This is a genomic window from Klenkia brasiliensis, assembly GCF_900100695.1.
GTDB classification, from domain to species: Bacteria; Actinomycetota; Actinomycetes; order Mycobacteriales; family Geodermatophilaceae; genus Klenkia; species Klenkia brasiliensis.
This window is the reverse complement of record NZ_FNCF01000004.1, coordinates 448,760-505,719: the sequence shown is the minus strand read 5'-3', so window position 1 is coordinate 505,719 and position 56,960 is coordinate 448,760. Positions and strand designations below refer to the sequence as shown.

General features: G+C 75.3%; 54 protein-coding genes (2 of these 54 running past the window's edge). 12 read left to right on the top strand and 42 right to left on the bottom strand.

The window, feature by feature from the left end; genetic code table 11:
* The 6 genes from trpA to hisI all read right to left on the bottom strand — a co-directional run.
* Positions 1-278: the 5' end (the start) of a tryptophan synthase subunit alpha gene (gene trpA, locus BLT39_RS14340; protein WP_091064433.1), read on the bottom strand. 535 nt of this gene lie to the left of the window's left edge; 278 of the gene's 813 nt are visible here — the first part of the coding sequence; its start codon is at positions 276-278; the stop codon falls past the left edge of the window.
* Complete coding sequence (gene trpB, locus BLT39_RS14335; protein ID WP_242658412.1) at positions 275-1,633, bottom strand: tryptophan synthase subunit beta; 1,359 nt, start codon at positions 1,631-1,633, stop codon at positions 275-277. The genes trpA and trpB overlap by 4 nt, the downstream gene beginning before the upstream one ends.
* Positions 1,634-1,657: 24 nt before the next feature.
* On the bottom strand, positions 1,658-2,467 hold the full coding sequence (gene trpC, locus BLT39_RS14330) for an indole-3-glycerol phosphate synthase TrpC (protein ID WP_207507973.1): 810 nt from the start codon (positions 2,465-2,467) through the stop codon (positions 1,658-1,660).
* Between the two features lie 106 nt (positions 2,468-2,573).
* Complete coding sequence (locus BLT39_RS14325; protein ID WP_091064429.1) at positions 2,574-3,209, bottom strand: Trp biosynthesis-associated membrane protein; 636 nt, start codon at positions 3,207-3,209, stop codon at positions 2,574-2,576.
* Complete coding sequence (locus BLT39_RS14320; protein ID WP_091064425.1) at positions 3,206-4,705, bottom strand: anthranilate synthase component I; 1,500 nt, start codon at positions 4,703-4,705, stop codon at positions 3,206-3,208. Before BLT39_RS14320 ends, BLT39_RS14325 begins: the two co-directional genes overlap by 4 nt.
* Positions 4,692-5,066, bottom strand: coding sequence for a phosphoribosyl-AMP cyclohydrolase (gene hisI / locus BLT39_RS14315; protein WP_091064422.1), 375 nt, complete (start codon positions 5,064-5,066; stop codon positions 4,692-4,694). Before hisI ends, BLT39_RS14320 begins: the two co-directional genes overlap by 14 nt.
* Before the next feature lie 63 nt (positions 5,067-5,129).
* On the opposite strand from hisI, the gene BLT39_RS14310 reads away from it, so the two are divergent.
* Positions 5,130-6,233 carry a GGDEF domain-containing protein gene (locus tag BLT39_RS14310; RefSeq protein ID WP_091064419.1) on the top strand — a complete coding sequence of 368 codons (1,104 nt, stop codon included), beginning with the start codon at positions 5,130-5,132 and terminating at the stop codon, positions 6,231-6,233.
* Here the strand turns inward: BLT39_RS14310 and BLT39_RS14305 are convergent.
* Both BLT39_RS14305 and BLT39_RS14300 read right to left on the bottom strand, forming a co-directional pair.
* Positions 6,230-7,888 carry an FAD-binding dehydrogenase gene (locus BLT39_RS14305; protein WP_091064416.1) on the bottom strand — a complete coding sequence of 553 codons (1,659 nt, stop codon included), beginning with the start codon at positions 7,886-7,888 and terminating at the stop codon, positions 6,230-6,232. The two genes, BLT39_RS14310 and BLT39_RS14305, sit on opposite strands and share 4 nt — an antisense overlap.
* Positions 7,889-7,897: 9 nt before the next feature.
* Complete coding sequence (locus BLT39_RS14300; RefSeq protein ID WP_091064412.1) at positions 7,898-8,359, bottom strand: hypothetical protein; 462 nt, start codon at positions 8,357-8,359, stop codon at positions 7,898-7,900.
* Between the two features lie 54 nt (positions 8,360-8,413).
* Here BLT39_RS14300 and BLT39_RS14295 point away from each other — a divergent pair, with 54 nt between their 5' ends.
* Positions 8,414-8,818, top strand: coding sequence for a cupin domain-containing protein (locus tag BLT39_RS14295; RefSeq protein WP_207507971.1), 405 nt, complete (start codon positions 8,414-8,416; stop codon positions 8,816-8,818).
* A gap of 21 nt (positions 8,819-8,839) precedes the next feature.
* On the opposite strand, the gene BLT39_RS14290 is transcribed toward BLT39_RS14295, so the two are convergent.
* Genes BLT39_RS14290 through BLT39_RS14280 form a run of 3 tightly spaced genes read right to left on the bottom strand, consistent with a single transcriptional unit; the run spans position 8,840 to position 12,947 of the window.
* Positions 8,840-9,256 carry a hypothetical protein gene (locus BLT39_RS14290; RefSeq protein WP_131801494.1) on the bottom strand — a complete coding sequence of 139 codons (417 nt, stop codon included), beginning with the start codon at positions 9,254-9,256 and terminating at the stop codon, positions 8,840-8,842.
* Positions 9,257-9,303: 47 nt separating this feature from the next.
* Positions 9,304-11,097, bottom strand: a complete 1,794-nt coding sequence (locus BLT39_RS14285; RefSeq protein WP_091064405.1) for an ABC transporter ATP-binding protein — start codon at positions 11,095-11,097, stop codon at positions 9,304-9,306.
* On the bottom strand, positions 11,094-12,947 hold the full coding sequence (locus BLT39_RS14280) for an ABC transporter ATP-binding protein (RefSeq protein ID WP_242658411.1): 1,854 nt from the start codon (positions 12,945-12,947) through the stop codon (positions 11,094-11,096). Before BLT39_RS14280 ends, BLT39_RS14285 begins: the two co-directional genes overlap by 4 nt.
* A 97-nt stretch (positions 12,948-13,044) precedes the next feature.
* Here BLT39_RS14280 and BLT39_RS14275 point away from each other — a divergent pair, with 97 nt between their 5' ends.
* Positions 13,045-13,641, top strand: a complete 597-nt coding sequence (locus BLT39_RS14275) for a TIGR03085 family metal-binding protein (RefSeq protein WP_242658410.1) — start codon at positions 13,045-13,047, stop codon at positions 13,639-13,641.
* On the opposite strand, the gene hisF is transcribed toward BLT39_RS14275, so the two are convergent.
* The 3 genes from hisF to priA are packed head-to-tail and all read right to left on the bottom strand — an operon-like array spanning position 13,638 to position 15,534.
* Positions 13,638-14,429, bottom strand: a complete 792-nt coding sequence (hisF, locus tag BLT39_RS14270; RefSeq protein ID WP_091064396.1) for an imidazole glycerol phosphate synthase subunit HisF — start codon at positions 14,427-14,429, stop codon at positions 13,638-13,640. The genes BLT39_RS14275 and hisF overlap by 4 nt on opposite strands.
* Positions 14,426-14,803: a RidA family protein gene (locus tag BLT39_RS14265; protein ID WP_091064393.1), complete on the bottom strand. Its 378-nt coding sequence runs from the start codon at positions 14,801-14,803 to the stop codon at positions 14,426-14,428. The genes hisF and BLT39_RS14265 overlap by 4 nt, the downstream gene beginning before the upstream one ends.
* Complete coding sequence (gene priA / locus BLT39_RS14260; RefSeq protein ID WP_091064389.1) at positions 14,800-15,534, bottom strand: bifunctional 1-(5-phosphoribosyl)-5-((5-phosphoribosylamino)methylideneamino)imidazole-4-carboxamide isomerase/phosphoribosylanthranilate isomerase PriA; 735 nt, start codon at positions 15,532-15,534, stop codon at positions 14,800-14,802. The genes BLT39_RS14265 and priA overlap by 4 nt, the downstream gene beginning before the upstream one ends.
* A gap of 218 nt (positions 15,535-15,752) precedes the next feature.
* On the opposite strand from priA, the gene BLT39_RS14255 reads away from it, so the two are divergent.
* The 3 genes from BLT39_RS14255 to BLT39_RS14245 are packed head-to-tail and all read left to right on the top strand — an operon-like array spanning position 15,753 to position 18,841.
* Positions 15,753-17,156, top strand: a complete 1,404-nt coding sequence (locus BLT39_RS14255; RefSeq protein ID WP_242658409.1) for an HNH endonuclease signature motif containing protein — start codon at positions 15,753-15,755, stop codon at positions 17,154-17,156.
* A gap of 16 nt (positions 17,157-17,172) precedes the next feature.
* The gene (locus BLT39_RS14250; RefSeq protein WP_091064386.1) at positions 17,173-17,790 is read left to right on the top strand and encodes a nitroreductase family protein; all 618 of its coding nucleotides are present in this window, start codon (positions 17,173-17,175) and stop codon (positions 17,788-17,790) included.
* 4 nt (positions 17,791-17,794) lie between these two features.
* Positions 17,795-18,841, top strand: coding sequence for a molybdopterin-dependent oxidoreductase (locus BLT39_RS14245; RefSeq protein ID WP_091064383.1), 1,047 nt, complete (start codon positions 17,795-17,797; stop codon positions 18,839-18,841).
* 16 nt (positions 18,842-18,857) lie between these two features.
* On the opposite strand, the gene hisH is transcribed toward BLT39_RS14245, so the two are convergent.
* Positions 18,858-19,493: an imidazole glycerol phosphate synthase subunit HisH gene (gene hisH / locus BLT39_RS14240; protein ID WP_091064380.1), complete on the bottom strand. Its 636-nt coding sequence runs from the start codon at positions 19,491-19,493 to the stop codon at positions 18,858-18,860.
* A gap of 189 nt (positions 19,494-19,682) precedes the next feature.
* Between hisH and BLT39_RS14235 the strand changes: the two genes are divergently transcribed.
* Both BLT39_RS14235 and BLT39_RS14230 read left to right on the top strand, forming a co-directional pair.
* Positions 19,683-21,158 carry a SulP family inorganic anion transporter gene (locus tag BLT39_RS14235; RefSeq protein WP_091064377.1) on the top strand — a complete coding sequence of 492 codons (1,476 nt, stop codon included), beginning with the start codon at positions 19,683-19,685 and terminating at the stop codon, positions 21,156-21,158.
* 5 nt (positions 21,159-21,163) lie between these two features.
* Entirely contained in the window at positions 21,164-21,511 is a 348-nt protein-coding gene (locus BLT39_RS14230) for a MerR family transcriptional regulator (RefSeq protein WP_091064374.1), read from the top strand.
* On the opposite strand, the gene BLT39_RS22495 is transcribed toward BLT39_RS14230, so the two are convergent.
* The 4 genes from BLT39_RS22495 to hisD are packed head-to-tail and all read right to left on the bottom strand — an operon-like array spanning position 21,501 to position 24,699.
* Positions 21,501-21,674, bottom strand: a complete 174-nt coding sequence (locus BLT39_RS22495) for a hypothetical protein (protein ID WP_165640275.1) — start codon at positions 21,672-21,674, stop codon at positions 21,501-21,503. The two genes, BLT39_RS14230 and BLT39_RS22495, sit on opposite strands and share 11 nt — an antisense overlap.
* 3 nt (positions 21,675-21,677) lie before the next feature.
* Complete coding sequence (gene hisB / locus BLT39_RS14225) at positions 21,678-22,274, bottom strand: imidazoleglycerol-phosphate dehydratase HisB (protein ID WP_091064372.1); 597 nt, start codon at positions 22,272-22,274, stop codon at positions 21,678-21,680.
* 5 nt (positions 22,275-22,279) lie between these two features.
* Positions 22,280-23,401 (bottom strand): histidinol-phosphate transaminase, encoded by a 1,122-nt coding sequence (locus BLT39_RS14220; RefSeq protein WP_091064370.1) that lies wholly within the window; start codon positions 23,399-23,401, stop codon positions 22,280-22,282.
* The gene (hisD, locus tag BLT39_RS14215; protein WP_091064368.1) at positions 23,398-24,699 is read right to left on the bottom strand and encodes a histidinol dehydrogenase; all 1,302 of its coding nucleotides are present in this window, start codon (positions 24,697-24,699) and stop codon (positions 23,398-23,400) included. Before hisD ends, BLT39_RS14220 begins: the two co-directional genes overlap by 4 nt.
* A gap of 87 nt (positions 24,700-24,786) precedes the next feature.
* On the opposite strand from hisD, the gene BLT39_RS14210 reads away from it, so the two are divergent.
* Positions 24,787-25,668, top strand: coding sequence for an LON peptidase substrate-binding domain-containing protein (locus tag BLT39_RS14210; protein ID WP_091064365.1), 882 nt, complete (start codon positions 24,787-24,789; stop codon positions 25,666-25,668).
* A gap of 10 nt (positions 25,669-25,678) precedes the next feature.
* On the opposite strand, the gene BLT39_RS14205 is transcribed toward BLT39_RS14210, so the two are convergent.
* The 6 genes from BLT39_RS14205 to lspA form a co-directional block, all read right to left on the bottom strand.
* Complete coding sequence (locus tag BLT39_RS14205) at positions 25,679-27,184, bottom strand: LCP family protein (protein ID WP_091064363.1); 1,506 nt, start codon at positions 27,182-27,184, stop codon at positions 25,679-25,681.
* Between the two features lie 122 nt (positions 27,185-27,306).
* The gene (locus tag BLT39_RS14200; protein WP_109502159.1) at positions 27,307-27,981 is read right to left on the bottom strand and encodes a DUF2567 domain-containing protein; all 675 of its coding nucleotides are present in this window, start codon (positions 27,979-27,981) and stop codon (positions 27,307-27,309) included.
* Between the two features lie 36 nt (positions 27,982-28,017).
* Positions 28,018-31,557 (bottom strand): DNA polymerase III subunit alpha, encoded by a 3,540-nt coding sequence (gene dnaE, locus BLT39_RS14195; protein WP_242658408.1) that lies wholly within the window; start codon positions 31,555-31,557, stop codon positions 28,018-28,020.
* A 121-nt stretch (positions 31,558-31,678) separates the two neighbouring features.
* The gene (locus BLT39_RS14190) at positions 31,679-32,506 is read right to left on the bottom strand and encodes a CPBP family intramembrane glutamic endopeptidase (RefSeq protein ID WP_091064357.1); all 828 of its coding nucleotides are present in this window, start codon (positions 32,504-32,506) and stop codon (positions 31,679-31,681) included.
* A gap of 13 nt (positions 32,507-32,519) precedes the next feature.
* Positions 32,520-33,452: an RluA family pseudouridine synthase gene (locus BLT39_RS14185; RefSeq protein ID WP_207507969.1), complete on the bottom strand. Its 933-nt coding sequence runs from the start codon at positions 33,450-33,452 to the stop codon at positions 32,520-32,522.
* A 20-nt stretch (positions 33,453-33,472) separates the two neighbouring features.
* Positions 33,473-34,057 (bottom strand): signal peptidase II, encoded by a 585-nt coding sequence (gene lspA / locus BLT39_RS14180; RefSeq protein WP_242658407.1) that lies wholly within the window; start codon positions 34,055-34,057, stop codon positions 33,473-33,475.
* A gap of 207 nt (positions 34,058-34,264) precedes the next feature.
* On the opposite strand from lspA, the gene BLT39_RS14175 reads away from it, so the two are divergent.
* Positions 34,265-35,815 (top strand): malate:quinone oxidoreductase, encoded by a 1,551-nt coding sequence (locus tag BLT39_RS14175; protein ID WP_091064353.1) that lies wholly within the window; start codon positions 34,265-34,267, stop codon positions 35,813-35,815.
* Here the strand turns inward: BLT39_RS14175 and BLT39_RS14170 are convergent.
* Positions 35,781-36,878 (bottom strand): MFS transporter, encoded by a 1,098-nt coding sequence (locus BLT39_RS14170; RefSeq protein WP_165640274.1) that lies wholly within the window; start codon positions 36,876-36,878, stop codon positions 35,781-35,783. The genes BLT39_RS14175 and BLT39_RS14170 overlap by 35 nt on opposite strands.
* A 53-nt stretch (positions 36,879-36,931) precedes the next feature.
* Between BLT39_RS14170 and BLT39_RS14165 the strand changes: the two genes are divergently transcribed.
* Positions 36,932-37,498 (top strand): TetR/AcrR family transcriptional regulator, encoded by a 567-nt coding sequence (locus BLT39_RS14165; protein ID WP_091064347.1) that lies wholly within the window; start codon positions 36,932-36,934, stop codon positions 37,496-37,498.
* Here BLT39_RS14165 and BLT39_RS14160 read toward each other — a convergent pair.
* Positions 37,495-39,006, bottom strand: coding sequence for a potassium/proton antiporter (locus tag BLT39_RS14160; protein ID WP_091064344.1), 1,512 nt, complete (start codon positions 39,004-39,006; stop codon positions 37,495-37,497). The two genes, BLT39_RS14165 and BLT39_RS14160, sit on opposite strands and share 4 nt — an antisense overlap.
* A gap of 83 nt (positions 39,007-39,089) precedes the next feature.
* Between BLT39_RS14160 and ileS the strand changes: the two genes are divergently transcribed.
* Entirely contained in the window at positions 39,090-42,248 is a 3,159-nt protein-coding gene (gene ileS, locus BLT39_RS14155) for an isoleucine--tRNA ligase (protein ID WP_091064340.1), read from the top strand.
* Between the two features lie 30 nt (positions 42,249-42,278).
* Here the strand turns inward: ileS and BLT39_RS14150 are convergent, their stop codons facing one another.
* The 15 genes from BLT39_RS14150 to BLT39_RS14080 all read right to left on the bottom strand — a co-directional run.
* Positions 42,279-43,280 (bottom strand): hypothetical protein, encoded by a 1,002-nt coding sequence (locus tag BLT39_RS14150; protein WP_091064337.1) that lies wholly within the window; start codon positions 43,278-43,280, stop codon positions 42,279-42,281.
* A 79-nt stretch (positions 43,281-43,359) separates the two neighbouring features.
* Entirely contained in the window at positions 43,360-44,070 is a 711-nt protein-coding gene (locus tag BLT39_RS14145; protein WP_091064334.1) for a DivIVA domain-containing protein, read from the bottom strand.
* Between the two features lie 97 nt (positions 44,071-44,167).
* Positions 44,168-44,464 (bottom strand): YggT family protein, encoded by a 297-nt coding sequence (locus tag BLT39_RS14140; RefSeq protein ID WP_091064330.1) that lies wholly within the window; start codon positions 44,462-44,464, stop codon positions 44,168-44,170.
* Between the two features lie 52 nt (positions 44,465-44,516).
* Positions 44,517-45,290 (bottom strand): cell division protein SepF, encoded by a 774-nt coding sequence (locus BLT39_RS23360; protein ID WP_091064326.1) that lies wholly within the window; start codon positions 45,288-45,290, stop codon positions 44,517-44,519.
* Between the two features lie 55 nt (positions 45,291-45,345).
* Positions 45,346-46,053, bottom strand: a complete 708-nt coding sequence (locus BLT39_RS14130) for a YggS family pyridoxal phosphate-dependent enzyme (protein ID WP_091064323.1) — start codon at positions 46,051-46,053, stop codon at positions 45,346-45,348.
* A complete protein-coding gene (pgeF, locus tag BLT39_RS14125) occupies positions 46,050-46,739 on the bottom strand; it encodes a peptidoglycan editing factor PgeF (RefSeq protein WP_242658406.1) in 690 nt (229 codons plus the stop codon). Before pgeF ends, BLT39_RS14130 begins: the two co-directional genes overlap by 4 nt.
* A gap of 60 nt (positions 46,740-46,799) precedes the next feature.
* Entirely contained in the window at positions 46,800-48,056 is a 1,257-nt protein-coding gene (gene ftsZ / locus BLT39_RS14120) for a cell division protein FtsZ (RefSeq protein WP_091064315.1), read from the bottom strand.
* A 285-nt stretch (positions 48,057-48,341) separates the two neighbouring features.
* The gene (locus BLT39_RS14115; protein WP_091064312.1) at positions 48,342-48,929 is read right to left on the bottom strand and encodes a peroxidase-related enzyme; all 588 of its coding nucleotides are present in this window, start codon (positions 48,927-48,929) and stop codon (positions 48,342-48,344) included.
* A gap of 19 nt (positions 48,930-48,948) precedes the next feature.
* Complete coding sequence (locus BLT39_RS14110; protein WP_091064309.1) at positions 48,949-49,752, bottom strand: cell division protein FtsQ/DivIB; 804 nt, start codon at positions 49,750-49,752, stop codon at positions 48,949-48,951.
* A gap of 3 nt (positions 49,753-49,755) precedes the next feature.
* Positions 49,756-51,198 (bottom strand): UDP-N-acetylmuramate--L-alanine ligase, encoded by a 1,443-nt coding sequence (gene murC, locus BLT39_RS14105; protein ID WP_091064307.1) that lies wholly within the window; start codon positions 51,196-51,198, stop codon positions 49,756-49,758.
* A complete protein-coding gene (murG, locus tag BLT39_RS14100; RefSeq protein ID WP_091064304.1) occupies positions 51,195-52,325 on the bottom strand; it encodes an undecaprenyldiphospho-muramoylpentapeptide beta-N-acetylglucosaminyltransferase in 1,131 nt (376 codons plus the stop codon). Before murG ends, murC begins: the two co-directional genes overlap by 4 nt.
* A 25-nt stretch (positions 52,326-52,350) precedes the next feature.
* A complete protein-coding gene (gene ftsW / locus BLT39_RS14095) occupies positions 52,351-53,946 on the bottom strand; it encodes a putative lipid II flippase FtsW (RefSeq protein ID WP_091064301.1) in 1,596 nt (531 codons plus the stop codon).
* Between the two features lie 11 nt (positions 53,947-53,957).
* Positions 53,958-55,379: a UDP-N-acetylmuramoyl-L-alanine--D-glutamate ligase gene (murD, locus tag BLT39_RS14090; RefSeq protein WP_091064297.1), complete on the bottom strand. Its 1,422-nt coding sequence runs from the start codon at positions 55,377-55,379 to the stop codon at positions 53,958-53,960.
* Positions 55,376-56,452, bottom strand: a complete 1,077-nt coding sequence (mraY, locus tag BLT39_RS14085; RefSeq protein ID WP_091064293.1) for a phospho-N-acetylmuramoyl-pentapeptide-transferase — start codon at positions 56,450-56,452, stop codon at positions 55,376-55,378. Before mraY ends, murD begins: the two co-directional genes overlap by 4 nt.
* A protein-coding gene (locus tag BLT39_RS14080) for a UDP-N-acetylmuramoyl-tripeptide--D-alanyl-D-alanine ligase (RefSeq protein WP_091064289.1) crosses the window boundary here: on the bottom strand, positions 56,449-56,960 show its end. 841 nt of this gene lie beyond the right edge of the window; 512 of the gene's 1,353 nt are visible here — the last part of the coding sequence; the start codon falls outside the window, past its right edge; its stop codon occupies positions 56,449-56,451. Before BLT39_RS14080 ends, mraY begins: the two co-directional genes overlap by 4 nt.

The following is a 56,960-nucleotide window of genomic DNA, read 5'->3' as shown; positions in this document are numbered from 1 at the left end:
ACCGCGGCCAGCACGTCGGCCATCCCGGTGCCGGCGCGCACCGCGACGTCGACGGCCTCCTGGATGGTGGGGCCGTCCATGCCGGGGTCGGAGTACGGGACGCCGATCTCCACGACGTCCGCGCCGCCCTCGACGGCAGCGACCATGGCCTCGATCGAGGCGGGGACGTCGGGGTAGCCGACCGGCAGGTAGGCGATGAGCGCCGAGCGGCCCTCCGCGCGCGCTGCGCCGATGCGGTCCGCCAGGGCGCTCCCGGGGTGGCTGGGCGGGACGGTCACAGCGCGTCGCCGTCCTGCACGGTGGTGGCGTCGGCGTCGCCGAGCGGGGCGCCCGGGTCGCCGCCGCGGCCGGCCTCGACCGCCCGGTCGTCCTCGTCGGTCGGCGCGGTCTGCTCCCCCAGCGCGAACCAGGCGCTGGCGGTCTCCACGTCCTTGTCGCCGCGGCCGGAGAGGTTGACCAGCAGCAGGGCGTCGGGACCCAGCTCGCGGCCCAGCGTGACGGCGCCGGCCAGGGCGTGCGCGCTCTCGATGGCCGGGATGATGCCCTCGGTGCGACACAGCAGCGCGAAGGCCTCCATGGCCTGGCTGTCGGTCACCGGCCGGTACTCCGCCCGGCCGATGTCGTTGAGGTAGCTGTGCTCGGGGCCGACCCCGGGGTAGTCCAGGCCCGCGGAGATCGAGTGCGACTCCACGGTCTGGCCGTTGGCGTCCTGCAGCAGGTAGGACCGGGCGCCGTGCAGCACGCCGGGCTCGCCGCCGGTGATGGAGGAGGCGTGCCGGCCGGTCTCGACGCCGTCGCCGCCGGCCTCCAGGCCGACGAGCCGGACGCCCTCGTCGGGCACGAAGGCGGTGAAGATGCCGATGGCGTTGGAGCCGCCGCCCACGCAGGCCAGCACCGCGTCGGGCAGCCGGCCCTCGCGCTGCAGCACCTGGGCGCGCGCCTCGTCGCCGATGACCCGCTGGAAGTCCCGGACCATGGCCGGGAACGGGTGCGGCCCGGCGACGGTGCCGAAGACGTAGTTGGTGGTCTCCACGTTGGTCACCCAGTCGCGGAAGGCCTCGTTGATGGCGTCCTTGAGGGTGCGCGAGCCGGTGGTCACCGGGACCACCTCGGCGCCGAGCAGCCGCATCCGCGCCACGTTGAGGGCCTGCCGGCGGGTGTCCTCCTCGCCCATGTAGACCACGCACTCCAGGCCCAGCAGGGCCGCGGCGGTGGCGGTCGCGACGCCGTGCTGGCCGGCGCCGGTCTCGGCGATGACCCGCTTCTTCCCGATGCGCTGGGTCAGCAGCGCCTGGCCCAGCACATTGTTGATCTTGTGCGAGCCGGTGTGGTTGAGGTCCTCGCGCTTGAGCAGCACCCGGGCGCCGCCGCAGTGCTCGGCGAAGCGGGGCACCTCGGTGATCGGGGAGGGCCGGCCGGTGTAGTCACGGTGCAGCCGCTCGAACTCGGCGAGGAACACCGGGTCCACGCGCATGGCCTCGTAGGCCTCGGTCAGGTCGTCCAGCGCGGCGACGAGCGCCTCGGGGACGAAGCGGCCGCCGAACCGCCCGAAGTGGCCGGTCGCGTCCGGCCACTCCGGGCGCGGGCGCAGCAGGCTCGCGTCGGGCGGGGGCACGGGGGCGGTGGTGGTCACGCCCCCCAGTGTGGCGCGGCTGCGTCAGCGGGTGGCGCGGGGGGTGGCCGGGTGCGACCCCGCCGTGACCAGGTCGGCGACCGCCTGGCGGGCGTCCGGAGCGGTCACCAGGCCCTCGCCGACCAGCACCGCGTCGGCCCCGGCGCCGGCGTACTTGATCAGGTCGCGCGGGCCCCGCACGCCGGAGGCGGCCACCTTGACGACCTCGGTCGGCAGCCCGGGGGCGATCCGCTCGAACGTCTCGTGGTGCATCTCCAGGGTGGTCAGGTCGCGGGCGTTGACCCCGATCACCGACGCGCCGGCCTCCAGGGCGCGCGAGGCCTCGGCCTCGGTGTGCACCTCGACCAGGGCGGTCATGCCCAGGGACTCGATCCGCTCGCGCAGGCCGACCAGGGCGTTCTGCTCCAGCGCCCCGACGATGAGCAGCACGACGTCGGCGCCGATCGCCCGGGCCTCGTGCACCTGGTAGCTGGACACGACGAAGTCCTTGCACAGCACCGGGACGTCGACGGCGGCCCGGACGGCGGCCAGGTCGGCCTGGCTGCCGTGGAAGCGGCGGCGCTCGGTGAGCACGCTGATCACCCGGGCGCCGCCGGCGGCGTAGCGGGCGGCCAGGGAGGCGGGGTCGTCGATGGGGGCCAGCGCGCCCTTGGACGGGCTGGTGCGCTTGACCTCGGCGATGACGCCGACGCCGGGGGCGCGCAGCGCGGCCAGCGCGTCCAGCGCCGGGCGGGCGTCGCGGGCGGCGGCCTGCACCTCGGCCAGCGGGGTGACCGCCTGGCGGGCCGCGACGTCCTCGCGGACGCCGGCGACGATGTCCATCAGGACGTTCACGACCGGTGCTCCGGGTCGACGGCGAACTCGTTCATGGGGCTGCTCCCTCACCGGTCGGATCGGTGACGACACTCTAGAGACGTGGCGCGGGGACCATTCCGGAGGGTCACCGTTCCGGGTCGTCGTCGGTGGGGTCGGTGCCGCCGTCCAGGGCCTTCCACGCGGCCTGGTGCCGGTCCTCGGCGGTCTCGGGACGGCGCGGAGCCGTTCCGGTGGTGCGCGCGGCCGCCGGCCCCGTCTCCGCGCCGGTGCGCTGGTACCGCTGCCCGAGGCCCGGCCAGCGGCGCCCGCGCAGCACGACCAGCAGGCCGCCGAGCACCCCGACCACCCCGGCCAGCAGGGCGAGCACCGGCCAGCCCACCGACGGGTCGACGGCGACCTCCGCCCGGTCCAGACCGATCTGGCTGCCCAGGTCGGCGGGGTCGACGGCGACCGCGCCTGCCAGCGTGCGCACCGCCGCCGTCCCCAGGGCGAGCCCGGCGGCCACGACCAGCGCCCCGACCACGACCCGGCCCCAGCTGCGGACGGCGAACAGCGCCACGGCCGCGGCGAGCAGCAGCAGGCCCGCCGCGGGGACCAGCGGGGCGAGCGCGCTGCCGGTGAGCGCGGTGTCCACCGGCGGCAGGGGCGCCGGCCGGGTGACCGTGACCGCGGCCCAGGGCTGACCGCCCGCCGACAGCGCGAGACCGCCGGCCACGGCGCACAGCAGCACCGCGGTGGTCAGCTCCCGGCGGGGGTTCACAGCTCGCGCAGCCCCTCGGCGGTGGCGATCGCCGACAGCACGGCGCGGGCCTTGTGCCGGGTCTCGGCCTCCTCCGCGGCGGGGTCGCTGTCGGCCACCACCCCGGCGCCGGCCTGCACGTGCGCGGTGCCGGCGTGCAGCACCGCGGTGCGGATGGCGATGGCCATGTCCATGTCGCCGCTGGCGTCGACGTAGCCGACCGTGCCGGCGTAGAGCGCCCGCCGGGTGGGCTCCAGGGACTCGATGACCTCCATCGCCCGCGGCTTGGGCGCCCCGGACACGGTGCCGGCCGGGAAGGTCGCGTCGAACACGTCCAGGGCGTCGCGGCCGGCCGCCAGCCGGCCGGCGACGGTGGACACCAGGTGCATGACGTGGCTGTACCGCTCGACCCGCATGAAGTCGGCCACCTCGACGGTGCCCGGTTCGCAGACCCGGCCCAGGTCGTTGCGGGCCAGGTCGACCAGCATCACGTGCTCGGCGCGCTCCTTGGGGTCGGCGAGCAGCTCCTCGGTCAGCCGGGCGTCCTCCTCCGGGGTGCCGCCGCGGGGCCGGGTGCCGGCCGGCGGGTGCACCACCGCGGCGTCCCCGGTGACGGTGACCAGCGCCTCCGGGGAGGAGCCGACGACGTCGAAGGGCGACTCCCGGCCGGCGAAGCGCAGCAGGTACATGTACGGCGAGGGGTTGGACGCCCGCAGCACCCGGTAGAGGTCCAGCGCGTCGACGTCGGTGGGCCGGCTGAACCGCTGGGCGAGCACGGTCTGGAACACGTCGCCGGCGCGCACGTGCTCGCGCACGGCCTCCACGCCCGCCTCGTACTCACCCGGCGCCATGCTGCTGGTGACCCGGTCGTAGACGGTGGCGGGGTCGGCGGTGACCAGCGCGGCCACCCCGGGCGGGGCGGCCTGGGTCAGGTCGGTGGCCATCGCGTCCAGCCGGGCCACGGCGTCGTCGTAGGCCGCGCGGGTGCGGCTGAAGGCGTTGGCGATCAGCAGCACGGTGGCGTCGTGGTGGTCCAGCACCGCGAGGTCGGTGACCAGGCTCATCGCCAGCTCGGGCATGCCCAGGTCGTCGACGGCGGTGGACGGCAGCCGCTCCAGCCGCCGGACGACGTCGTACCCCAGGTAGCCGACCAGCCCGCCGGTCAGCGGTGGCAGCCCGTCCGCGCGCGGGGTGCGCAGCCGCCGGGCCAGGGTGCGGACGGCGGCCAGCGGGTCGTCGGGGAGGTCGTCGGTGAACCCGGGCAGGGTCTCCCCCAGCCACTGGGTGCGGCCGCCGGTCTCGGTGAGCACCCCGGCGCTGCGCACGCCGACGAAGCTGTAGCGCGACCACTGCTTGCCCTGCTCGGCGGACTCCAGCAGCACGGTGCCCGGCCGGTTGCCGGCCAGCTTGCGGTAGACCCCGACCGCGGTCTCGGAGTCGGCCAGCAGCCGCCGGGTGACCGGGACGACGGGGCCGTCGCCGAGCGCGTCGAAGGGGGTGGTCTCACCCAGCCGCACGGGACACCTCCAGCGGGCGGTGGAAGCAGGTGCGCTCCCCGGTGTGGCAGGCCGGCCCGGTCTGGTCGACCAGCAGCAGCAGCGCGTCGCCGTCGCAGTCCAGCCGGACCTCGCGCACGGCCTGCCGGTGACCGCTGGTGGCGCCCTTGACCCAGTACTCCCCGCGGCTGCGGGACCAGTAGGTGGCCTCGCCGGTGGTCAGCGTGCGGCGCAGCGCCTCGTCGTCCATCCAGGCAAGCATGAGCACCTCACCGGTGTCGTGCTGCTGGGCGACCGCGGCGACCAGGCCGTCGGGGGTGCGGCGGAGCAGGTCGGCGACCTCGGGGGCGGGGACGGGCACCGGTTCGGGGGCGGAGGACACGCCGTCAGTCTCCCAGCCGGGGCCGGGCGCGCCGCCGGGCCTCCGGTGGTGCACCCTCTGGCCGTGCTCAACCGGTGGACCGCCCGCCTCGCCGACCCGGCCCAGGAGGAGCGGTTCCTGGCCACCCAGCTGCCGGGCCTGCGCCGCGACGTCCTGCTGGTGTGCGTGCTCGTGCTGGTCTACAACGTCGTCTTCTTCGTGGTGAACCTGCTGCGGGGGCCGGCCTGGGGCTACGTCGGCCTCAGCGACCACGTGCTCGTCGGGTCGGCCGCCGTGGTCCTGGCGGTGCTGGTGCGGCGGACCCGCACCTACCGCACGACCGCCCGGGCCCTGGTGGGCGGCTTCGGCGTGTACGCGCTGGTGGCGCTCGCCCTGGGCGGGGACCGCACCCCCACCGGCTGGGTGCTGCTGAGCCTGCAGACCGCGGCCGTGCTGTGCCTGCACGCCCGGCTGCCGTTCCCGGTGACCGCCGCCCTGGTGCCGGCCTGGTCGGTGGCCAGCCTGCTCGCGGCGACCACGTCCGGGGTCGACGACCGGGACATGGCGACCGCGGTGGCCCTGGTCGCGTCGGTCGTCGCGGTGGGGCTCTCCGCCGCGCACCGGGTGGCCACCCAGGCCCGGCTGCTGTTCGCCCGCACCGAGGAGCTGGAGCGGATCTCGACCCAGGACCCGGTGACCGGTCTGCCCAACCGGCGCGCCTGGGAGGCGGCGCTGCACCGCGAGTGGGACCGGGCGGTGCGCACGGGCGGCCCGCTGGGCGTGGTGGTGGTCGACGTCGACCACTTCGGCCGGCTCAACGAGGGGTTCGGCCACCCGGGCGGTGACCGCGCGCTGGTGGAGGTGGCCGGGCTGCTGACCGCGGCGCTGCACCGCCCGGGCGACCTGGCGGCCCGGCTGGGCGGTGACGAGTTCGGCCTGCTGCTGCCCGGGGCCGACGAGGTGGGCACCGAGCAGCTGGCGGGCCGGCTGCTGGCCGCGGCGCGGGAGCTGCGCACCGGCGCCGCGCCGGGGGACCCGGTGTCGGCGCTGACCCTCAGCCTGGGCACCCACGCCACCCACCCGGTCGCCGGCGGCAGCGCCGCCGAGCTGGTGGCCGCCGCCGACACCGCCCTGTACCGGGCCAAGGGCGGCGGCCGCGACCAGGTGGTGGGCGCCCGGGAGGTCTAGAGGGCGGCGGCCACCGCCCGGCCGGCGACCCGGCCGGAGAAGAGGCAGCCGCCGAGGAAGGTGCCCTCCAGCGAGCGGTAGCCGTGCACCCCGCCGCCGCCGAACCCGGAGACCTCGCCGGCGGCGTAGAGCCCGCCGAACACCTCCCCGCCGGGCTGCAGCACCCGGCCGGACAGGTCGGTCTCCAGCCCGCCGAGGGTCTTGCGGGTGAGCAGGTTGAGCCGGACGGCGATGAGCGGCCCGTTCGCGGGGTCCAGCATCCGGTGCGGCGGCACCACCCGGATGAGCTTGTCGCCCAGGAAGCGCCGGGCCGCCCGGATGGCGGTGACCTGGCCGTCCTTGGAGAAGGCGTTGGCCATCTCGCGGTCGCGGGCGACGACCTCGGCCTCGACGACGGCCGGGTCCAGCCGCGGCTCCCCGCCGGTGATCCGGTTCATGCCCTCGACCAGCTCGGCGACGGTCGGGGCGGTCACGAAGTCCACGCCCTTGTCCAGGAACGCCTGCACGGGGGCGGCGGCACCGAGGCGCACCCGCGACAGCAGCAGCTTGAGGTCCTTGCCGGTCAGGTCCGGGTTCTGCTCGGAGCCCGAGAGGGTGAACTCCTTCTCGACGATCTTCTGGTCGAGCACGTACCAGGTGTGCTCGTACCCGGTGGTACCGATGTGCGCCAGCGTGCCGAGGGTGTCGAAGCCGGGGTAGAGCGGGACGGGCAGCCGCGTGCCGGTGGCGTCCAGCCAGAGGGAGCTGGGGCCGGGCAGGATCCGGATGCCGTGCCGGGCCCAGATCGGCGAGTGGTTCTCGATGCCCTCGGTGTAGTGCCACATCCGGTCGGGGTTGACCACGCTGGCGCCCGCGGCCTCGGCGGCCAGCAGCCCCGAGCCGTCGACGTGCGCGGGCACGCCGGACAGCAGCCGCCGCGGCACCGGGCCCAGGCGCGCCGGCCAGTTGCGGCGGACCAGCTCGTGGTTGGCGCCGATGCCGCCGGTGGTGAGGACGACGGCCTGGGCGGCGACCTCGAACTCCCCCGTCGCGGTGCGGGAGGTGGCCTGGCCGCGGGGGGCGTCGTCGGGCTCGAGCACCTCCCCGCGCACCCCGGTGACGGCACCGCCGCTGGTGACCAGGCCGGTGACCCGGTGCCGGAACCGGAACTCCACCAGCCCGCGGGCCGCGGCCTCGCGCACGCGGCGCTCGAACGGCGCCAGGACGCCGGGGCCGGTGCCCCAGACGATGTGGAAGCGGGGCACGGAGTTGCCGTGCCCGGTGGCGGTGTACCCGCCGCGCTCGGCCCAGCCGACGACCGGGAAGAACCGCACCCCCTGCTGGTGCAGCCAGGACCGCTTCTCCCCCGCGGCGAACTGCAGGTAGGCCTCGGCCCACTGCCGGGGCCAGTGGTCCTCGGGGCGGTCGAACCCGGCGGTGCCGAGCCAGTCCTGCCGGGCCAGCTCGAGGGAGTCCCGCACCCGGAGCCGCCGCTGCTCCGGGGAGTCGACCAGGAACAGCCCGCCGAAGCTCCAGAAGGCCTGCCCGCCCAGGTTCTGCTCCGGCTCGGCGTCCAGCAGCAGCACCCGCTTGCCCGCGTCGGTGAGCTCGGCGGTGGCGACGAGGCCGGCCAGGCCCGCCCCCACCACGACGACGTCGGCTGTGTCGGTGGTCACGGGTCGAGGTTAGCGAGCGGTCCACTCCCGGACGGCGCGCTGCGCGGCGAGCACCAGCCCGCCCAGCGGGCCCAGCGCCAGCAGCAGGGCCCACCAGGTGGCCGACCCCGCCCCCAGCGACCCGAAGAGCACGGCGACGGCCAGCAGCCCCAGCAACGGCACGACGCAGCCGGTGAGCAGCACCAGCCAGCCCCGCCCGCGCCCCAGCACGGTCAGCACCGCACCGGCCAGCGGCCACAGCGCGAGGGCGACCAGGACCGCGCCCAGCCAGCGCGGGACGGCGACCAGGTCGGCGTCGGGCACGACCAGCAGCCAGGTCAGGTAGAGCACCTCGGCGGCGACCAGCACCCCGAACACCGCGGCGCAGACCGCGGCGACCGGCCGCTCGGGGACCTGCGCCGCCCGGGCGGGGGTGGGCCGGGCCGCCCGGGGCGAGCGCCGCACGGGTGCCGGACGGGACTGCTTGGCCATGGCCCGACAGCGTAGGCCCGCATGATCCACATCGGAGCGGGGCAAGGGGGGCGCATGGCAGCCAAGGACATCGTGCACTTCGACATCGCGACCACGGCCGAGAAGAGCGCCGACTTCCGTCGGGTGCTCTGGACCGGTGAGCACACCCAGCTGGTGATCATGACGATCCCGCCGGGCGGGGAGATCGGCGAGGAGGTCCACGACGAGAACGACCAGATCCTCAGCTTCGTCAGCGGCGTCGGCAAAGCCGTCATCGAGGGCTCGACGAAGACGGTGAAGCCGGGCGAGATCGTCGTCGTCCCCGCCGGGACCAAGCACAACTTCGTCAACGACGGCCCGAACCCGTGGGTGCTCTACACCGTCTACGGCCCGGCCGACCACGCCGACGGCGCGGTGCACCACACCAAGGAGGAGGCCGACGAGCTGGAGGAGTCGGGCAAGGACGAGCCGCCGGCCTGATGCCGCGGGGCCGTCCGGGGGTCAGCCCCGGGCGGCCCGGTCGGCCTGCCGCGCGGCCACCCAGGCCCGCACCACCGGCAGCGAGCCCAGCAGCGCCGCGACCAGCGGGCCGGCCACCAGCACCACGACCGACCCCGGCTCGTCCGACGCCGCGCCCTGGGTCAGCGCCCACACCACGAGCACGAGGGTCAGCACCGAGCCGACCACCAGCACCCGCCAGGACCGGCCGGTGAGCAGCAGCACGATGCCGACCAGCACCGTCAGCGCCACCACGGCCGGCACCGCCCCGAACAGCAGGCCCTGCCCCACCCCCGACGCCGCGGCGAACACCCCGGCGATCAGCGAGAACACCGCCACCGGCAGCGCGCCGAGCAGCGCGCACACGGCGGCCACCCCGGCCGGGATCGGCGGGACCTTGCGGGCGGGGGGCGCGGTCATGCCGGGCACGGTAGTGGTGGTCGGCCGCCGTGGGGCCGGGCTCGCCGTCAGGCCAGGCTGACCGCCCCGCCCGAGGACCGCCGCCACGAGGCGTGCAGGCCCGCGTACACCCCGGGGACGTCGACCAGGTCGGCGTGCCGCCCGCGCTGCACCACCCGGCCGGCGTCGACCACCAGCACCTCGCCGGCGCGCTCGGCGGTGGACAGCCGGTGCGCGATGGTGATCGTCGTCCGGCCGTCGGTGAGCAGGTCCAGCGCCCGGGTCAGCCGGGCCTCGGTGGCCGGGTCGACCGCGCTGGTGGCCTCGTCGAGCACCAGCAGGTCGGGGTCGGCCACGTAGGCGCGGGCGACGGCGACCAGCTGCCGCTCCCCCGCCGACAGCGACTCCCCGCGCTGACCCACCTGGGTGGCCACGCCGTCGGGCAGGCCCTCGACCCACCCGCCCAGGCCCAGCTCGTCGAAGGCGGCGGCGATGTGCGCGTCGGTCATCCCGGGCCGGCCGTAGCGGACGTTGTCGGCCACGGAGGCGTCGAAGAGGAACCCGTCCTGGGGCACCATGACCACCCGCTCGCGCAGCGAGGAGAACGCCACCCGGTCCAGCGGCACGCCGCCGACCAGCACCTGGCCCTCGGCGGGGTCCATCAGCCGGGTCAGCAGCTTGGCGAAGGTGGTCTTGCCCGACCCGGTCTCGCCCACCACGGCCACCCGGGTGCGCGGGGCGATCTCCAGGTCGACGTCGTCCAGCGCGGCACGGGCACCGGGCGCGTACCGGAAGGTCACGTGGTCGAAGCGGACCCCCAGCGGCCCCGGCGGCAGCTGCCGGCCGTCCGCGGGGTCCTGCACGTCGGGCTCGGTGTCGAGCACGTCGAGGACCCGGCGGAACCCGGCGACGGCGTTCTGCGCCTCGTTGAGCACCTCGCTGGCGGTCTGCACCGGCGCGACGAACAGCGTGACCAGGAACAGGAAGGCGACCAGCGTGCCGGCCGAGATCTGCCCGCCCACGCCGAGCAGCACGCCGACCACGACGACGGCGGCGTTGGCGACGGCGGCGACGAACTCGCCGCTGACGTACACGCCGGCGGTGGTGCGCTGGGCCTGCACCGAGGCCCGGTAGTGCCGGTCGATGGCGGTGTCGATGCGGGCAGCGGTGCGGGCCCGCACGCCGTAGGCGCGCACGGTCGGGGCGCCGACGACGGACTCCCCCACCGCGGCGAGCACGTCGCCGACCCGCTCGCGGACCACGCCGTAGACCTCGGCCAGGCGCTTCGCGAACCACTTCACCGCGTAGCCCAGCGGCACGAAGCAGACCAGCACCAGCAGGGTCAGCTGCCAGCTGTAGAAGAACATCACCACGGTGGCCACGACCAGCTGGCCGAGGCTGACCAGGCCCAGCACACCGCCCCACTGCATGAACACCGACAGCTGGTCGACGTCGCTGGTGACCCGGGAGACCAGGTTGCCGCGGCGCTCGCCCTGCTGGTGCAGCACCGAGAGGTCGTGCACGTGCCGGAAGGCGCGCACCCGCAGGCCCGCCAGCGCGGTCTCGGTGGTGCGGAACAGCCGCACGTTCATCCGGTAGACCGCGAACGCGGTGACGAGCACGACGACGGCGCACACCGCGACGAGCTCGCGCACCAGCGGGATGTCCGGGCCGCCCGCGGCACCCAGCCCGCGGTCGAGGGTCTGCTGCACCGCGATCGGCACGACGACCCGCCCGGCGGTGGCGACCAGCGCGAGGGCGAAGGTCACCGGCAGGCCGCGGCGGAACTCCGGCATCATCCGCAGGCCGCGGCGGAGGGTGGCGGTGGCGGACTCGGTGGCCCGCTCGGTCACGGCGGTCATGCCTGCGCCCCGGCGGGCTCGGGCTCGGCGGCGGTGACCTCGTCCGGCGGTTGGTAGGCCTGCACGAGCTTGGCGTAGCCGGGCACCCGGGCGAGCAGCTCGGCGTGGCTGCCGCGGGCGACCAGCCGGCCGCGGTCGATCCACAGCACCTCGTCGGCCAGCGAGATGGTGGCCTGCCGGTAGGCCACGACCACCACGGTGGCCGGGGCGTCGGTGGTGCGCAGCGCGTCGAGGATGCGCGCCTCGACGCTGGGGTCCACGGCGCTGGTGGCGTCGTCCATCACCAGCAGGCGGGGACGGCGGACGACGGCGCGGGCCAGCGCGAGCCGCTGCCGCTGGCCGCCGGACAGGCTGGCGCCGCGCTCGCCGACCCTGGTGTCCAGGCCCTCGGGCAGCCGGTCGACGAAGTCCTCGGCGGCGGCGACCCGCAGCGCCTCCTGCACCTGGGCGTCGGTGAAGTGCGCGCCAAGGGTGATGTTGCCGCGCACGGTGTCGTCGAAGAGGAACGTGCCCTGCGCGACGAAGGCGGCCTGCCCGGCGACCTCGCCCTCGCGCAGGCTGCGCAGGTCGACGCCGTCCATCAGCACCGCCCCGCTGTGCGGGTCGACGAGGCGGACCAGCAGCCCGGCCAGGGTGGACTTGCCCGAGCCGGTGGGGCCCACGACGGCGACCGTGCGGCCGGCGGCGACGTCGAAGGTGACGCCGTGCAGCACCTGGTTGGTGCGGCCGTCGGCGTCGGTGTGGCCGAAGTCGACCGCCTGCACGCCCACGCCGGCGCCGCCGGTGCCGGCGGGGGCGGCGTCGGGGCCGTGCGGGGTCTCGCCCTCGGCCTGCAGGACCGGGGTGACCCGGTCGAAGCCGGCCATCGCCCGGGGCAGGTCGGCCAGCACCCAGCCGATCGCGCGGATGGGCAGCGCGAGCAGGGTGAACAGGTAGGCGATGGAGACCAGGTCGCCGGCGTTCGTCGCACCGACGGCGACCTGGTTGGCGCCCACCAGCAGGACGGCGAGGGTGCCCAGGTTGGGCAGCGCCTCCATGATCGGGTCGAACAGGCCGCGGACCCGGCCGACGGCGACCAGCCCGTCGCGCAGCTCGTCGGCGCTGCCGGCGAACCGGCGGGTCTCCTCGGCCTCCCGGCCCAGGGTCTTGACCACCAGGGCGGCGTCGAAGGACTCGTGCGCGATCTCCGACACCTCGGCGCGCAGCTGCTGGGCCCGCGCCATCCGCGGGCTCATCACCTGCGAGTACAGCGCGTTGGCGACGAAGACCAGCGGGAAGACGACCAGGCCGACCAGCGCCAGCAGCGGGTCGGTGAGGAACAGCGCGACGACGGTGATGGCGACCATGACCAGCGCGCCGCAGGCGAAGGGCAGCGGGGAGACGAAGAACCAGCTGGCCTCGACGTCGGAGTTGGCGTTGGACAGCAGCTGGCCGGTGGGGTGGCGCTGGTGCCAGGACAGCGGCAGCCGCAGGTACTGGCCGGTCACCCGGCGGCGGTACTCGGCCTGCAGCCGGAAGCTCATGATGCCGGCGAACAACCGCCGGCCGATGATGCCGATGATCTTGAGGACGGCGACGGCCAGGATGGCGACCGCGGCCAGGGTGAGCGCGCCGGCGGTGGCCGAACCCCGCTCGAAGGAGGGCAGCACGACCCGCTCGGTGATGCCGCCGATGACGTAGGCGCTGGCCACGGTCATGGCCGCGTAGAGGCTGCTGCCGAGGACGGCGAGGGTGAACATGCCGCGCTGCTCGCGGATCGCCCGGCCGACGTGCCGGAACCCCCGGCGCATGACCTTCTTCTGGTCCCGTTCGCTGCGGACGACGGTGTTGCCTGTGCTGCGCGCGGACACGCGTCTCCCTACGGGGTGGTGCTGCTGGGTGTTCCCTGAGACTACCCGCGGTCCTTACCCGGGCTACGGGATTTCGGTGGCGCGGTACAACGGTCGCGTGACCGACTCCCCCGCGCTGTCCCGGACCGAGCGCGCCGCGCTCGCCGACCTGCTCGCCGACCTGGGCCCGGACGAGCCGACCTGCTGCGAGGGCTGGACGACGGCCGACCTCGCCGTCCACCTGGTGGTCCGCGACCGGCGGCCGGACGCCGCCCCGGGTGCGGTGGTGGGCGGGCCCTTCGCCCGGTGGACGGCGCACGTGTCCGACCGGTGGCGGCGCGGCACCCCGTGGCCGGCGCTGCTGGACCAGCTGCGCAGCGGCCCGCCGGCGTTCCTGCCGACCGCGTGGGACCCGGTGGACCGGCTGGTCAACGGCGCGGAGATGACCATCCACCACGAGGACGTCCGGCGGGCCCGGCCGGGGTGGGCGCCCCGCGAGCTGCCGGCCGCGGCGCAGGACGTCCTGTGGGGCCAGGTGCCGGTGCTGGCCCGCACCCGGCCGCGCGGGGGCGGGCTGGTGGTCCGCCGCTCCGACACCGGGGCCACCCGCACCGTCCGGTCCGGATCGCCGGCCACGACGGTGACCGGCGAGCCGCTGGAGGTCCTGCTGTGGGCCTCGGGCCGGGACTCCGTGGCCCGGGTCGAGGTCTCCTAGAGCGGCTGGTCGGCCTCGCGGCGGATCGGCACGCCGGCGGCGTCGAGGGCCTGCTTGACGTCGCCGATCCGCAGGTCGCCGAAGTGGAAGACGCTGGCGGCCAGCACCGCGTCGGCGCCGGCGGCCACCGCGGGGGCGAAGTGGTCGGCCGCGCCCGCTCCCCCGCTGGCGATGACCGGCACGGTGACCTCGCGGCGCACCGCCTCGATCATGGCCAGGTCGAAGCCGGCCTTGGTGCCGTCGGCGTCCATGGAGTTCAGCAGCACCTCGCCGACGCCCAGCCGGGCGGCCTCGACGACCCACTCGACGGCGTCCCGGCCGGTGCCGCGGCGCCCGCCGTGGGTGGTGATCTCGTAGCCGGAGTCGGTGGCCGCGCCGTCGGTGCAGCGCCGGGCGTCCAGGGACAGCACCAGCACCTGGTTGCCGTACCGGTCGGCGATCTTGGCGATCAGCTCGGGCCGGGCGACGGCGGCGGTGTTGACCGCGACCTTGTCCGCACCGGCGCGCAGCAGCTTGTCCACGTCCCCGACGGTGCGCACGCCGCCGCCCACGGTGAGCGGGATGAACACGCTCTCGGCGGTGCGGGAGACCACGTCGTAGGTGGTCGCGCGGTCGCCGGAGGAGGCGGTGATGTCCAGGAAGGTCAGCTCGTCGGCGCCCTCGGCGTCGTAGACCCGGGCCATCTCGACCGGGTCGCCGGCGTCGCGCAGGTCGACGAAGTTGACGCCCTTGACCACCCGGCCGGCGTCGACGTCCAGGCACGGGATGACCCGCACGGCCAGGCTCACGGCTGCACCACCGCGTCGGCCTCGACCTCGACCACCATCGCGGGGTCGATCAGCGCCGCGACCTGGACCATCGCGGTGGCGGGCCGGTGCGCGCCGAAGAACTCGCCGTGCACCCGGCCGACGGCCTCCCACTGCGCGCTGTCGGTGACGTAGAGCCGGGTGCGGACGACGTCCGCGGCGCCGGCACCCACCCGGTCGAGGGCGGCGAGCACGTTGGTCAGCGCCTGCCGGGTCTGCTCGGCGGCGCCGCCGTCGACCAGCACGCCGTCGCGGGTGCCGGTGGTGCCGCTGACGAAGACCAGGTCGCCGGTGCGCACGACGCGGCTGTAGCCGACCACGTCCTCCCAGGGCGAGCCGGAGCCCAGCCGCCTCACCCGGCGGCCTCGACGGTGAGCGCCAGCGCCTCGGGCAGGGTGAACTGGCCGGCGTAGAGGGCCTTGCCGACGATGGCGCCCTCGACGCCGACGCCCGTCAGCCCGACCAGGGCGCGGATGTCGTCCAGGCTGCTGACCCCGCCCGAGGCGATGACCGGCCGGTCGGTGGCCGCGCAGACCTCGCGCAGCAGCTCGAGGTTGGGCCCGCGCAGCGTGCCGTCCTTGGTGATGTCGGTGACCACGTAGCGGGCGCAGCCCTCGGCGTCCAGGCGGGCGAGGGTCTCGTAGAGCTCGCCGCCCTCGCGGGTCCAGCCGCGGGCGGCCAGCCGGGTGCCGCGCACGTCCAGGCCGACGGCGATGCGGTCGCCGTGCTCGGCGATGGCCCGGGCGCACCACTCCGGGGACTCCAGCGCCGCGGTGCCCAGGTTGACCCGCCGGCAGCCGGTGGCCAGCGCCGCCTGCAGCGAGGCGTCGTCGCGGATGCCGCCGGACAGCTCCACGTCGACGTCGAGCTCGCCGACGACGCGGGCCAGCAGCTCGCGGTTGGAGCCGCGGCCGAAGGCGGCGTCGAGGTCGACCAGGTGCACCCACTCGGCGCCGTCGCGCTGCCAGGTCGTCGCGGCGTCCAGCGGGTCGCCGTAGGAGGTCTCGCTGCCGGCCTCCCCCTGGACCAGGCGCACGGCCTGGCCATCGGCGACGTCGACGGCGGGGAGCAGCTGCAGCTTCGGCACGGTGACAGCCTAGGGAGCGGCGACGGTCACCCTCGCCGCACCCGCGTCATCGATCTCCGCCACCCGGCCGAGGCATCGTTCGACGCTGATCGACCACTTCTGCGTCGGAATGGGCTCTCACCGTCATATGACGGTTGACCTGCGGATTCGTAGTGCTCGACGGCGTTCGCGGCGGTAGACTTCGAACACCTGATCGAACGATGGCGAGGGGGTGCCCGGTGGGTCTGGACGACACCCAGCCGTGGACGCCCGAACCCCTCGCCCCCGGCGCCCTCGGTGGCGAGCGGCCACCGGCCCCCTCCCCGATGTCCGCCGCCTCCCGGCTACCCGAGCCACCACCGGCCGACGTCTGCGCCGCCGTCGAGGCTGTACTGGCCGCTGCGCGTACCCCGCTGGACGACGGGACGTCGAACGCACAGCTGCTGGACCGCGCCCGGGGGCTGGCGCGGCTGGTCAACCTGGCCCAGGCCGAGCTGGCCCGCACCGTGGCGCACGCGGAGTCGATGGGTGCTGCGTACGCCGACGGGTTGACCGGGATGAAGCCGTGGCTGCGCGGCCACGCCCACCTGACCGGACCTGACGCCGCCGCGGTGCTCGCCGCCGGTCGGCTGGCCCAGCGCATGCCCGCGGTCGGCGCCGGTGCCGCGGCGGGTGGGATCGCCGCCGGCCAGCTGGTCGTGATCGGCCGGATCCTCACCGACGACGTCTGGGCCACCGGCGAGGCGGCCGGCGTCGACCTGCCCGCCCTCGACGTGGTCGTCGCCGAGGCCGCGATGCGCTCCCCCCGCACGCTGGCCGATGTGTGCCGGCGGATCGCCGACGCCCTCGACCCCGACGGCCCGGCACCGAGTGACCCCACGAAGGGCCGCGGGCTGCGGATCACCCGCCGCGCCGACGGGTCGAGATCGATCCGCGGGCAGCTCGACGCTGGCGGTGGTGAGCAGGTGGAGGCCGCGCTGGAGGCGATTGCGGCCGCCGGGCGCTGCGAGGGTGACCTGCGCTCCCGCGAGCAGCGCGCCGCTGACGCCCTCGTGCAGCTCGCCGCGCTGCACCTGGCCGCCGGTGACCTGCCGATGCTGCGCACGACCAAGCCCCAGATTACCGCGCTGATCCAGCTCGAGGACCTCGCCGACCCCGACACCCGGCCCGCCGCCACCCGCCTGGGCTCCGGCGCCACCACGACGAACACCGTGGCCCGGCAGGCCGCCTGCGACGGTGACGTCGCCCGCATCCTGCTCGGCCCCGATGGCCTCCCCCTGGACGTCGGCCGGGCGCACCGCCTCGTACCCGCCCACATCCGCCGCGCCGCCGAGGTCCGCGACCGCGGGTGCGTGTTCACCGGCTGCCACGCACCCGCCTGGTGGTGCGACGCCCACCACCTCACCCACTGGATCGACGGCGGCGAGACCTCGCTGACCAACACCGCCCTGCTGTGCGAACGGCACCACACCCAGGTTCACCACGGCTACCGCCTGGAGTGGGACCCCGACGACGGGCACTGGCGCACCTTCCGGCCCGACGGACGCGAGATCATCACCGGCGTCCTCACCGACACCACCGGCCAACCCATCGACCACGAACGGCAACACGACCCACCTCTGTTCGACCCAGCTGCCGGTTGACGGCAGGCTCCCGGCCGTGGAGTTCTCCGAGGTGCTGCGACGGCGGCGGATGGTGCGCGACTACGACCCCGACCGGCCGGTGCCCCCCGAGGTCAGGGAGCGGCTGCTGGCGCACGCGCTGCGCGCCCCCAGCGCCGGGTTCAGCCAGGGCTGGGCGTTCCTGGTGCTGGAGAGCCCCGCCGAGCGGGAGGCGTTCTGGGCCGCGACCACGGACGGCGGCGCGCCCGACGGCTGGCTGACCCGGATGCGCCGCGCCCCGCTGCTGGTGGTGCCCTTCAGCCACAAGACGGCCTACCTGGACCGCTACGCCGAGCCGGACAAGGGCTGGACCGACCGGGACGAGGCGCGCTGGCCGGTGCCCTACTGGGACGTCGACACCGGCATGGCGTCGCTGCTGGTGCTGCTCACCGCCGTCGACGAGGGCCTGGGCGCGTGCTTCTTCGGCGTCCCGCCCGAGCGGGTGCCGGCGCTGCGCGAGGCCTTCGGCGTCCCCGAGGGGTACCGGCCGGTGGGCTGCGTGTCCGTCGGCTACCCGGGCACCGACGACAGGCGGTCGCCGTCGCTGCGCCGGGGCCGGCGCGGGGTGGACGAGGTCGTGCACCGCGGGCACTGGGGCGCCACCGGCGCACACTGAGGGCGTGCGGGGGCTGCAGCGGGCGGGACGCCGGTCGAACCTGGCGCTGCTCGGGCTGCTGCTGGTCGCCGGCGGCACGGGGGTGCTGGGGTTCGCCGTCGGCACCCCGCTGGCCGGCCGGGTGGTCGCGGTCGCGCACGGCGCCGCCGGGCTCGGCCTGCTGCTGCTGGTGCCGTGGAAGACCGTCGTCGTCCGGCGGGCGCGGGCGAAGCCGCCGCAGCTGCGCGCCCCGGCCGCGGCGTACTGGCTGACCGGGCTGGTGGCGGTCTGCGTGGTCAGCGGGGTGCTGCACGCCGCCGGCGCGGCCGGCATCTGGGCCACCTCGGGGACGCCGGTCGCCGCCCTGCAGGTGCACGTGGGTGCGGCGATCGTGCTGGTCCTCGCCCTGGTCGCGCACATCTGGGGCCGGCACCAGCGGCCACGCCGGGTGGACCTGTCCCGCCGCACGCTGCTGGGCACCGGCGCCCTGGCCGGCGGCTCGCTGGCGCTGTGGGCGCTGACCGAGGGCGTCTGGCGGGTCACCGGCGCACCGGGCGCGCGGCGCAGCGGCACCGGCTCCTACGAGCGCGGCACCGACGACCCCACCGCCATGCCGGTCACCCAGTGGGCCTCGGACAACGTCCCCGACGCCGTCGGCACCTCCATCACGCTCACCGGGGGTGGGCGGGAGGTCGTCGTCCCCCTCGCCGACCTGGACCGCGGCGACGAGGTGCGGGCCCGGCTGGACTGCACCGGCGGCTGGTACGCCGACCAGGACTGGCGCGGCACCACCCTGGCCCGCCTCGTCGCCGACCACCTCGGCGAGGTCGAGGGGGCCCAGTGCCTGCAGGTCACCTCGGTCACCGGGTTCTCCCGGCGGATCCCGCTGCGCGACGCCGGCGGCACGCTGCTGGCCACGCACGCCGCCGGCCGGCCGCTGTCGGCCGGCCACGGCGCCCCGGTGCGGCTGGTCGCCCCGGGTCGGCGCGGCGTGTGGTGGGTGAAGTGGGTGGACCGGGTCGAGGTGCTCGACTCCCCCTGGTGGCTGCAGCCGCCGTTCCCGCTCCAGTGAGCGCCGGGGTGGGCGCTCAGTCCAGGGTGCGCAGCCAGTTGGTGAGCAGTGCGGCCCCGGCGTCCCCGGACTTCTCCGGGTGGAACTGGGTGGCCTTGAGGGCGCCGTTCTCCACCGCGGCGACGAACCGGTCGCCGTGCTCGGCCCAGGTCACCGCCGGCGGCGTCAGCGGGCCGGTGCCGTCGCGGCCCAGCGGGAAGTCGCGCACGCCGTAGGAGTGCACGAAGTAGAACCGCTGGTCCTCGATGCCGGCGAACAGCTCGCTGCCCTCGGGCGCCTCGACGGTGTTCCAGCCCATGTGCGGCAGCACCGGCGCGTGCAGCTCCTCGACGGTGCCGGGCCACTCCGCGCAGCCCTCGGCGTCGTAGCCGTGCTCGATGCCGCGGTCGAAGAGCACCTGCATGCCCACGCAGATGCCCAGCACCGGCCGGCCGCCGGCCAGCCGCTTGCCGATGATCCGCGGCCCGTCCACCGCGCGCAGGCCGTCCATGCAGGCGGCGAAGGCGCCCACCCCGGGGACGACGAGGCCGTCGGCCGCGAGCGCGGCGTGCGGGTCGGCGGTGACCTCGACATCGGCACCCACCCGGGCGACCGCGCGCTCGACCGAGCGCAGGTTGCCCGACCCGTAGTCCAGGACGACGACCTTCTTCACCCGCCCCACGCTACCCAGCGGCCGCCACCGCCGAGATCACCCCGGGTCGGCTGCGGCCTCCCCGCCGTCGGGGCAGCAGCCGACCCGTCATCGTCGGCCGGACAACTCTCCCCTCACGTGAGGGTAGGGTTCGGCGCGGCCCCGCAGCGCGGCGGAGCGGCCCCCCTCCCCCACCTGCGGAACGGAACGATGACCTCTGCCCTGCGCGCCCCCGGCTGGACCACCGCCCTGCGCGACCCCCGCACCCTGCGCACCGAGGTCCTCGCCGGCCTGGTGGTCGCCCTGGCCCTGATCCCCGAGGCGATCAGCTTCTCGATCATCGCCGGGGTCGACCCACGGGTGGGGCTGTTCGCGAGCTTCACCATGGCGGTGACCATCGCCGTCGTCGGCGGCCGGCCCGCGATGATCTCGGCGGCCACCGGCGCGGTCGCCCTGGTCGTCGCGCCCCTGGTGGCCGAGCACGGCCTGCCCTACCTGATCGCGGCGGTGCTGCTCGGCGGTGCGCTGCAGATCGCCCTCGGCCTGCTCGGGGTCGCCCGGCTGATGCGGTTCGTGCCGCGCAGCGTGATGGTCGGCTTCGTCAACGCGCTGGCCATCCTGATCTTCGCCGCGCAGGTGCCGCAGCTGGTCGACGTCCCGTGGCTGGTCTACCCGATGGCCGCCGCCGGCTTGGTGATCATCTTCGGTCTGCCGCGGCTGACCACCGCCGTCCCCGCGCCGCTGGTCGCCATCGTGGTGCTCACCGCGGTCGCCGTCGTGGCCGGCGTCGACGTGCCCACCGTCGGCGACCAGGGCGCGCTGCCCGACAGCCTGCCGGCGCTGCTGGTGCCCGACGTCCCGCTCACCCCGGAGACGCTGCGGATCGTGCTGCCCTACGCCCTCGGGCTCGCCGCGGTGGGCCTCCTCGAGTCACTGATGACCGCCACCCTGGTCGACGACCTGACCGGCACCCGGTCCTCCAAGCGCCGCGAGTCGGTGGGCCAGGGCATCGCCAACGTGGTGACCGGTGCCTTCGGCGGCATGGGTGGCTGCGCGATGATCGGCCAGACCATGATCAACGTCCGGTCGGGGGCGCGGACCCGGCTGTCCACCTTCCTGGCCGGGGTGTTCCTGCTCGTGCTGGTGGTCGCGCTCGGCGACGTCGTCGCGGTCATCCCGATGGCCGCGCTGGTCGCGGTCATGGTCTTCGTGTCGATCGCCACCTTCGACTGGCACTCCCTGCGCACCCTGCGCCGCATGCCGCGCAGCGAGAGCGCGGTGATGCTGGTGACCGTGGCGGTCGTCGTGGCCACCGACAACCTGGCCATCGGGGTCGGGGTCGGCGTGCTCACCGCCTGCGTGCTGTTCGCCCGCCGGGTTGCCCACCTGGTCGCCGTCGTCCCCGGGCCGGTCGAGGACGGCGTGCGCACCTACCGGGTCAGCGGGGCGCTGTTCTTCGCCTCGAGCAACGACCTGGTGAACTGGTTCGACTACGCCGGCGACCCGGACCGCGTCGTCGTCGACCTGTCCGCCGCCCAGGTCTGGGACGCCTCGTCGGTGGCCGCGCTGGACGCCGTCGAGCACCGGTACGCCGCCCGCGGGACGACGGTGGAGCTGGTCGGCCTGACCGGGACGGCCGGGCACTGGCACCGCCGCATGGCCGGCACCCTGGGCGGCGGACACTGACCTGCATGGGCGCGCACGGGATGCTGCAGATCGGTGAGGTCGCCGACCGGATCGGGCTCTCGCTGCGCACCATCCGGTACTACGAGGAGGTCGGCCTCGCCGTGCCCTCGGCCCGCAGCGACGGCGGGTTCCGCCTCTACACCGAGGACGACGTCGAGCGGCTGCGGGTGATCATGCAGATGAAGCCGCTCGGGTTCTCCCTGGAGGAGATGCGCGAGCTGCTCACCGCGCTGGCCGAGGGCGGCCCGGCGGAGCGGCTGGCGCACTACCGGGCGGCCGCCGCCGAGCGGGTCGACGCGCTGCGGGCCCAGCTGGCCACCGCCGAGGCCTTCGCCGGCCGGCTCAGAACCTGAGGAGCCCCGAGGCGATCGCCAGCGCCGCGGCGAGCACCAGCAGGCCGGCGAACACGACCTGCCCGCTCGTCCGGCCCTTCTCGGGGTGGTCGGCGCGGAAGATGGAGAACGCACCGCCCAGCAGGAACAGGCCGATGGCGACCAGCCCGGAGGCGAGACCCACCGGTTACAGCGCGCCCTTGGTCGAGGGCACGTCGGTCACCCGCGGGTCCAGCGCCACGGCGGTGCGCAGCGCCCGGGCCAGGGCCTTGAACTGGCCCTCGACGATGTGGTGGGCGTCGCGGCCGGCGTAGAGCACGCGCACGTGCAGCGAGATGCGGGCGTTGAACGCGAAGCTCTCCAGCACGTGCTTGGTCAGCGACGTCGGGTAGTCCGGCCCGATCATCGGCGTCATCGTCTCGGGCTCGGCGTGCACGAAGTAGGGCCGGCCGGACAGGTCGACGGCGGCCTGCACCAGCACCTCGTCCATGGGGATGGTGGCGTCGCCGTAGCGGGTGATGCCCTTCTTGTCCCCGAGCGCCTCGGCGAAGGCCTGGCCCAGGGCGATGGCGACGTCCTCGACGGTGTGGTGGGCGTCGATGTGCAGGTCGCCGTCGGCCTGCACCCGCAGGTCGATGCCGCTGTGCTTGGACAGCGCGGTGAGCATGTGGTCGTAGAACCCGACCCCGGTGGCGATCGAGCTGGTGCCGGTGCCGTCGAGGTCGACCTCGACGACCACCTTGGTCTCGTTGGTGGTGCGCTCGACGCGGGCGGTGCGGCTCATGCCGGTCATCCTCCCAGCCCTGGGCCGGCGGCTCTGCGCAGGTCGGCGGTGACCTCACCCAGGGCGGTGAGGAAGGCGTCGGTCTCCTCCGCGGTGCCGGCGGTGACCCGCAGCCAGCCGGGCAGGCCGACGTCGCGGACCAGCACCCCGCGGTCCAGCAGCGCACGCCACACGGCGGGGGCGTCGGCGAACCCGCCGAACAGCACGAAGTTGGCGTCGCTGGGCACGCTGGTCAGCCCGAGGCCGGGGAGCGCGTCGACGACCCGGTCGCGCTCGTGCTTGACCGCGTCGACGGTGGCCAGCAGCGCGTCGGTGTGCGCCAGCGCGGCGCGCGCCGCGGCCTGGGTGAGGCTGGACAGGTGGTAGGGCAGCCGGACCAGCTGCAGGGCGTCGACGACGGCGGGGTCGGCGGCCAGGTAGCCCAGCCGGAGACCGGCCATGCCGAACGCCTTGCTCATCGTGCGGCTGACCACCAGGCGCGGGCGGCCCGCGAGCAGGGTGAGCGCCGACGGCGTGCCCTCGCGGGCGAACTCGGCGTAGGCCTCGTCGACGACCACCACGCCGTCGAAGGCGTCGTGCAGCGCGGTCACCGTCTCCAGCGCCACCGCCGTCCCGGTGGGGTTGTTCGGGCTGGTGACGAAGACCAGGTCGGGCCGGACCTCGCGGACCTGGTCGACCGCGGCCGCGGTGTCGATCGTGAAATCCGCCCGCCGGTGGCCGTCGACGAAGGTGCCGCCGGTGGCCGCGGTGATCAGCGGGTGCATCGAGTACGACGGCGTGAACCCCAGCGCGGTGCGCCCGGCGCCGACGAAGGTCTGCGAGAGCTGCTGCAGGATCTCGTTCGAGCCGTTGGCGGCCCACACCTGGTCGGCCCCGACGGCCGTGCCCGAGCGGGACAGGTAGGCGGCCAGGTCGCCGCGCAGCGCGGTGGCGTCGCGGTCGGGGTACCGGTTGAGCTCCAGCGCGGCCTCGCCAAGTGCGGCACCGAGGTCGGCGAGCAACTCGTCGGGCAGCGGGTGCGGGTTCTCGTTGGTGTTGAGCCGGTGCCGGGCGGGGACCTGCGGGGCCCCATAGGGCGACCGGCCCCGCAGCTCGGGGCGCAGCGGCAGGTCCGACAGCGACGTCATCGCTGTCGGACGGCGACGGCGGCGGCGTGCGCGGGCAGGTCCTCGGCGTGGGCCAGCACGTCGACGTGCCGGGCGACGCCGGCCAGGGCCTGCTCGTCGTAGTCGACGAGGTGGATGCCGCGCAGGAAGGTCTGCACCGACAGGCCGCTGGAGTGCCGGGCGCACCCACCGGTGGGCAGCACGTGGTTGGAGCCCGCGGCGTAGTCGCCCAGGCTGACCGGCGACCACGCACCGACGAACACCGCACCGGCGTTGCGCACCCGCAGCGCGACCTCGCGGGCGTCGCGGGTCTGGATCTCCAGGTGCTCGGCGGCGTAGGCGTCGACCACGGCGAGGCCGGCGTCGAGGTCGTCGACCAGCACGATGCCCGACTGCGACCCGCCCAGGGCGGTGGTGATCCGGTCGCTGTGCTTGGTGGCCGCGACCTGCTCGGGCAGCAGCGCGACCACCGCGTCGGCGAGCTGCTCGCTGGTGGTCACCAGCACGGCGCCGGCCAGCGGGTCGTGCTCGGCCTGGCTGATCAGGTCGGCCGTGACGTGCACCGGGTCGGCGGTGTCGTCGGCGAGGATCGCGACCTCGGTCGGGCCGGCCTCGCTGTCGATGCCGATGAGGCCGCGCAGCAGCCGCTTGGCCGCGGTCACGTAGACGTTGCCCGGTCCGGTGACCATGTCCACCGGCTCGCAGGACCCGGCGCCGTAGCCCAGGACCGCGACGGCCTGGGCCCCGCCCACGGCGTAGACCTCGGTGACGCCCAGCAACGCGCAGGCGGCCAGCACCCCGCGGTCGGGCAGGCCGCCGTTGTCCCGCTGCGGCGGGGTGGCCACGGCGATGGACTCCACACCGGCCAGCTGCGCGGGGACGACGTTCATCACCACGCTGGACAGCAGCGGGGCCAGGCCACCGGGGACGTAGAGCCCCACCCGGCGGACCGGGACCCAGCGCTCCGTGACCGTGCCGCCGGGGACGACCTCGGTGGTGACGTCGGTGCGCCGCTGGTCGGCGTGCACCTTCCGCACCCGGCGCACCGACTCCTCCAGCGCCTCGCGCAGCGTCGGGTCGATCGAGGCCAAAGCGTCCTCCAGCGCGGCCTGCGGGACGGCGAAGTCCTCGGCGTCCACCCCGTCGAACCGGGCGGTGATCTCGCGGACGGCCTGGGCACCGCGGTCGCGCACGTCCTCGCAGATCGGCCGGACGGTGGCCAGCACGCTGTCGATGTCGGTGCCGGCCCGCGGCAGCAGCCCGGTGAGCTCACGCACCCCCGGCAGCTGGGATCCACGCAGGTCGATGCGGGCGAGCACGGGTACCTCCAGAAGGCCGGGCGGACCTGTCCAGGGTAGTTGCGCGGCACTGGGCCGGCGTCCGCCCTCCCCCGTAGGGTTCGGGCCGTGGGCGAGCTGATCCCGTTGTTCCCGCTGGGGAGCCCCCTGTTCCCGGGCGTCGTGCTGCCCCTGCAGATCTTCGAGCCCCGGTACCGGCGCCTGGTCGCCGACCTGGTGGCCCGGCCCGAGGGCAGCGGCCCCCGCTCGTTCGGCGTGGTCGCGATCCGCCAGGGCTGGGAGGTCGAGCGGGTCGCCCCCGCCGAGGCGCTGTTCGACGTGGGCTGCACCGCCGTGCTGCGCGCGGTCACCCCGCAGGCCGACGGCGGCTACCGGCTGGTCACCGTGGGCGCCGACCGGTTCCGGCTGCTGGACGTCGTCGTCGCCGACGACCCGCCCTACCTGCAGGCCGAGGTGGAGTGGCTGGGCGAGGAGGAGGCCGCCGAGGAGGCGGCCGGGGACGCCGAGGGCCTGGTCACCGAGCCCGGCACGCTCGCCCCCGCCGACGACGACGTCGCCGCGTCCGTGGCCAAGGGCTCGCTGGACCTGCTGGTCAGCAGCGTCTCGGGCCTGTTCGCCCGCTACGTCACCGAGGTGGCCGCGCTGCGCAGCGGCGGCGGGCCGCTGGAGGTCGACGACGAGGAGGAGGCCGAGCTGCTGGCCGACCTGGGCCTGGACGGCGCCGAGGGGGACGCCGCCGACACCGCCGACGGCGCCGCGGCGGCCCTGCTGCGCCAGGTCGGGGACGACGCGCGCGGGCTGTCCTACCTGGTCGCCTCCGCCGCGCTGTTGACCACCGACGACCGGCAGGCGCTGCTCGCCGAGTCGGCCACCCGTCGCCGGCTGGCCGCGGAGTCCCGGCTGCTGCGCCGCGAGCTCACCCTGCTGCGCGAGCTCGGCGCGGTGCCGGTGCCGATCCAGCAGTTCGCCGGGCCGATGACCCCCAACTAGGCGCCTGCGCCTAGTTGATGCAGCTGGTGTCGGCGGCGGTGCGCTCGGGGTTGACGTAGGAGTCCGGGACCACGGGCGCGCTGGTCGGCGCGGCGGCGGTGACCGGCTGGCCGACCCCGTTGAAGTCGGTACCCAGCACCAGGGCGACCGTGCCGGGCGCCAGGGTGTCGTCGACGGCGACCGCGGCGCCGGGCACCCGTGCGGCCAGGGTCGCCGCCGCGGCGTCGTCCCCGGTCCGGTGGGTGATCGTGGTGGTCGCCGAGGCGGGGGCGTTGCCGCCGCTGCTGGCCACGAAGCCCGCGGTGGCGAGGTCCTCGGCCGCACCGGCCGCGGCACCGGAGACGCCGGAGCCGTTGAGGACCGACACGGTGACCTGCGCCGGGGCCACCGTGGCCGGCGCCTGCGCCGGGGCCGGGTCGGCGGCGGGCTCGGGCTCGGTGGTCAGGTCGGCGAAGAAGTCGGTGAGCACCTGCGCGGGCGGCAGCTGGAGGACCGACACGCCGTCGACGCTGGCGTCGGTGAGGCCGGGGATGGTCTGGAAGGTGATGCTGCCCGGCTGCACGCCCTGCATCTGGGCGGCGAGGGTGAAGATGTCCAGGCCGCGGTCGAGGGTGACCGAGCTGCCGACCTGCTCGACGACCTGGCGCTGCTTGTTCGGGTTGAGCATCAGGTCCGAGGACAGCAGGTTGCGCAGCATGCCGGCGATGAAGACCTGCTGGCGGGCGACCCGGTCGAAGTCCGAGGACCGCTCCCCCACGCCGTGCCGCTGCCGGACGAACAGCAGCGCCTGGCTGCCGGTGAGGGTCTGCGGGCCGGCGTCGAAGTGCGCGCCGGTGACCGTGTCGTCGCTGGGCTGGCACAGGTCGACGTCGACGCCGCCCACGATCGAGGTCAGGTTGATGAACCCGAGCAGGTTGACCTCGGCGTAGTGGTCGATCTGCAGACCCGACAGGTTGCTGATCGTCTGGATGAGCAGCCGGGCCCCGCCGGCCCGCTTCTCCTCGTCGCTGCCGTCGACGTCGTCGTAGCCGGCGGCGTAGGCCGAGTTCAGCTTGCCCTTGCCGTGGCCGGGGATCTGCACGTACATGTCGCGCGGGAAGGACACGAACGACGCGGCCGACCCGTCGGCGGGGATGTGCACCAGCATCATCGTGTCGGTGTTGTGCAGGTCGTCGGGGTCGCCGGTGGCGTACTCCTCGATCTGCTGCTCGGTCAGCCCGGCGCGGGAGTCCACGCCCACCAGGAGCATGTTCATCTCCTGGCCGGCGTGGCCGTCGCCGTTGATGTCGCTGTTGCCGGTGGTCGGGATGGCGTCGGTGCGGTTGACGCTGGCCTCGGCCACCCGGACCAGGTACCAGCCCCACCCGCTGCCGGCGACCAGCAGCACGCTCAGCACGCCGGCCAGCGCGCGGACGGCGACGGCGACCCGGTGGCCGCCGCCGGTGGGTGCCCCGGCGGTCCGGCCCAGCCGCGGGTCCAGGCGGGCGGGGAGCTGGGGCGGGCGCTCGTCGCTCACGACCGGCCCCCGTGGGGGTCGGTCGTCAGGGCGAGGTCAGCGGAACTCCGGAGCACGGAACCGAGAGTGACAGCTGAACAGCAGCGCGTAGTGGAGCGACGGGCCCGTCGGGTAACGGTTCGTCACTCCCGGATCGCGGGTCCCGCCAGTCCCGCAGGCTCGTCGCGGCCGAGGTCGTCGCGGCCGAGGTCGTCGCGGCCGAGGTCGTCCCGGCTGGCCAGCACGGTGGCCACCACGTAGACGAGCACGGCGGCGAAGGGGCCGACGGCCAGGGCCGCCAGCATGTTGAGGTCCACCGCGGTGGTGACGACGGTGCCGACCGTGCTCAGCTGCTCCCGCGAGGGGCCCCGGCCCAGCACCGCACCCAGCTGCCACGCGGTGACCGAGGCCGCGAGCATGCCCACCGCCAGGCCGACCAGGGTGACCACGCCCCGCCGACGCCGGCGCAGCCAGCCCAGGAGGCCGGCCAGCAGGCCGAGCCCGCCGAGCAGGAGCACGAACACCCCGTCGTCGGAGGCGAACAGCTCCGGGTCGACCAGCCCGCCGCCGGTGACCTGCACCGCGCCGTCGGTCGAGGTGACGGTGAACTGCGCCCGCGGGGCCAGCCACACCCACAGCAGGCCGGCGGCCAGACCGAGCACGGCCAGCACGACCACGGTGACCACCGCGCCGCGGACGTCGCCCCGGCTCCCGCGCAGGCCCGGCACACCCGCCCGCACCGCCGGCGGGTGCTCGTCGGCGGGGACCGGCTGCGGGCCCGGCGCCGGGGCCGGGGACGGGGACTGGGCGGCGGTCACGTCAGCGATTCGACCACAGGGGCACGGCGGCGGCGCTCAGAGGATGGCCACGCTGGTGGGACCCAGCAGCGCCTTGATGTCGCCCATGAGCGCGGTGCTCGGCCGCACCGAGAGGCGCTGGTCCAGCCGCAGCACCGTCTCGCGCTGCCCGTTGATCAGCTTGAGCTGCACCTCGGTGGTGCCCGGGTGGCTGCCCAGCACTTCGCGCAGCCGCTCCACGACCGGCGGGGTGCACCGGGCGGCGGGCATGGAGACCAGCACGGGGCCGCGGGGGCCCTCGGTGAGCTCGGGGATCATCACCTCGGAGCCGAAGATCGAGGGCGTGTCGTCGCGCCGGGAGATGCGGCCCTTGACCACGACGATCTGGTCGCGGGCGACCTTGTCCTGCACCTCGAGCCACGTCTTGGGGAAGAACAGCACCTCGATGCCGGCCTCGAGGTCCTCGATGGTGGCGATCGCCCAGGGCGCACCCTGCTTGTTGGTGCGCGGGGAGACCGCGGTGAGGATGCCGGCGACGGTGACGTTGGCGCCGTCCTCGACGCCGCCGGCGAGGATCTCGGCCAGCGCGGTGTCGGCGTGGCTGGTGAGCACGTGCTCCACGCCGTGCAGCGGGTGGTCGGAGACGTAGAGGCCGAGCATGTCGCGCTCGAAGACCAGCCGCTCGGCCTTGGACCAGTCGGCGGTGCCCAGCACGACGTCGAAGGCGCCGGCCCCGGAGTCGTCGCCGCCCATGTCGCCGAACAGGTCGAACTGGCCCTCGGCCTCGCGCCGCTTGACCGACATGGCGGCGTCGACGGCCTCGGAGTGCTTGACCGCGATGGCCTGGCGGGAGTGCCCGAGGGAGTCGAAGGCGCCGGCCTTGGCCAGGGAGTCGATGACCTTCTTGTTGCAGGCGACGGTGTCGATCTTGCGCATGAAGTCGTTGAAGTCGCGGAAGGCGCCCTTCTCCTCCCGCGCCTTGACGATCGAGGCCACCACGTTGTGCCCGACGTTGCGCACCGAGGCCAGGCCGAAGCGGATGTCGTCGCCGACGGCGGTGAAGTCCCAGGAGGACTCGTTGACGTCGGGCGGGAGCACCTTGATGCCCATCCGGCGGCACTCGGCCAGGTACACCGGGCGGCGGTCCTTGTCGTCGCCGACGCTGGTGAGCAGGCCGGCCATGTACTCGGCCGGGTAGTTCGCCTTGAGGTAGGCCGTCCAGTAGGAGACCAGGCCGTAGGCCGCCGAGTGCGCCTTGTTGAACGCGTAGTCGGCGAAGGGGACCAGGATGTCCCACAGCGTCTTGACCGCCGCGGCGGAGAAGCCGTTGGCCTTCATGCCGGCCTCGAAGCCGACGAACTCGGCGTCCAGCACCGACTTCTTCTTCTTGCCCATGGCGCGGCGCAGCAGGTCGGCCTTGCCGAGGGAGTACCCGGCGACCTTCTGCGCGATCGCCATGACCTGCTCCTGGTAGACGATCAGGCCGTAGGTCTGGCCGAGGATCTCCTCCAGCGGCTCGGCCAGCTCCGGGTGGATCGGCGTGATCTCCTGCTGGCCGTTCTTGCGCAGGGCGTAGTTGGTGTGCGAGTTGGCGCCCATCGGCCCGGGCCGGTACAGCGCGCCGACGGCCGAGATGTCCTCGAAGTTGTCCGGGCGCATGAGCCGCAGCAGCGACCGCATCGGGCCGCCGTCGAACTGGAAGACCCCGAGCGTCTCGCCCTTGGACAGCAGCTCGTAGGTCTTGGGGTCGGTGAGGTCCTTGCTCAGCTCGTCGAGGTCGATCGCGGGCTTGCCGTTGATCTCGATGTTGCGCAGCGCGTCGTCGATGACCGTGAGGTTGCGCAGGCCCAGGAAGTCCATCTTGAGCAGGCCGAGCGTCTCGCAGGTCGGGTAGTCGAACTGCGTGATGATCGCGCCGTCGGCCTCGCGCCGCATGATCGGCACGCTGTCGATGAGCGGGTACCGGCCGATGATGACGCCGGCGGCGTGCACGCCCCACTGGCGCTTGAGGCCCTCGAGCTTGCGGGCCTGGTCGACCACCTCGGCGGCGCCCGGGTCGGACTCGTAGCGGGCGCGGAACTCCGCGGCCTCCTTGTAGCGCGGGTGGGCCGGGTCGAAGACCCCCGTCAGCGGGATGCCCTTGCCCATCACGTCCGGCGGCAGCAGCTTGGTGAGCTCGTCGCCGACGGAGAAGGGCCGGTCCAGCACCCGGCCGGCGTCCTTGATGGCGGCCTTGGCCTTGATCGTGCCGTAGGTGACGATCTGGCTGACCCGCTCCTCGCCGTACTTCTCCGAGACGTAGCGGATCACCTCGCCGCGCCGGCGCTCGTCGAAGTCGATGTCGACGTCGGGCATGGAGACGCGCTCGGGGTTGAGGAACCGCTCGAAGATCAGGCCGTGGGCCAGCGGGTCGAGGTCGGTGATGCCCATCGCGTAGGCGGCCAGCGAACCGGCCGCCGAGCCACGGCCCGGGCCGACCCGGATGCCGTTGTCCTTGGCCCAGTTGATGAAGTCGGCGACCACGAGGAAGTACCCCGGGAAGCCCATCTGCGTGATGATCCCGACCTCGTAGTCGGCCTGCTTGCGCACGTGGTCGGGGATGCCGCCGGGCCAGCGCTTGTGCAGCCCGCGCTCGACCTCCTTGATGAACCAGGAGGTCTCGTCCTCGCCCTCGGGCAGCGGGAACCGGGGCATGAGGTCGGCGCCCTCGGTGAAGGTGACCTCGCACTGCTCGGCGACCAGCAGGGTGTTGTCGCAGGCCTCGGGCATCTCGGTGAACAGCCCGCGCATCTCGGCGGCGGACTTCAGGTAGTAGCCGTCGCCGTTGAACTTGAAGCGGTTGGTCTCGTTCAGCCGCGCCCCGGTCTGGATGCACAGCAGGGCGTCGTGGGCCTCGGCGTCCTCGCGGTGGGTGTAGTGCAGGTCATTGGTGGCCAGCAGCGGGATGCCGAGGTCCTTGGCGATCTCCAGCAGCGCGGGCTTGGTCTGCTTCTCGATGGACAGGCCGTGGTCCATGACCTCGGCGTAGAAGTTCTCCCGCCCGAAGATGTCCTGGAAGTCCGCCGCCGCCTGCCGGGCGCGGTCGACCTTGCCCGCCCGCAGCCACATGTTCACCTCGCCCGAGGGGCAGCCGGTGGTGGCGATCAGGCCCTTCCCGTACTGCTCGAGCAGGTCGCGGTCGAAGCGCGGCTTGCGGTACTGGCCCTCGAGGCTGGCCAGCGAGGAGAGCCGGAACAGGTTGTGCATGCCCTCGGTGGTGCGGGCCAGCAGGGTCATGTGGGTGTAGGCGGCCTTGCCCTTGGACGAGGCGCCCTCGCCGTCCTCGTCGGCGATGGCGCCGAAGTCGTAGGGCGCGCGGTCGAACCGCGAGCCGGGCGTGTAGTAGCCCTCCATGCCGATGATCGGCTTCACGCCGTTGGCGTTGGCCTGCTTGTAGAAGTCGTACGCGCCGAAGACGTTGCCGTGGTCGGTCATGGCCAGCGCCGGCATGCCCTGCTCGGCGGCGGCCTTGGTGACCTCGGGCAGCTTGGCCGCGCCGTCGAGCATCGAGTACTCGGTGTGCACGTGCAGGTGCACGAAGTTCTCGGCGTCGGGCACGGGGGCTCCTCACTGGTCGGTGGTGCAGGTGCTGGTGGTGCTGACCGGCGGGGAAGGCCGAGTGCGCGATCAGGTCGGGTGCACGGGGTGCAGGCCCCCCGATCCTCGCACTCCCCGCTGTCTACTCCGGGGGTCCGACAGAGTCGCGCTGGTCTCCCCGCGTGTCCCGGTCCCGGCCCGCGCGGGGCGCCAGCGGGGGCAGCGCGGCGGTGGGCACGAGCAGGAACCGCAGGTCGACCGCGGCGTGCAGCAGGACCGGCAGCAGCAGCGACCCGGTCTGCAGGTAGAGCGCGGCGAACACCCCGCCGAGCACGCCGGTGAGCAGCACCCCGCCCACGCCCTGGTAGGCGTGCGCGGCGCCGAAGGCGACCGCCGCCACGACGACCAGCACCCCCGACGGCAGCCCGGGGACGACGGCGGCGACCACGGCGAGGAAGAAGCCGCGGTAGAGCCACTCCTCGCACACCCCCGCGGTGACCCCGACGACGGCGAACAGCCGCCGCTCGGCCGCCGACCGGGGCAGCAGCGCCACCGTCGACTGCACCGGGGGCTCCCCGTGCCGGCCGGTGGGCGGGGGTGCCGCGTCGGCCAGCGCGCCCGAGCGCAGCGCCCGGGTGGACACCACCACGAAGGCCACCAGCAGCAGGCAGGCCGCCGAGGTGAGCCAGCCAGGCCAGGCCTGCGGCCAGCGCAGCCCGACCTGCCCGGCGTCGACGTCCGGGGCGGCGAGGAAGACCACCAGGGCCAGCAGGGACAGACCCCACTCCAGGACCAGCAGGCGCAGGTAGAACGACCGGCGGGCACGGGCGTCGGTGCGCATCCGGTCCTCGAACCGGCGGTGCAGGACGTGCCCGACGACCGGCTCGCCGACGACCAGGTACCCGGCGACGACGACCGCGGCGAAGGCCGCCGGACCGAGGTCGGCGAGGGAGTCTGGCAGGCCGGTCACTTCGGGAGGGCGCTCAGGCCTCGGCGCGCAGCCGGTCCAGCGCACCGGTGAGGTCGGCGGGGTAGCTGCTGGTGAACTCCACCCAGTGGCCGTCGGCGGGGTGGGCGAAGCCCAACCGCACCGCGTGCAGCCACTGCCGGGACACCCCGAGCCGGGCGGCCAGCGTGGGGTCGGCGCCGTAGGCCATGTCGCCGACCAGCGGGTGGCGCATGGCGGAGAAGTGCACCCGGATCTGGTGGGTGCGGCCGGTCTCGAGCTTCACGTCGACCAGCGAGGCGGCCCGGAAGGCCTCGAGGGTGTCGTAGTGGGTGACCGAGGGCCGGCCGGTGCTGACGACGGCGAACCGCCAGTCGTGCTTGGGGTGCCGGTCGATCGGGGCGTCGATGGTGCCCCGCGACGGGTCCGGGTGGCCCTGCACCAGGGCGTGGTAGCCCTTGTCGACGGTGCGCTCCTTGAACGCCTGCTTGAGCAGGGTGTAGGCGCGCTCGCTCTTGGCGACGACCATCAGCCCGGTGGTGGCGGCGTCGAGCCGGTGCACGATGCCCCGGCGCTCCTCGGCGCCGCTGGTGGAGATGCGGTAGCCGGCCGCGGCCAGGCCGCCCACCACGGTGGGCCCGTCCCAGCCCGGGCTGCCGTGCGCGGCGACCCCGACCGGCTTGTCGACGACCAGGACGTCGTCGTCGTCGTGCACCACGGCCATGCCCTCGACCGCCTGCGGCGGGGCGGGCTCGCCCGGCGGCGGGGGCAGCTCGACCTCCAGCCAGCTGCCCGCGGTCAGCCGGTCGCCCTTGCTGCGGGCCCGGCCGTCGACCAGCACCCGGCCCTCGTCGGCGAGGTCGGCGGCGGCGCCGCGGGACAGCCCGAACAGCCGGGACAGCGCCTGGTCGACCCGCTGGCCCTCCAGGCCGTCGGGCACCGGGAGCTCACGGCGCAGGCTGGCGGTCACCCCGCCATTGTGACCGACGGTCAGTCGGTCCCCGCGCGCTTCCGGTCCCCGCCGCCGCGGGACCCGTCGAACTCGATGCCCCGCACGGCCAGCACCGCGCCCAGGATGCCGCCGCACACGATGGCGGAGTCCGCGACGTTGAAGATCGGCCACACCCGGCCGTAGGGGTCGAACAGGGAGAAGAAGTCCACGACCCCGCCGCGCAGGAACCCGGGGTCGCGGAAGACGCGGTCGACCAGGTTGCCCAGCGCCCCGCCGAGCACCAGGCCCAGCGCCACGGCCCAGCCCGTGGAGAACAGCCGGCGCGCGGCCCGCACGATGACCACCACGACGACCGCGGCGATGAGGCTGAACACCACCGTGGCGCCCTCGGCGAAGGAGAACGCGGCACCGGTGTTGCGGGCCTCGGTGAGGTAGAGCGCCCCGCCCAGCAGCCGCAGCGGCTCGCGGTCGGACAGCGTGGCCACCACGACCAGCTTGGTGACCAGGTCCAGGGCCAGGATGCCGGCGGCCAGGCCGACCAGCAGCGCCGTGCGCGGACGACGGTGGCCGACCTCGCTGGTCGGGCCGGCGGGCTCGGACGGGCGGTCGACTTCCTCGGGCACGCGACGACGGTACCGAGCCGACCTGGGCGAACCGCCCACCAGCGGGGTCGGGCACCCGATGGGAGCATGGCGAGGGTCACACCGCCCGGGTGGGGTGCGCCGCCCGCGGTGGGACGACGATGGACCGCAGCGGTGACCCCGCTCCCCTGAACGCAGCGCGCGGCAACGACCGCCGCGCGCGACCACCAGGAAGGCCCGACCAGCCCCGTGACCAGCGCCGAGAACACCGCGCCGGGCGAGTACGCCCACCCCGTCGTCCCCGACACGTCGCGCCCCGACGTCGTCCTGGTCGGGGGCGGGGTGATGAGCGCGACGCTGGCCGCCCTGCTGGGGATCGTGGCCCCGCACTGGTCGATCACGCTGTTCGAGGCCGGTGACCGGGTCGCCGCGGAGAGCTCCGACGGCTGGAACAACGCGGGCACCGGGCACTCGGCGCTGTGCGAGCTGAACTACACACCGGCGGGCAAGGACGGCACGGTCGACGCGACCAAGGCCAACTCGATCAACGAGCAGTTCCAGCTGTCCCGGCAGTTCTGGTCGCACCTGGTGCGTTCGGGGCTCACCGACTCGCCCAAGCACTTCATCACCCCGGTGCCGCACATCAGCTTCGTGCACGGCGAGGAGGGCCAGCGCTACATGCGGGCCCGGCACGCCGCGCTGACCGCCTCGCCGCTGTTCGCCGAGCTGGAGCTGACCACCTCCCAGGACGAGCTGGCGCAGTGGGTGCCGCTGATGATGGAGGGCCGCGACCCCGCGCAGCCGGTCGCCGCCACGCGCTCCACCGCCGGCACCGACGTCGACTTCGGGTCGCTGACCCGGCTGCTGCTGGACCAGGCCACCGCCCGCGGCGTCGCCGTGCACACCGGCACCAGCGTGCAGGGCCTCGAGCGCACCACCGACGGCCGCTGGAAGGTCAGCGCCCGCCACCACGCCAGCGGCCAGGAGTTCACCGTCAACGCCGGCTTCGTGTTCGTCGGCGCCGGCGGCGGTGCGCTGCCGCTGCTGCAGCGCGCCGAGATCCCCGAGATCAAGGGCTTCGGCGGGTTCCCGGTGTCCGGGCTGTTCCTGCGCTCGACCAACGAGGCGCTGGCCGCCCGCCACCAGGCCAAGGTCTACGGCCAGGCCGCCGTCGGCGCCCCGCCGATGTCGGTGCCGCACCTGGACCTGCGGCTCATCGAGGGCAAGCAGTCGCTGCTGTTCGGCCCCTACGCCGGCTTCTCGCCCAAGTTCCTCAAGGCCGGGTCGTGGCTTGACCTGCCCAAGTCGGTACGCCTGGGCAACATCGGCTCGATGCTCGGTGTCGCCCGCACCCAGACCGCGCTCACCCGCTACCTCATCGGCCAGGTGCTGCAGCGCCCCTCGGACCGCATCGAGGCCCTCGAGGAGTTCGTGCCCACCGCCGACGGCGACGACTGGGAGATGATCCACGCCGGCCAGCGCGTGCAGGTCATCAAGCAGGACGACAAGGGCCGCGGCGTCCTGCAGTTCGGCACGGAGCTCGTCGTCGGCGGCGAGGGCACCATCGCCGGCCTGCTGGGTGCCTCCCCCGGCGCGTCCACCGCGGTGGCCGCGATGCTGGACCTGCTGCGCCGCTGCTTCCCCGACCGGCACGCCGAGTGGGAGCCGCTGCTGCGCGAGGCCATCCCCTCCTACGGCCGCGTGCTCGCCGACGACCCGGCACTGTTCGCCGAGGTGCGCGAGGAGACCACCCGCACGCTGGAGCTCACCGGGCCCGTGGAGCTCGCCGGCGCCCGCTGAGCGGCAGCACCGCCGCGGCCGCGGTCGCAGCCGCGGCGGCGCCCAGGGCGACCGGCGTCCCCGCGTCCAGCAGCGCGGCGGTCGCCGGGGCCCCGGCTGCCTGACCCAGCAGCAGGGCCACGAAGAAGACGGAGACCGCGGCCGCGGGGGTGCGCGACACCTGTCCCGCCCAGGCGATCAGCGCCGTGGTCGCCGTGGTGAACCCCAGGCCGAAGACCAGCGCGGCGAGCACGGGCACCGCCCCGCGCGGCGGCAGGGCCCAGGCCAGGACGGCGACGGCGGTGAGCGCGGCCGACGCCGACCACGCCGGCACCGGGCCGGCCCGCAGCAGCAGCGGGCCGGCCACCGCGGCGCCCGTGGCACCGACGCCGAGACAGACCCACACCCACAGCGCGGGGCGCTCGCCCAGCCCGCCGTCCTGCAGCACCGTGCGGCCGTGGGTCCACACCGCCGCGCTGCCGGCGCCGAGCAGACCCGCCGCGAGCACCGGCAGCACCCACCGCCGGCCCGCGTCCGCCCGTGGCGCGCGCGCCGCCGCACCGCCCCCGCGCGCGGCCACCAGCACGACCACGGTCACCACGGCGGTGCCCGCGGCCGCGGCGGTCCAGGCGACCTGCCACCGCTCGACCAGCATCGCGAGCAGCCCGGCCACGACCAGCCCCGGGCCGGTGCCCGCGTTCACCACCGCCTGCGCCCGCGGCTCCGCCGGGCCCGCCACCGCGCGGCGGACGAGGACCACCAGGCCCGGCGAGGCCGCACCGGCCCCGGCGCTGCCGAGCACCGCCGCGGCGGCGAACACCGCCGCGGAGCCCGCCGTCCCCACCCCGGCCGCGCCCAGCACGGCGACCGCACCCGCCCCGGCCACGACCGTCCGCGGACGCCGCTCCGCGTGCAGGAACGCCAGCGCCGCGGCCAGGCAGTAGGCCACCGACGTGCCGCCGGCGACCAGGCCGACCGCCGCGGTGGACAGCCCCAGGTCGCGCTGGGCGTCCGGGGCGCTCAACCCGACGGCGTAGCGGACCAACCCGTAGGTGCAGGCGACCAACGCGGTGCCGGCCGCCACGAGGACGACCGAACGAAACGACCGTTTCACAGAACGATCGTTACAGTGACCGGGTGACCCCGCGACCCGGTGCCCGGCAACGGCTGCTGGACGCCGCCGAGGAGCTCTTCGCCTCCGGCGGCTTCGCCGGCACGCCGGTCGACGCGGTGCTGGCCCGCGCCGGGGTCGCGCCCGCCACGCTGTACGCGCACTTCGGCAGCAAGACCGGCCTGCAGGCCGCCGCGCTCGCCGCCCGGCTCCGCCGGTGGGACGACGTCTGGTCCGCCGCGGTGGCCGCCGCGCCCGACGACCGGGCCCGGCTGCTGGCGGTGTTCGACGCGCTGGACGCGTTCGGCACCGGGGGGACGCCGTCCCGCTGGTGCGCCTTCCTCGACGCCGCGGCCGGCGCCCCCGCCGACGACGGCACCGCCGTGGCCGCACTGGCCGAGGACACCGCCCTGCTGCGGGGTCGGCTGCGCGAGCTGGCCGCCCCCGTGGCCGGCGAGGACGCCGCCGAGCTCGCCGAGCACCTGCTCGTCGTGGTCACCGGGGCGCTGGCGATGGCGCTGCGCACCGACCCGGCACGTGCCACCGCGCAGGGCCGGGCGACCGCCGCAGCGCTGGTGGACCGCTGGCGCTAGTCGACCTCGGTCGGCCGACCCGTCTCGCCCCGCCAGGTGGCCAGCCGGCCGGCCCGGCTGACCGCCCGCAGCCGGCGCTCGGCCTCGGCCCGCGAGGCGCGCGCGGACACCAGCAGCGCCTGGTCCCCGCGCATCAGCCGGGTGTCGGCGTCGGGCACGAAGGGCTTGCCGTCGCGCACGACGAGGACGACGGCGGCGTCCTCGGGGAGCCGCAGCTCGGGCAGGTACACCCCGTGCAGCCGGGAACCCGGCGGCACGGTGAGCTGCATCAGCTCGGCGCCCAGCTCGTCCAGCGGGGCCGACTCCACGTCGATGTCGCGCGGGGTGACCGGGGTGGCGATCCGCAGCAGCCGGGCCACCGCCGGCAGCGAGCCGCCCTGCACGACGGTGAACACGACGACCAGCACGAAGACGATGTCGAACACCCGGGTCGCCCCGGGCACGGCGGCCGCGATCGGGAAGGTGGCCAGCACGATCGGCACCGCGCCGCGCAGCCCGGCCCAGGAGATGAACGCCTGCTGGGGCCAGGGCACCCGGAACCAGGTCAGGCTGGCCACCACCGACAGCGGCCGGGCGACCAGCAGCAGCGCGAGGCCGACCACGAGCGCCTCGGGGACCACGTCGAGCAGCCGCCCGGGGCTGGCCAGCAGGCCCAGCAGCACGAACAGCCCGATCTGGGCCAGGGTGGCCATGCCCTCGGCGAACCCGATGGTGCCGGCGCGGTGCGGCAGCGGGGCGTTGCCCAGCACGAGCCCGGCCAGGTAGACCGCCACGAACCCCGACGTGTGCACCAGGTCGGCCGAGGCGAAGGCGAGCACGCACAGCGCGAGGGTGGCCAGCGGGTAGAAGCCGGCCAGGGGCAGCGCGACCCGGCGCAGCAGCCACGCCCCGCCGAACCCGACGGCCACGCCGATGACCGACCCGCCGGCCAGCTCGCCGACGACCTCGACCGCGGTGACCCACCAGGGCGCGGTCTCCCCGCCGGCCAGCCGCTCGGAGAGCACCAGCACCAGCAGGATGACCGGGGCGTCGTTGAGGCCGGACTCCATCTCCAGGGACGCCGCCATGCGCCGCGGCAGCGGCAGCCGGCGCAGCGTGGCGAACACGGCGGCGGCGTCGGTGGAGCTGACCACCGCGCCCAGCAGCAGCGCGTCGGTCCAGCCGAACCCGAGCAGCCAGACCGCGACCGCGGCGGTGGCGGCCACCGAGACCAGCACCCCGACCGTGGCCAGGGTCAGCCCGGGGCCGACCGCGCGCCGGACGTCGGACCACCGGGTGGTCAGCCCGCCCTCGGCCAGGATGACCACGAGCGCGGCCACGCCGAGGGTCTGCGTGAGGTCGACGTCGGAGAACTGGATCCCCAGCCCGTCCTCCCCCAGCCCGACGCCGAGGGCGAGGTAGAGCAGCAGCGCGGGCAGGCCGAGCCGGTCGGACAGCCGCAGCGCGACGGCGGCGGTGAGCACCACGAGGGCGCCGACGGCGAGGGCGACGGTCACCGTCGTCGACATCAGCGGCTCCCCACCCGGCCAGTCTCCCGCAGGCGGGTGACGTTGGGGTCAATGCGGTGTTCCCGGGCTGGGATGATGGACGCGTGAGCAGCCCGACCTCCCCCTTCCGCCCCCTCCCCGCCCAGGTGGACCTGCCGGCCCTCGAGCACGAGGTGCTCGACCAGTGGGCCGAGGAGAAGGTGTTCGCGCGCTCGCTGGAGGCCTCCGCCGGGCGTCCGCAGTGGACGTTCTACGAGGGCCCGCCCACCGCCAACGGCCGCCCGGGCACCCACCACATCGAGGCGCGCGCCTTCAAGGACGTCTTCCCGCGCTTCAAGACCATGCAGGGCTTCTCGGTGCCCCGCCGGGCCGGCTGGGACTGCCACGGCCTGCCGGTGGAGATCGCGGTGGAGAAGGAGCTGGGCTTCAACGGCAAGCCCGACATCGAGGCCTACGGCATCGCCGAGTTCAACGCCCGCTGCCGGGAGTCGGTGGAGCGGCACGTGGCCGACTTCTCCGAGCTCACCGACCGGATGGGCTACTGGGTCGACATGTCGACCGCGTACTGGACGATGAACCCCGAGTACGTGGAGAGCGTGTGGTGGTCGCTGAAGACCATCTTCGACAAGGGCCTGCTCACCGAGGACCACCGCGTCGCCCCCTACTGCCCGCGCTGCGGCACCGGCCTGTCCGACCACGAGGTCGCCCAGGGGTACGAGACGGTCACCGACCCCTCCGTGTACGTCTCGCTGCCGATCACCAGCGGCGAGTGGGCCGGCCGGGCCGACCTGCTGGTCTGGACGACGACGCCGTGGACGCTGCCGTCGAACACCGCGGTGGCCGTCCACCCCGACACCACCTACCTGGTGGTGCGCGCCGAGCACGACGGGCGGGAGCGCACCGTCGTGGTCGCCGAGCCGCTGGTGGCCGCCGTCCTCGGGGCCGACGTGCCCTACGAGGTGCTGGCCACCACCACCGGCCGCGACTGGGAGCGGGTGCACTACCAGCGGCCCTTCTCCCTCGTCGAGTTCCCCGAGGGCGACGCGCACTACGTGCTGCTCGCCGACTACGTGACCACCGACTCCGGCACCGGCCTGGTGCACCAGTCCCCCGCGTTCGGCGCCGAGGACCTGGCGGTCTGCCGCGCCTACGGCCTGCCGGTGGTGAACCCGGTGGACGCCACCGGCCACTTCACCGCCGACGTCCCCCTGGTCGGCGGGCACTTCTTCAAGGCCGCGGACCCCACGCTGGTGCAGGACCTGGCCGACCGGGGCGTGCTGTGGCGCGAGCAGCGCTACGAGCACCCCTACCCGCACTGCTGGCGCTGCCACACGCCGCTGATGTACTACGCCCAGCCGTCCTGGTACATCCGCACCAGCGCGGTGAAGGACCAGCTGCTGGCCGAGAACGAGGCCACCCGCTGGCACCCGGAGAACGTGCAGTGGGGCCGCTACGGCGACTGGCTGCACAACAACGTCGACTGGGCGCTGTCGCGCGACCGGTACTGGGGCACGCCCCTGCCGATCTGGCGCAACGAGCTCGACCCGCAGCACCTGGTCGCCGTCGGGTCGCTGGCCGAGCTGTCGGAGCTGACCGGCCGCGACCTGTCCGACCTCGACCCGCACCGGCCCTTCATCGACGACGTCGTCTTCACCCTGCCCGGCGTCGAGGGCGAGTTCCGCCGGGTCCGGCAGGTCATCGACGCCTGGTACGACTCCGGCTCGATGCCCTTCGCGCAGTGGGGTGCCCCGCACCGGAACAAGGAGGCCTTCGAGGCGGCCTACCCGGCCCAGTTCATCGCCGAGGCGATCGACCAGACCCGCGGCTGGTTCTACACGCTCATGGCCGTGGGCACCCTGGTGTTCGGGAAGTCCTCCTACGAGGACGTGCTGTGCCTGGGCCACATCCTGGCCGAGGACGGCCGCAAGATGAGCAAGCACCTGGGCAACATCCTGGAGCCCATCCCGCTGATGGACCGGCACGGCGCCGACGCCGTCCGCTGGTTCATGCTGGCCGGCGGCTCGCCGTGGCAGGCCCGCCGGGTGGGCCACGAGACGCTGTCCGAGGTCGTCCGCAAGGTCCTGCTGACCTACTGGAACACCGCCTCCTTCTTCACCCTGTACGCCTCGACCAACGGCTGGGACCCGGCCTCCTCCCCCGCCCCGGCGGCGGCGGACCGGCCGCTGCTGGACCGCTGGGCCCTGGCGTCGCTGGCCACCGTCACCGACGGCGTGACGAAGGCGCTGGAGGAGTTCGACACCCAGACCGCGGGCAGGCTGCTGGCGGCGTTCGTCGACGACCTGTCCAACTGGTACGTCCGGCGCTCCCGCCGCCGGTTCTGGGACGGCGACCCGGCCGCGCTGGGCACGCTGCACGAGGTGCTCGACGGCCTGACCCGGCTGATGGCGCCGTTCACCCCGTTCGTCACCGAGCGGGTGTGGCGCGAGGTGGTCGCACCGGGCCTGGTCGACGCCCCCGACTCCGTGCACCTCTCCTCGTGGCCCGCGGTCGACGAGGCTGCGCGCGACGACCGGCTGGTCGAGCAGATGGACGTCGTCCGGCGGCTGGTGGAGCTGGGCCGCTCGGCCCGGACGTCGGCCAAGGTGCGCACCCGCCAGCCGCTGGCCCGCGCACTGGTGGCCGCCCCGGGCTGGGGCGAGCTGCCGCGGGACCTGGTCGCCGAGGTGGCCGAGGAGCTCAACGTCGCCGAGCTCGCGCCGGTCGCCGAGGCCGGCGGGGACCTGGTCGACGTCAGCGTGAAGATCGACTTCCGGGCCGTCGGGCGGCGGATGGGCAAGCAGGTGCAGGCGGTCGCGAAGGCCGTCGCCACGCAGGACCCCACCGCCCTGGTGGCGGCCTACCGCGCCGGCTCGGCGACGGTGGCCGTGGACGGCGCCGACGTCCCCCTCGAGGACGGCGACCTGGTGGTCACCGAGACCCCGCGGGAGGGCTGGACCGTGGCGTCCGGCGGCGGGCTCACCGTCGCCCTGGACCTCACCCTGACCCCGGAGCTGGAGCGGGCCGGGCTGGTCCGCGAGGTGGTCCGGCTGGTGCAGGACGCCCGCAAGGCCGCCGGGTTCGAGGTCAGCGACCGGATCGAGCTGTGGTGGACCGCCGAGGGCCAGCTGGCGCAGGCGCTCACCGAGGCCACCGACCAGCTGGCGGCCGAGGTGCTGGCGACGTCGGTGCACGCCGGCGGCGCGGGTGCGGGCGAGGGCGTGGAGACCCCCGCCGGCGGCCGCATCTGGGTCGCCCGCGCCTGACCCCGCGTCCGGCCGGCCGGCTGGTGCGGGTCAGGAGCGGGCGGCGGCGCGGCGCCGGCGCTCGGCGTCGGCCAGGCTGCGGTCCGGGCGGCAGATGCCGCAGGCGGTGAACCCGTCGCCCTTGGCCTCGTTCAGCGGCAGGCCGAACGTCTCCTGGCCCTCGGTCACCGCGCACCCCTCGAGGTGGTACCGCGGGTGCTCGTCGACGACGAAGACCTCGTCGACCAGGTCGATCACGATGAGCAGGTCGGTGACGACGACGTCCTCCTCGACCGGCTCGCCGTCCTCCCCCAGCACGATGGGCCGGACGACGGCGTGCGTGCCGGTGCCGGGCCCGTCGGCGGCCGCGCGGGCAGCAGGGGCGGCCGGCGCGGGGGCGTCCCCGGACGGGCCGTCGCTCTCGTCGCGGGCGTGCTGCCCGCTGGCGGCGGGGACGGCCGCGGCCGGCGTCGCCAGGACCGGCACCGCGTCACCGGCCGGCACGGCGCCGTCGACGGGCTCCGCGCCCCCGGTCGGCACCTCGTCGTCGGTCGGGACGTCGTCCTGGTTCGACGGATCGTCCTCGCTCGGCACGCGGTCCGCGGTCGGCACGGGGTCCGCGGTCGGCACGGGGGCCTCGGTCGGCACGGCGTCGTCGGCGGGCGTCGCGTGCGCCGACCGCGAGGAGCGCAGCTCGGCCAGCTCGGCCCGCAGCGCGGCGATCTCCGCGGAGACGGGCTCCGCGGCACCGGCTCCGGCGGCGGGCCCGGCCGTCGGGGCGGGCCCGCCGACGGCGCGCGCGGCCGGCGCGGCCGCCGTCGCCCGGACAGCGACGGGCTCGGCCTCCGCGGGAGCCGCTCCGGCCTCCGCACGAGCCGTCCCGGGGTCCACGGAGGCGGCGCGGCGGCGCTGGACCGACTGCACGACCAGCGCGGCGGCGGCCAGGGCGCTCACGCCCACCGACCCCCACAGCATGCTGGTCTGCCCGTTGCCCAGGCCGCCGACCAGCAGCGCGCCCGCGACGAGGATGAGCAACCCGGCCAGCACGATCACCGCCGGAGCGTAACCGGCACCACACGACGGAGCCCCCGCAGACCGTGTCTGCGGGGGCTCCGGGGTGGTGCGGGGTGGATCAGGCGCCGGCGTGGGTGTTCTGCCGGGCGTTGGACGCCGGCTCGGCCGAGCCGCGGCTGTCCAGGTCACGCAGGTGCGACTCGAGGTAGGAGCGCAGCCGGGTGCGGTACTCGCGCTCGAAGGTGCGCAGCTCCTCGATCTTGCGCTCGAGGCTGGAGCGCTTCTCCTCCAGCGAGCCCATGACCTCGACGTGCTTGCGCTCGGCCTCCTGGTCCAGCGCGGTGGCCTTGGCGCGTGCCTCGCGCTCCATCGTGTCGGCCCGGGTGCGGGCGTCGCCGACCATCGCGTCGGCGCGCTGCTTGGCCTCGGCGAGCTGCTGCTCGCTCTTGGCCCGGGCGTCGGCCAGCATCCGGTCGCTGTTGGTCTTGGCGCTGCCGACCAGCTGGTCGGCCTGCTGCTTGGCCTCGTTGACGTACCGGTCGGCGGTCTCGGTGGCCAGGGTCAGCATCCGGGAGGCGCGCACGCCGTCGTCCTCGCGGGACTGCACCGGGACCGGCGGGGCCGCCGCGGCGACCGGCTCGGCCGGGCGCTCCTCGGTGCGGGAGCCGCCGCCGTTGCTGCGGAGCTCGTTGTTCTCCTCGATCAGCCGGGCCAGCTCGGCCTCGACCACGTCGAGGAAGGCGTCGACCTCGTCCTCGTCGTAGCCACGCTTGCCGATCGGCGGCTTCTTGAAGACGACGTTGTGCACATCGGCGGGCGTCAGTGGCATCGGGTCACCTCGGGTCGGACGGGAGGAACAGGGCGCAGTCTCCACGGGCGGCGCGTGGCCGCGACCGCGGGACCGCTCCTTCGGACGGCAGAACTGGTCACGCGGTGGCAGCCAGTGAATCCACGATGCTGCGCAGGATGAGCACAGCGATCAGGAGCACCATAAACCCGAGGTCCAACCTGATGCTCCCCAGGTTCAACGGCGGGATGACCTTGCGCACCGCCTTCAGCGGAGGGTCGGTCGCGGCGTACACGACCTCGAGCCCGGCAGCGACGGCACCCGAGGGGCGCCAGCTGCGGGCCAGCACCATCACCCAGTCCACCACGAAGCGGGCGAACAGCAGGATCAGGAAGATCAGCAGGACCGATGACACGATCTGCAGGAGAAGGGACACGGTCCTCGCTCGTTCGGGGCTGGGCAGACGCGGGGCCGCCGGCAGCCGGTGATCAGGGCTGGCTGAGGAACCCGCCCTCGCGGATGCGGGCCTTGTCCTCGGCGGTCACGTCGGTGCCGGCCGGGGAGAGCAGGAACACCTTGGCCGTGACCCGCTCGATACTACCGTGCAGGCCGAACGACAGGCCCGCCGCGAAGTCGACCAGCCGCTTGGCGTCGGCGTCCTCGATCTCGGACAGGTTCATCAGCACGGCGTCGCCGTCGCGGAAGCGCTCGCCGATGGTGCGCGCCTCGTTGTAGGTCTGCGGCACCAGCGTGGTGATCCGGTAGGCCTTGGGCGCCACGACGGGGGCGGCGACCGGCGGGGCCACCGGGGCGGCCACCGGGGGCGCCGGGGCGGGCTCGGGGTCGCGCAGGGCGGCGGCGGTGGCCCCGACCGGGCCGGAGGTCGCGGTGCCCGACACCGGGGAGGACCCGACCCGGCTGCTGCCGGTCCGCGGGCCGACGGTGGCGGGCGCGGCGAGGTCGAGCCGGCGCGGGCCGGTGCGGCGCGGCAGCGGGGCCTCCGCCACCGGCGCGGGCTCGTCGAGGGCCAGCTCCTCCGAGGGGTACTCCTCCGACGGGTACGCCGAGTCGTAGGACTCGTAGCGGCTGTCGTAGTAGTCGTCCCGGCGGTCACCGCGGTGGTCGCCGGCGTACCGGTCGCGCCGGTCGGGGCGGTCGTCGTGGTCGGACTGCCGCGCGTCGTAGCGCCCGTAGGCGGCGCGCGTCTCGTCGTCCTCGACGAGTCCGAGGTAGATGCCCATCTTGCGCATGGCGCCGGCCATCCCAGGGCCCCTCTCTGTGCTGGTCGTCATCCGTGACTCGTGGGACCGGTGTGACTCATGGTCCCGCCCCGGAGGCTAGGGGCCGCGGGCCGAACAACGCGGTTCCGACACGCACCACCGTGGCGCCGGCGGCGACGGCCTCCTCCAGGTCCCCGCTCATGCCGGCCGAGAGCTCGACGGCGCCCGGGTGGTCGCGGCGCACCCGCTCGGCGAGCGCGGCCAGGCGGGCGAAGGCGGGGCCGGGCTCCTCGCCCCGGGGCGCGACCGCCATCAGCCCGCGCAGCCGGAGCGCGGACTGCTCGGCCACCGCGTCGGCGAGCTCCGGCGCCAGCGCGGCGGCCACTCCCCCGCGGGCGGCGGCCTCGCCCCCGGGCCCGCCCAGGTCGACCTGGACGAACACCTCGGTCACCGTCCCGGCCCGCTCGGCGACCCCGGCCAGGCGCTCGACCAGCGACACCCGGTCCACCGACTGCACGACGGCGCCGGCGCCGACCACCGCGGTGGCCTTGTTGCGCTGCAGCTGGCCCACCAGGTGCCACCGCAGGTCCAGGTGCGCGAGCTCCTCGGCCTTGGCCACGAGCTCCTGCACCTTGTTCTCCGCGAACTCCCGCTGGCCGAGCGCGGCCAGGGTGGCCACGTCGTCGGCGGTGCGGGTCTTGCTCACCGCGAGCAGCCGCACCGTGGCGGGGTCCCGGCCGGCCGCCCGGGCGGCGTCCTCGATCCGCCGCTGCACCGCGGCGTAGGACTCCGCGAGGTCGCTCACGCCGGGTCCAGCCAGACCACGCCCGCCTGCCGGCCGGTCACGCCGTCGCGGCGGTGGGAGAACAGCCGCCGGTCCTCCACGGTGCACCGCGGGTCCTGCACGACCTGCCCCACCCCGGCGCCGCGCAGCACCTGGGTGAGCCCGGCCCGCAGGTCGAGGGCGGGGGTGCCGGTGCGGGAGCGGACGGCGGCGTCGGGGGCGACCCGGGCGACCTGCACCTGCATGGCCCGGGGCACCTCGTAGTCCAGCCCGCAGACCGCCGGGCCGAGCAGGGCCTGCACGTCGGCCGGCCGCGAGCCCAGGTCGGCCATCGCGGCCAGCGCGGCGGGCACGACGCCCGCCCGGACGCCCTCCCGGCCGGCGTGCACCGCGGCCACCACCCCGGCGACGGGGTCGGCCAGCAGCACCGGCACGCAGTCGGCGACCAGCACGCACAGCACGAGCCCGGGGACGGCGGTGACCAGTGCGTCCACCTGCGGCGGCGCGCCGGTCGCCCGCCCGGTGACGACCTCGACGCCGGTGCCGTGCACCTGGTCCATCCAGACCAGGTCGGCGGCGTCCACCCCGAGCTCGCGGGCCAGCCGCTCCCGGTTGGCGGCGACGTCGGCCGGGTCATCCCCGACGTGGCCGCCCAGGTTGAACGCGTCGTACGGGGACGACGAACGGCCGCCCCGCCGGTCGGTCACCACCCGCCGGGGGCGGGGGGACCGGGCCGGCGGGGCGGCCGGATCGCGTGGAGCCACTGCTTACTGCGAGCGCAGGAACTCGGGGATGTCGAGCTCCTCCTCGAAGTCGTCCGAGGACAGCGGACGGCGACCGCCGGCGACCGGACCGGGCACCGGGGGCAGCGGCGGCACGGAGATGCCGCCGCCCTGGGCCACCGGCCGGGCCGGGGCCTGCTGCGCGCCGGCGGGCGGGCCGGACACCAGCCGCTCGCCGGTCTGCCGCGGGGCCGGCTGCGGGGCCGGCTGGACCGGACGGGCCTGCGCGGGCACCGAGGCGGCCCCCGCGGCGGACGCCGGTGCGGCCTCCACCTTGCGGCCGGTGCCGCTGGGCTTGCCGCCGTCGAACCCGGCCGCGATCACGGTGACCCGCACCTCGTCGCCCAGGGCGTCGTCGATGACGGCGCCGAAGATGATGTTGGCGTCGGCGTGCGCGGCGTCGGAGACCAGCGAGGCGGCCTCGTTGATCTCGAACAGGCCGAGGTCCGAGCCGCCGGAGATCGACAGCAGGACGCCGTGGGCGCCCTCCATCGAGGCCTCCAGCAGCGGCGAGGCGATCGCCTGCTCGGCCGCCAGCAGCGCGCGGTTGTCCCCGCGGGCGCTGCCGATGCCCATGAGCGCCGACCCGGCCCCGGACATGACCGACTTGACGTCGGCGAAGTCCAGGTTGATCAGACCGGGCGTGGTGATCAGGTCGGTGATGCCCTGCACACCGGACAGCAGCACCTGGTCGGCGGTGCGGAAGGCGTCCATCACGGACACGTTCCGGTCGCCGAGCTGGAGCAGCCGGTCGTTCGGGATGACGATGAGCGTGTCGCACTCGTTGCGCAGCTCGTCGATGCCCGACTCGGCCTGCACGGCCCGCCGCTTGCCCTCGAAGGAGAACGGGCGGGTGACCACGCCGATGGTCAGCGCGCCGAGCTTGCGGGCGATGGACGCCACGACGGGCGCGCCACCGGTGCCGGTGCCACCTCCCTCGCCGGCCGTCACGAAGACCATGTCGGCGCCCTTGAGCACCTCTTCGATCTCCTCGCGGTGGTCCTCGGCGGCCTGCCGGCCCACGTCGGGCTGGGCGCCGGCGCCCAGGCCGCGGGTGAGCTCACGGCCGACGTCGAGCTTGACGTCGGCGTCGCTCATCAGCAACGCCTGCGCGTCGGTGTTGATGGCGATGAACTCGACCCCCTTGAGGCCGACCTCGATCATCCTGTTCACCGCGTTCACGCCGCCGCCGCCGATGCCGACGACCTTGATGACCGCGAGGTAGTTGTGCGGAGGTGTCATGCTGCGCTCCCCAACTGGACCCTCATCCTCAGGTTAAGCCTTATAGTTATGTCACCTAGGGCGATGGGGGCGACGCTAGGGGCGCGGATTGCCCGACGCCAGCACCCTCCGGCGCAGCGGCGTGTCGGCCCCGCGGTCCCCGTCCGCCCCCTCGGACCCGTACGTCACACGGGCCTCACCCGTGGTGACGACCCGCCCCGTCAGCGTCTCATCCCGGGGTCGAGGCACGCGCGGCGGGCCCGTGGCGCAGAACCTGACGAAGGTTTCCGGCCCGGGCGTGTCGCATCAGCCGCGCGGCACCCGGCCCAGGAGGAAGAACTCCGGGTTCGGCGGGATGGCGGCCCAGTGCGCCAGCCGGTTGCTCATCGCGAAGAACGACACGATCGCGCCCAGGTCCCACAGGTCGTCCTCGGTGAGCCCGTGGCCGCGGAGGGTGTCCAGGTCGGCCGGGACGACGGCGGCCGGGTCGGTGGCCAGCCGGACGGCGACCTCGAGCACCGCGTGCATGCGGGGCCCGACCGGCGCCTTGCGCCAGTCGACGGCGACCTGGTCCGCCAGGTAGGGGTCACGGGCCCGGATGCGGGCGATCGCGCCGTGGGCCACCACGCAGTACAGGCAGTCGTTGGCCGCGCTGGTGGCCACGACGACCACCTCGCGCTCGGCCTGCGACAGCCCCGGGGTGTCCTTGTCCATCAGGGCGTCGTGGTGGGCGAAGAAGGCCCGCGCCTCGTCGGGCCGGTGGGCCAGCGCGGCGAACACGTTGGGCAGGAACCCCGACTTCTCCTCCACGGCGTCGTAGCGCTCGCGCAGGTCGTCGGGCAGGGCGGCGCGGTCGGCCACCTCGAAGCGGGACACGGGCTGGGGCTCGGGCATGTGGCCCACCCAACACCGGTCAGCGCAGGACGACCTGGTCGGGCGAGCTGACGTCGACCTGGGTGGCCGGGTCCAGGCCGCCGGCGGCCACCTGGTCCAGGACGGCGGCGAGGACCTCGGCCTTGCGGTCGGCCTGCGAGGCGTCGCCCCACAGCACCGTGGTGCCGTCGGCGAGGGTGAGCGTGACGTCGTCCGGGGTGGTGGCCGCGACATCGGTCACCTGGTCGCGCACCGAACCGGGCAGGGAGACGATCGCGGCCAGCGCGGCGGCGGTGGCCCGGTCGTCGGGACCGGGGTCGGCGACCGACAGCGGCACCGTGCCCGCCGGCGGGTCACCGGTGATCGTGCCGAACAGGGTGCCGCCGGCGTCGACCAGCGAGCGGGTGCCGCCCTCGGTGACCACGGCCACCGCGACCCGCTCCCGCAGGGTCACCACGACGCGGTCGGGCCAGCCCCGGGTCACCTCGGCGTCGGCCACCTGCGGCAGTGCGGCCACCCGGGCGGCCGCGCGGCCGGTGTCCACCCGCACCAGCGGCGTCCCGACCGCCACGCCCGCGGCGTCGCGGACCTGGTCGGCCGACAGGGTGACCGCGCCGTCGACCTGCACGGTCCGCACGGCCAGCACGGGGCTGGCCAGCACCACCCAGGCGAGCACCGCGGCGAGCACGACCACCGTGCCGGCGACCAGCAACCGCCGGCGCCGGGGGTCCAGCTGCCGGCGGGTGCGCAGCCGGGTCACCCCGCCGGCGCCCGCCCCCCGGCCGGGCCGCTCCCGGCGAGCACCCCGGGTGCGGTCCCGGGTGGTGCTCCCCGTCCGCGGCACGGCTCAGCCCACCCCGTCGGTGCGCTCGCGCTCGGCCAGGGCGGTGAGGATCTCCGGGCCGACCTGGACGACGTCACCGGCGCCCATGGTGAGCAGCAGGTCCCCGGGCCGGGCCCGGTCGGCCATGGCCCCGGCGGCCGCCGACCAGGAGGGCTCGAAGGCCACCGCGCCGGCCGGCAGCGGCACCGCGTCGGCCACCAGCGCGCCGGTGACGCCGGGCACCGGGTCCTCGCGGGCGCCGTAGACGTCCATCACCACGACCTCGTCGGCCAGCCCGAGGGCCTCCCCGAAACCGGCCGCGAACTCGGCGGTGCGGCTGTAGAGGTGCGGCTGGAAGAGCACGACCAGCCGGCCCTCCCCCACCACCGACCGGGCGGCGCGCAGCTGCGCGGCCACCTCGGTGGGGTGGTGGGCGTAGTCGTCGTAGACCCGCACACCGGCCGCGGTGCCCTTGAGCTCGAAGCGGCGGTGCACGCCGCCGAAGCGGGCCAGCCCGCCCATCAGCCCGCTGGCCGGGAAACCCAGCTCCAGGCCGGCCAGCAGCGCCGCGGCGCTGTTGAGCGCCATGTGCTCCCCGGGCAGCCGCAGGGTGACCCGGCCCAGCACGGCGCCGCGGTGCACCGCCGTCCAGCTGGTGCCGGCCGGCCCGACCTCCAGGTCGCGGACCTCCAGGTCGACGTCGCCGGTGCGGCCGTAGGTCAGCACCCGCGCGCCGGAGGTGGGCACCCCGGCCAGCCGGGCGGACCCGGGGTCGTCGGCGCAGAGCACCACGAACCCGGCCGGGTCGACCGTGGTGAGGAAGCGCTCGAAGGCGGCCTCCACGGCGGCCAGGTCGCCGTAGTTGTCCAGGTGGTCGGCCTCGACGTTGGTCACGATGCCGGCGAAGGGCGCCAGCAGCAGGAAGGACCGGTCGCTCTCGTCGGCCTCGGCCACGAACACGTCGCCGGCGCCGTCGTGGGCGTTGGAGCCGGACTCGTTGAGGTCACCGCCGATGGCGAAGGACGGGTCGGCGCCGCAGGCCTGCACCGCGACGGTGAGCATCGACGTGGTCGACGTCTTGCCGTGGGTGCCGGCCACGGCGACGCTGCGCCGGCCGGCCATGACCGCGGCCAGCGCGACCGCGCGGGGCAGCACGCGCAGGCCCCGCTCGCGGGCGGCGACCAGCTCGGGGTTGTCCGGGCGGATGGCCGTGGACACCACCACGGTCGCGGCGTCCCCGAGGTGCTCGGCGGCGTGGCCGACCTCGGTGCGCGCGCCGAGGGCGGCCAGCGCGGCCGTGGTCGGGGTCTGCTTGCGGTCGCTGCCGGACACGGACACCCCGCGGGCCAGCAGGATCCGGGCGATGCCGCTCATGCCGGCCCCGCCGATGCCCACGAAGTGCACGGCGCCGAGCTCGTCGAGCGCCGGCACGGGGTCGCGCCAGGCGGCGACGTCGGCGGCGCTCATGCCCGCACCACCGAGAGCGTCAGGTCGGCCAACCGCTCGTCGGCGTCGGGGACGCCGGCGGCCGCGGCGTGCCGGGTCAGCTCGGCGAGGCGGGCGGGGTCGGTGAGCACGGGCACCAGGGTGGCCGACACCCAGTCGGCCGACAGCTCGGCGTCCTCGACCAGGAGCCCACCGCCGGCCTGCACCACCGGCAGGGCGTTGCGGCGCTGCTCGCCGTTGCCGATCGGCAACGGCACGAAGGCACCGGGCAGACCCACCGCCGAGAGCTCGGCGACGCTGACCGCCCCGGACCGGCACAGGGCCAGGTCGGCGGCGGCGTAGGCCAGGTCCATCCGCTCGAGGTAGTCCACGACCACGTACGGCGGGTCGCCGGCGGGGACGGCCACCTCGGTGTTCTTCGGCCCCCGCGCGTGCAGCACCTGCACGCCGGCGGCCCGCAGGGCCCCCGCCGCGCCGGTCGCGGCGGTGTTGAGCGAGCGGGCGCCCTGGGAGCCGCCGAAGACCAGCAGGGTCGGCCGGTCGGGGTCCAGGCCGAAGTGCGCCCGCGCCTGCGCCCGCAGCGCGGCCCGGTCCAGCCCGGTGATGGCGGGGCGCAGCGGCATGCCCACGTGCACCGCGTGCGGCAGCGGCGTGCCGGGGGTGGTGACGGCGACCGCGGCGGCGAGCCGGGCCCCGACGCGGTTGGCCAGGCCGGGCAGCGGGTTCTGCTCGTGCACCACGACGGGGACGCCGGCGCGGCGGGCCGCGAGGTAGGCGGGCAGGGCGACGTAGCCACCGAACCCGACCACCACGTCGGCCTCGAGCTCGGCCAGCAGCGCGCGGGTGTCGGCGACGGCGCGGCGGACCCGGCCGGGCACCCGCAGCAGGTCCGGGGTGGGCCGGCGGGGCAGCGGCACCGGCGGGATGAGCCGCAGCTGGTGCCCGCGGGCGGGCACCAGCCGGGTCTCCATGCCGCGGGCGGTGCCCAGGCAGGTGACCCGCGGGGCGCCGCCGGGGGCGCCGGTGCGGCGGACGAGGGCGTCGGCGAGGGCCAGCATGGGCTCGATGTGCCCGCCGGTGCCGCCGCCGGCCAGCACGACGCTGACCGGCCGGGTGCGGGCGGACGGAGGGGGTGGCGCAGAGGTCACGGGGTCAGTCTCACAGGGTCGGCGCTCAGCGGGGTCGGCGCGGCCGGTCCCCCGGGGTGCGGACCGGCTGCCGGGTCCGGCTCCCGGCGCTGCCGACCGGGGCGGCCGACCGGGGGCGCGGGACCCGCTCGTCGGTCGCCGGACGCGCCTGGGCAGTCTGCCGGGTGGCCGGGCGGTCGGCAGCGCGGGGACGGTCCGCGGCGCCCGGGCGCCCGTCGCGCACCCGGGCCACCGTGCGCCCACCGCGGTCGGGGCGGGTGCGCCCGGTCGGTGCGCGGCGGCCGAGCACCGGCAGCGGGGCCACCGCCTGCTCGGGCACCGGCACCAGCCAGCGGCCCAGCCGGCCCAGCCGGCCGGCGGGGTGGGCCTGCCGGTGGGCGCGCAGGTGCTCGATGGCCTCGGGCTCGGTGCGGGCGAAGCGGACCAGCAGGCCGACGATGAACAGGGTGAGCACCAGGGAGGTGCCACCGGCGGAGATCAGCGGCAGCGTGACGCCGGTGACCGGCAGCAGGCCGACGACGTAGCCCATGTTGATGAAGGCCTGCCCGATCAGCCAGACGGTGATCGCGGCGCTGGCCAGCTGGACGAAGCGGTCGGTGGCCCGGCGGGCGATCCGGAAGCCGGCGTAGGCCAGCACGCCGTAGAGGGTGATGACCACCAGGCAGCCCAGGAAGCCCAGCTCCTCGCCGATGATCGCAAAGATGTAGTCGCTCTCGGCGTGCGGGAGGATGTTCCACTTCATCCGGCTGTTGCCCAGCCCGACGCCGGTGAAGCCGCCGGTGGCCAGCGCGTAGAGGCCCTTGATGGCCTGGAAGCCGCCGTCCTCGGGGTCGGCGAAGGGGTCCAGGAACGAGAACACCCGCGCGGCGCGGTAGGAGGCGCTCAGCGCGGTGATCGCGATGCCGGCGACGGCGACGATGCCCAGGCCGGCGATCCAGCGGCCGGGCAGCCCGCCGGACCACAGCAGCCCGGCCACCACCAGGCCCAGGCCCACCGTGGCGCCCATGTCGGGCTCGGCGAGCACCAGGAGGGCCAGCAGCAGGAAGGCCGGCACCACCGGGACCAGCAGCGCCTTGGTGGTCAGCCACTTCTCCCGCAGCGCGATGACGTGCGCGCCCCAGAGCGCGAGCACCAGCTTGGCCAGCTCGGAGGGCTGCACGTCGACCACGCCGAGGCTGATCCACTGCCGGGCGCCGTTGAGCTCCTTGCCGATGCCGGGCACCAGCACCGCCAGCAGCATGAGGGTGACGACCAGCAGCGCGATCCCGGAGTACCGGCGCAGGTGGCCGATCGGCAGGCGGACGGCGACGAGCGCCAGCCCCACCCCGACCACGGCGAACACCAGCTGGCGGACGCCGGGCAGCCACGCGGGCTGGTCGTCCAGGGCGGCCTCGACGCTGGAGGCGGAGAAGACCATCACCAGGCCGATCGCCAGCAGCAGGCCGGCCGAGCCCAGCACCAGGTGCGCGCTGGTCATCGGACCGTCCAGCCAGGCCGGCGCGCGGAACAGCGGGCCCCGGGAGGCCTGCGCCCCGCGCCGTGCGGCGCGCGCGGACGTCGCCGTCCCCCCGGGGCGGGCCGGGCGGGCGGTGCGGGTCGGTGCGTCCGTGCTGGCAGCCATGCCGGCCCCCGTCAGTGCAGGGCGCGGACCGCGTCGGCGAAGGCGCGGCCCCGGTGCGCGTAGTCGGTGAACACGTCCATGGACGCGGCGGCCGGTGCCAGCAGGACGGTGTCGCCGGGACGGGCCATCGCGGCGGCAGCGCGCACCACCTCGCCCATCACCGCCTCAGCCGTCCCGCTCGTCACACCGGTCACTCCGACATCGTCACCGCTGGGGACCTCGGACCGTGGGACCGACGGGGCGTGTCGCGCCAACGACCTGGCCAGGACCCCCCGGTCGCGGCCCAGGAGCACCACCCCGGCCAGCCGCGGGGCCACCGCGGCGACCAGCGGGTCGACGTCGGCACCCTTGAGCAGCCCGCCGGCGATCCACACCACGCGGGGGTAGGCGGCCAGCGACGCGCCGGCGGCGTGCGGGTTGGTGGCCTTGGAGTCGTCGACGAAGTCCACGCCGTCGACGGTGGCCACCAGCACGTTGCGGTGCGCCCCGCCGCGGAAGCCGGCCAGGCCCGTGCCGATGTCGGCCGGCGACACCCCCGCCACCCGGGCCAGGGCGGCGGCCACGAGCGCGTTGGTCAGGTTGTGCGGGCCGGACACCTGCAGCGCCGCGGTGTCCACCAGGACGTCCCCGGCGGGGGCCGCGGAGAAGGCGCGGTCGACCAGCGCCCCGGCGCGCACCCCCAGCTGGCCGCGGACCGGCTCGTCCAGGGTCACGGTGACCGGGTGCGGGTGCGCGGCCACCAGCTCGGCGGCCACCGGGTCGCCGGCGTCGCCGACCGCGAACGGTGCCCGGGCCAGGACCTTGGCCTTGGCGTCCCGGTAGGCGGTCGGGCTGCCGTGCCAGTCGACGTGGTCGTCGGCGACGTTGAGCACCGCGGCGGCCGCCGGGGCGATGGAGCTCGACCAGTGCAGCTGGAAGGAGCTCAGCTCCACGGCCACCGCGTCGAACTCCGGGACGCCGTCGGCGTCCACCGCGGTGACCACCTCGACCAACGGCCGGCCGACGTTGCCCGCGGCCACCGCCCGCCGTCCCCCGGCCAGCAGCAGCGCCTCGAGCATGGTGACGGTGGTGGTCTTGCCGTTGGTGCCGGTGACGGCGTACCAGGGCGCGGGCCCGCCGTCGGGCAGCGGCGCGCGCAGCCGCCAGGCCAGCTCGGGCTCGCCCACGACCTCGACGCCGGCGGCCGCGGCGGAGACCAGCAGCGGGGAGTCCGGTCGCCAGCCGGGCGAGGTGACCACCAGGTCGACGTCGTCCGGGCAGTCGCTGCGGGCCCCGAGCCAGATCGCGCCGGCGGCCTCGAGCTCGGCCCGGGCGGGCGGGTCGCCGGCGTCGGCGAGCAGCACGGTGTCCCCGCGGGCCAGCAGCACCCGGGCCGCGGCGACCCCGGAGACGCCGAGCCCGGCGACCAGGACCCGCCCCAGGGGGCCGGTCACAGGCCGGTGAGGGACAGCCAGTCGGCGTAGAACGCGCCGATGCCGAAGGCGACCGCCATCCCGGTGACCAGCCAGAACCGCACGATGACGGTGTTCTCCGCCCAGCCGGCGAGCTCGAAGTGGTGGTGCAGCGGCGCCATCCGGAACACCCGGCGCCGGGTGGCCTTGAAGAACGCGATCTGGATGGCCACCGACAGCGTGACGGCGACGAACAGGCCGCCGAGCACGACCAGCAGCAGCTCGGTGCGGGTGACCACGGCGATGCCGGCCATCAGCCCGCCCAGGGCCAGCGAGCCGGTGTCGCCCATGAAGATCCGGGCCGGCGAGGTGTTCCACCACAGGAAGCCCAGGCAGGCGCCCATCGCCGCGGCGGCGACCAGGGTGACGTCGAGCGGGTCGCGGACGGTGTAGCAGCCCTCGACGACCCCCGAGGCGCAGCTGTGCCCGAACTGCCAGAACGAGATGACGACGTAGGCGCCGAACACCATCGCCGAGCAGCCGGCGGCCAGGCCGTCCAGGCCGTCGGTGAGGTTGACGGCGTTGGAGAACCCGGAGATGAACAGCAGCGCGAAGACCAGGAACAGCGCGGCCGGCAGCGCCAGCGGGGCGATCTCGCGGACGAAGGAGATCGTGGTCGAGGCGACCGGCGGCCGGCCGCCGAACTCGACCAGCGCGAGGACGGCGAAGCCCAGGCCGACCACCGTCTGGCCGACCAGCTTGGCGGTCTTGTTCAGCCCGAGGCTGCGCCGGTGCCGGATCTTGAGGTAGTCGTCGAGGAACCCGACCACGCCCAGGCCCACCAGCAGGAACAGCAGCAGCAGGCCGGTGCTGGTCACCCCGCGGCCGGGCTGGCCGACCAGGAACAGGTGCGCGGTGAAGTAGCCGACCACGGTGGCCAGCACGATGACCGTGCCGCCCATGGTGGGCGTGCCCTTCTTGGACAGGTGGCTCTCGGGGCCGTCGTCGCGGATCTCCTGGCCGAAGCCCTGCCGGCGGAAGGTCTTGATGGCCACCGGGGTCATCAGGATGGAGACCACCAGCCCGACGGCGGCGGCGATGAGGACGCTCTTCACGCGGTGCCCCCGTCCTCGAGCAGGTCGGCGGCGAGGAGCTCCAGGCCCTGCGCGCGGGAGGCCTTGACCAGCACGACGTCGCCCGGGCGCAGCACCTCCGCGAGCAGCTGGCGGGCGGCGGCCCGGTCCGGCACGTGCACCGACTCCTCCCGTGCCGCGGCGATGCCCGCGGCGTCGCGCCCCACGGCCACGACGAGGTCCACCGCGGCCGCGGCGTCGACGCCCAGGCGGTGGTGCTCGTCGTCGGCCCCGGGGCCCAGTTCCCCCATCGCGCCCAGCACGGCGACCCGGCGGGTGCCGGTCATCCCCTGCAGGGCGGCCAGCGCGGCGCGCATGGACTCGGGGTTGGCGTTGTAGGCGTCGTTGACCACCACGACGCCGTCGGGGCGGCGGGTGACCTCCATCCGCCAGCGGCTCTGCACGGTCGCGGCCGACAGGCCGGCGGCGACCTGCGCGGGGGCGAGCCCGGCGGCCAGCGCGGCGCCGGCCGCGGACAGGGCGTTGGCGA

Bases quoted from the DNA above. Each gene is read 5' to 3' on its own strand.
- BLT39_RS14220 (WP_091064370.1), bottom strand. From the start codon at position 23,401: ATGACGTCGCTGTCGGACCTGCCGCTGCGCCCCGAGCTGCGGGGCCGG.
- murC (WP_091064307.1), bottom strand. From the start codon at position 51,198: ATGAGCGCCGCCGACGTCGCCGCCTGGCGCGACCCCGTGCCGGCGCTC.
- ftsZ (WP_091064315.1), bottom strand. From the start codon at position 48,056: ATGACACCTCCGCACAACTACCTCGCGGTCATCAAGGTCGTCGGCATC.
- hisB (WP_091064372.1), bottom strand. From the start codon at position 22,274: ATGAGCCGCACCGCCCGCGTCGAGCGCACCACCAACGAGACCAAGGTG.
- BLT39_RS14300 (WP_091064412.1), bottom strand. From the start codon at position 8,359: ATGGCCAAGCAGTCCCGTCCGGCACCCGTGCGGCGCTCGCCCCGGGCG.
- BLT39_RS14290 (WP_131801494.1), bottom strand. From the start codon at position 9,256: ATGACCGCGCCCCCCGCCCGCAAGGTCCCGCCGATCCCGGCCGGGGTG.
- BLT39_RS14295 (WP_207507971.1), top strand. From the start codon at position 8,414: ATGGCAGCCAAGGACATCGTGCACTTCGACATCGCGACCACGGCCGAG.
- BLT39_RS14230 (WP_091064374.1), top strand. From the start codon at position 21,164: ATGGGCGCGCACGGGATGCTGCAGATCGGTGAGGTCGCCGACCGGATC.
- BLT39_RS14115 (WP_091064312.1), bottom strand. From the start codon at position 48,929: ATGCCCGAGCCCCAGCCCGTGTCCCGCTTCGAGGTGGCCGACCGCGCC.
- BLT39_RS14145 (WP_091064334.1), bottom strand. From the start codon at position 44,070: ATGCCACTGACGCCCGCCGATGTGCACAACGTCGTCTTCAAGAAGCCG.
- BLT39_RS14285 (WP_091064405.1), bottom strand. From the start codon at position 11,097: ATGACCGCCGTGACCGAGCGGGCCACCGAGTCCGCCACCGCCACCCTC.
- BLT39_RS14160 (WP_091064344.1), bottom strand. From the start codon at position 39,006: ATGTCGACGACGGTGACCGTCGCCCTCGCCGTCGGCGCCCTCGTGGTG.
- ftsW (WP_091064301.1), bottom strand. From the start codon at position 53,946: ATGGCTGCCAGCACGGACGCACCGACCCGCACCGCCCGCCCGGCCCGC.
- BLT39_RS14235 (WP_091064377.1), top strand. From the start codon at position 19,683: ATGACCTCTGCCCTGCGCGCCCCCGGCTGGACCACCGCCCTGCGCGAC.
- BLT39_RS23360 (WP_091064326.1), bottom strand. From the start codon at position 45,290: ATGGCCGGCGCCATGCGCAAGATGGGCATCTACCTCGGACTCGTCGAG.